Source organism: Streptomyces sp. NPDC058619, assembly GCF_042717785.1.
GTDB lineage: Bacteria > Actinomycetota > Actinomycetes > Streptomycetales > Streptomycetaceae > Streptomyces.
The window spans coordinates 1-54,940 of sequence record NZ_JBHXQN010000025.1 but is presented as its reverse complement, the minus strand read 5'-3'; the positions used below and the strand labels follow the sequence as shown (position 1 = coordinate 54,940).

The 54,940-nt window shown below is 73.3% G+C and carries 55 protein-coding genes and 3 pseudogenes (1 of these 58 cut by a window edge); 24 read left to right on the top strand and 34 right to left on the bottom strand.

Annotated features, from left to right (window positions below; genetic code table 11):
- Nucleotides 1-122, bottom strand: the 5' end (the start) of a protein-coding gene (locus ACFWTC_RS23740) for an alpha/beta fold hydrolase (protein ID WP_384028346.1). The gene continues 802 nt to the left of window position 1, outside the view; only the first 122 of its 924 coding nucleotides appear in the window; the start codon lies at nt 120-122; its stop codon lies beyond the left edge, outside the window.
- A gap of 302 nt (nt 123-424) precedes the next feature.
- Between ACFWTC_RS23740 and ACFWTC_RS23735 the strand changes: the two genes are divergently transcribed.
- Entirely contained in the window at nt 425-1,207 is a 783-nt protein-coding gene (locus tag ACFWTC_RS23735) for a GntR family transcriptional regulator (RefSeq protein WP_383916225.1), read from the top strand.
- Between the two features lie 609 nt (nt 1,208-1,816).
- Here the strand turns inward: ACFWTC_RS23735 and ACFWTC_RS23730 are convergent.
- The 3 genes from ACFWTC_RS23730 to ACFWTC_RS23720 all read right to left on the bottom strand — a co-directional run bounded on the left by ACFWTC_RS23730 (nt 1,817) and on the right by ACFWTC_RS23720 (nt 4,915).
- Complete coding sequence (locus ACFWTC_RS23730) at nt 1,817-2,971, bottom strand: ROK family transcriptional regulator (protein WP_383916223.1); 1,155 nt, start codon at nt 2,969-2,971, stop codon at nt 1,817-1,819.
- A 113-nt stretch (nt 2,972-3,084) separates the two neighbouring features.
- A complete protein-coding gene (locus ACFWTC_RS23725) occupies nt 3,085-3,735 on the bottom strand; it encodes a response regulator (protein ID WP_384028348.1) in 651 nt (216 codons plus the stop codon).
- Between the two features lie 4 nt (nt 3,736-3,739).
- Nucleotides 3,740-4,915, bottom strand: coding sequence for a sensor histidine kinase (locus ACFWTC_RS23720; protein ID WP_383916219.1), 1,176 nt, complete (start codon nt 4,913-4,915; stop codon nt 3,740-3,742).
- A gap of 107 nt (nt 4,916-5,022) precedes the next feature.
- Between ACFWTC_RS23720 and ACFWTC_RS23715 the strand changes: the two genes are divergently transcribed.
- The 3 genes from ACFWTC_RS23715 to ACFWTC_RS23705 all read left to right on the top strand — a co-directional run bounded on the left by ACFWTC_RS23715 (nt 5,023) and on the right by ACFWTC_RS23705 (nt 7,402).
- Nucleotides 5,023-5,937, top strand: a complete 915-nt coding sequence (locus ACFWTC_RS23715) for an ABC transporter ATP-binding protein (protein ID WP_383916217.1) — start codon at nt 5,023-5,025, stop codon at nt 5,935-5,937.
- Between the two features lie 234 nt (nt 5,938-6,171).
- Nucleotides 6,172-6,924: an ABC transporter permease subunit gene (locus tag ACFWTC_RS23710; RefSeq protein ID WP_384028350.1), complete on the top strand. Its 753-nt coding sequence runs from the start codon at nt 6,172-6,174 to the stop codon at nt 6,922-6,924.
- 40 nt (nt 6,925-6,964) lie between these two features.
- A complete protein-coding gene (locus ACFWTC_RS23705; RefSeq protein ID WP_383916215.1) occupies nt 6,965-7,402 on the top strand; it encodes a hypothetical protein in 438 nt (145 codons plus the stop codon).
- A gap of 90 nt (nt 7,403-7,492) precedes the next feature.
- Here the strand turns inward: ACFWTC_RS23705 and mug are convergent, their stop codons facing one another.
- The 5 genes from mug to ACFWTC_RS23680 form a co-directional block, all read right to left on the bottom strand.
- A complete protein-coding gene (gene mug, locus ACFWTC_RS23700) occupies nt 7,493-8,041 on the bottom strand; it encodes a G/U mismatch-specific DNA glycosylase (RefSeq protein ID WP_383916289.1) in 549 nt (182 codons plus the stop codon).
- Entirely contained in the window at nt 8,038-9,471 is a 1,434-nt protein-coding gene (purB, locus tag ACFWTC_RS23695) for an adenylosuccinate lyase (RefSeq protein WP_383916213.1), read from the bottom strand. Before purB ends, mug begins: the two co-directional genes overlap by 4 nt.
- A gap of 71 nt (nt 9,472-9,542) precedes the next feature.
- Nucleotides 9,543-10,325 (bottom strand): SGNH/GDSL hydrolase family protein, encoded by a 783-nt coding sequence (locus ACFWTC_RS23690; RefSeq protein ID WP_384028352.1) that lies wholly within the window; start codon nt 10,323-10,325, stop codon nt 9,543-9,545.
- Between the two features lie 66 nt (nt 10,326-10,391).
- The gene (locus ACFWTC_RS23685) at nt 10,392-11,417 is read right to left on the bottom strand and encodes a hemolysin family protein (RefSeq protein WP_383916209.1); all 1,026 of its coding nucleotides are present in this window, start codon (nt 11,415-11,417) and stop codon (nt 10,392-10,394) included.
- Nucleotides 11,414-12,766: a hemolysin family protein gene (locus ACFWTC_RS23680; RefSeq protein ID WP_384028354.1), complete on the bottom strand. Its 1,353-nt coding sequence runs from the start codon at nt 12,764-12,766 to the stop codon at nt 11,414-11,416. Before ACFWTC_RS23680 ends, ACFWTC_RS23685 begins: the two co-directional genes overlap by 4 nt.
- A gap of 337 nt (nt 12,767-13,103) precedes the next feature.
- Here ACFWTC_RS23680 and ACFWTC_RS23675 point away from each other — a divergent pair, with 337 nt between their 5' ends.
- The gene (locus tag ACFWTC_RS23675; RefSeq protein WP_383916205.1) at nt 13,104-13,571 is read left to right on the top strand and encodes a GNAT family N-acetyltransferase; all 468 of its coding nucleotides are present in this window, start codon (nt 13,104-13,106) and stop codon (nt 13,569-13,571) included.
- Here the strand turns inward: ACFWTC_RS23675 and ACFWTC_RS23670 are convergent.
- The 4 genes from ACFWTC_RS23670 to bioB all read right to left on the bottom strand — a co-directional run bounded on the left by ACFWTC_RS23670 (nt 13,564) and on the right by bioB (nt 17,906).
- Entirely contained in the window at nt 13,564-14,244 is a 681-nt protein-coding gene (locus ACFWTC_RS23670) for a class I SAM-dependent methyltransferase (protein ID WP_383916203.1), read from the bottom strand. The genes ACFWTC_RS23675 and ACFWTC_RS23670 overlap by 8 nt on opposite strands.
- Nucleotides 14,245-14,592: 348 nt before the next feature.
- Nucleotides 14,593-15,312: a dethiobiotin synthase gene (gene bioD / locus ACFWTC_RS23665; RefSeq protein ID WP_383916201.1), complete on the bottom strand. Its 720-nt coding sequence runs from the start codon at nt 15,310-15,312 to the stop codon at nt 14,593-14,595.
- A 1-nt stretch (nt 15,313) separates the two neighbouring features.
- On the bottom strand, nt 15,314-16,636 hold the full coding sequence (locus ACFWTC_RS23660) for an adenosylmethionine--8-amino-7-oxononanoate transaminase (RefSeq protein ID WP_383916199.1): 1,323 nt from the start codon (nt 16,634-16,636) through the stop codon (nt 15,314-15,316).
- The gene (bioB, locus tag ACFWTC_RS23655) at nt 16,629-17,906 is read right to left on the bottom strand and encodes a biotin synthase BioB (RefSeq protein ID WP_383916196.1); all 1,278 of its coding nucleotides are present in this window, start codon (nt 17,904-17,906) and stop codon (nt 16,629-16,631) included. Before bioB ends, ACFWTC_RS23660 begins: the two co-directional genes overlap by 8 nt.
- 156 nt (nt 17,907-18,062) lie before the next feature.
- Between bioB and ACFWTC_RS23650 the strand changes: the two genes are divergently transcribed.
- Complete coding sequence (locus ACFWTC_RS23650; RefSeq protein WP_383916194.1) at nt 18,063-19,235, top strand: 8-amino-7-oxononanoate synthase; 1,173 nt, start codon at nt 18,063-18,065, stop codon at nt 19,233-19,235.
- Between the two features lie 6 nt (nt 19,236-19,241).
- On the opposite strand, the gene ACFWTC_RS23645 is transcribed toward ACFWTC_RS23650, so the two are convergent.
- Complete coding sequence (locus ACFWTC_RS23645; RefSeq protein WP_384028356.1) at nt 19,242-19,463, bottom strand: DUF397 domain-containing protein; 222 nt, start codon at nt 19,461-19,463, stop codon at nt 19,242-19,244.
- A 12-nt stretch (nt 19,464-19,475) separates the two neighbouring features.
- Nucleotides 19,476-20,360 carry a helix-turn-helix domain-containing protein gene (locus ACFWTC_RS23640; RefSeq protein ID WP_383916190.1) on the bottom strand — a complete coding sequence of 295 codons (885 nt, stop codon included), beginning with the start codon at nt 20,358-20,360 and terminating at the stop codon, nt 19,476-19,478.
- A 198-nt stretch (nt 20,361-20,558) separates the two neighbouring features.
- Here ACFWTC_RS23640 and ACFWTC_RS23635 point away from each other — a divergent pair, with 198 nt between their 5' ends.
- The gene (locus ACFWTC_RS23635) at nt 20,559-21,008 is read left to right on the top strand and encodes an ATP-binding protein (protein ID WP_383916188.1); all 450 of its coding nucleotides are present in this window, start codon (nt 20,559-20,561) and stop codon (nt 21,006-21,008) included.
- A gap of 48 nt (nt 21,009-21,056) precedes the next feature.
- On the opposite strand, the gene ACFWTC_RS23630 is transcribed toward ACFWTC_RS23635, so the two are convergent.
- Entirely contained in the window at nt 21,057-21,449 is a 393-nt protein-coding gene (locus tag ACFWTC_RS23630; RefSeq protein ID WP_384028358.1) for a VOC family protein, read from the bottom strand.
- 313 nt (nt 21,450-21,762) lie between these two features.
- Between ACFWTC_RS23630 and ACFWTC_RS23625 the strand changes: the two genes are divergently transcribed.
- The 7 genes from ACFWTC_RS23625 to ACFWTC_RS23595 all read left to right on the top strand — a co-directional run bounded on the left by ACFWTC_RS23625 (nt 21,763) and on the right by ACFWTC_RS23595 (nt 28,156).
- On the top strand, nt 21,763-22,065 hold the full coding sequence (locus ACFWTC_RS23625; RefSeq protein ID WP_383916185.1) for an urease subunit gamma: 303 nt from the start codon (nt 21,763-21,765) through the stop codon (nt 22,063-22,065).
- Between the two features lie 15 nt (nt 22,066-22,080).
- Entirely contained in the window at nt 22,081-22,392 is a 312-nt protein-coding gene (locus ACFWTC_RS23620) for an urease subunit beta (RefSeq protein WP_383916183.1), read from the top strand.
- Entirely contained in the window at nt 22,385-24,106 is a 1,722-nt protein-coding gene (locus ACFWTC_RS23615; RefSeq protein WP_383916180.1) for an urease subunit alpha, read from the top strand. Before ACFWTC_RS23620 ends, ACFWTC_RS23615 begins: the two co-directional genes overlap by 8 nt.
- A gap of 16 nt (nt 24,107-24,122) precedes the next feature.
- Nucleotides 24,123-24,797: an urease accessory protein UreF gene (locus ACFWTC_RS23610; RefSeq protein ID WP_383916178.1), complete on the top strand. Its 675-nt coding sequence runs from the start codon at nt 24,123-24,125 to the stop codon at nt 24,795-24,797.
- 43 nt (nt 24,798-24,840) lie between these two features.
- Nucleotides 24,841-25,527 carry an urease accessory protein UreG gene (gene ureG, locus ACFWTC_RS23605; protein WP_383916176.1) on the top strand — a complete coding sequence of 229 codons (687 nt, stop codon included), beginning with the start codon at nt 24,841-24,843 and terminating at the stop codon, nt 25,525-25,527.
- Nucleotides 25,512-26,309 carry an urease accessory protein UreD gene (locus ACFWTC_RS23600; RefSeq protein WP_384028376.1) on the top strand — a complete coding sequence of 266 codons (798 nt, stop codon included), beginning with the start codon at nt 25,512-25,514 and terminating at the stop codon, nt 26,307-26,309. Before ureG ends, ACFWTC_RS23600 begins: the two co-directional genes overlap by 16 nt.
- A gap of 182 nt (nt 26,310-26,491) precedes the next feature.
- Nucleotides 26,492-28,156, top strand: a complete 1,665-nt coding sequence (locus ACFWTC_RS23595) for an alpha/beta hydrolase (RefSeq protein WP_384028360.1) — start codon at nt 26,492-26,494, stop codon at nt 28,154-28,156.
- 61 nt (nt 28,157-28,217) lie between these two features.
- Here ACFWTC_RS23595 and ACFWTC_RS23590 read toward each other — a convergent pair whose 3' ends face one another.
- The 6 genes from ACFWTC_RS23590 to ACFWTC_RS23565 form a co-directional block, all read right to left on the bottom strand.
- On the bottom strand, nt 28,218-28,928 hold the full coding sequence (locus ACFWTC_RS23590) for a lysophospholipid acyltransferase family protein (protein ID WP_383916172.1): 711 nt from the start codon (nt 28,926-28,928) through the stop codon (nt 28,218-28,220).
- Between the two features lie 318 nt (nt 28,929-29,246).
- Nucleotides 29,247-29,384 (bottom strand): hypothetical protein, encoded by a 138-nt coding sequence (locus ACFWTC_RS23585; RefSeq protein WP_384074535.1) that lies wholly within the window; start codon nt 29,382-29,384, stop codon nt 29,247-29,249.
- Nucleotides 29,385-29,437: 53 nt separating this feature from the next.
- On the bottom strand, nt 29,438-30,394 hold the full coding sequence (locus ACFWTC_RS23580; protein ID WP_383916170.1) for a cytochrome c oxidase assembly protein: 957 nt from the start codon (nt 30,392-30,394) through the stop codon (nt 29,438-29,440).
- Between the two features lie 89 nt (nt 30,395-30,483).
- Nucleotides 30,484-31,512, bottom strand: a complete 1,029-nt coding sequence (locus ACFWTC_RS23575) for a 6-phosphofructokinase (RefSeq protein ID WP_383916168.1) — start codon at nt 31,510-31,512, stop codon at nt 30,484-30,486.
- A gap of 205 nt (nt 31,513-31,717) precedes the next feature.
- Nucleotides 31,718-32,446, bottom strand: coding sequence for a type 1 glutamine amidotransferase (locus ACFWTC_RS23570; protein ID WP_383916166.1), 729 nt, complete (start codon nt 32,444-32,446; stop codon nt 31,718-31,720).
- 19 nt (nt 32,447-32,465) lie between these two features.
- On the bottom strand, nt 32,466-33,704 hold the full coding sequence (locus ACFWTC_RS23565; RefSeq protein WP_383916164.1) for a MurT ligase domain-containing protein: 1,239 nt from the start codon (nt 33,702-33,704) through the stop codon (nt 32,466-32,468).
- Between the two features lie 123 nt (nt 33,705-33,827).
- Here ACFWTC_RS23565 and def point away from each other — a divergent pair, with 123 nt between their 5' ends.
- On the top strand, nt 33,828-34,388 hold the full coding sequence (def, locus tag ACFWTC_RS23560; RefSeq protein WP_384028362.1) for a peptide deformylase: 561 nt from the start codon (nt 33,828-33,830) through the stop codon (nt 34,386-34,388).
- Nucleotides 34,389-34,498: 110 nt separating this feature from the next.
- Here def and ACFWTC_RS23555 read toward each other — a convergent pair whose 3' ends face one another.
- A complete protein-coding gene (locus tag ACFWTC_RS23555; RefSeq protein WP_384028363.1) occupies nt 34,499-35,143 on the bottom strand; it encodes a TetR family transcriptional regulator in 645 nt (214 codons plus the stop codon).
- A 214-nt stretch (nt 35,144-35,357) separates the two neighbouring features.
- Between ACFWTC_RS23555 and ACFWTC_RS23550 the strand changes: the two genes are divergently transcribed.
- Nucleotides 35,358-36,590 (top strand): acyl-CoA dehydrogenase family protein, encoded by a 1,233-nt coding sequence (locus tag ACFWTC_RS23550; RefSeq protein ID WP_383916158.1) that lies wholly within the window; start codon nt 35,358-35,360, stop codon nt 36,588-36,590.
- 338 nt (nt 36,591-36,928) lie between these two features.
- On the opposite strand, the gene ACFWTC_RS23545 is transcribed toward ACFWTC_RS23550, so the two are convergent.
- Entirely contained in the window at nt 36,929-37,405 is a 477-nt protein-coding gene (locus ACFWTC_RS23545; RefSeq protein ID WP_384028365.1) for an SRPBCC family protein, read from the bottom strand.
- Nucleotides 37,406-37,560: 155 nt separating this feature from the next.
- On the opposite strand from ACFWTC_RS23545, the gene ACFWTC_RS23540 reads away from it, so the two are divergent.
- Nucleotides 37,561-37,746 carry a DUF5999 family protein gene (locus tag ACFWTC_RS23540; RefSeq protein WP_267839760.1) on the top strand — a complete coding sequence of 62 codons (186 nt, stop codon included), beginning with the start codon at nt 37,561-37,563 and terminating at the stop codon, nt 37,744-37,746.
- Nucleotides 37,747-37,905: 159 nt separating this feature from the next.
- Here ACFWTC_RS23540 and ACFWTC_RS23535 read toward each other — a convergent pair whose 3' ends face one another.
- Together ACFWTC_RS23535 and ACFWTC_RS23530 are read right to left on the bottom strand one after the other, a co-directional pair.
- Nucleotides 37,906-40,005, bottom strand: coding sequence for an ATP-binding protein (locus tag ACFWTC_RS23535; RefSeq protein ID WP_384074531.1), 2,100 nt, complete (start codon nt 40,003-40,005; stop codon nt 37,906-37,908).
- 62 nt (nt 40,006-40,067) lie between these two features.
- Nucleotides 40,068-41,015, bottom strand: a complete 948-nt coding sequence (locus ACFWTC_RS23530) for a fibronectin type III domain-containing protein (RefSeq protein ID WP_384028367.1) — start codon at nt 41,013-41,015, stop codon at nt 40,068-40,070.
- A 201-nt stretch (nt 41,016-41,216) separates the two neighbouring features.
- On the opposite strand from ACFWTC_RS23530, the gene ACFWTC_RS23525 reads away from it, so the two are divergent.
- The 7 genes from ACFWTC_RS23525 to ACFWTC_RS23495 all read left to right on the top strand — a co-directional run bounded on the left by ACFWTC_RS23525 (nt 41,217) and on the right by ACFWTC_RS23495 (nt 48,558).
- A complete protein-coding gene (locus ACFWTC_RS23525) occupies nt 41,217-42,812 on the top strand; it encodes an ABC transporter substrate-binding protein (protein WP_384028369.1) in 1,596 nt (531 codons plus the stop codon).
- Between the two features lie 46 nt (nt 42,813-42,858).
- Nucleotides 42,859-43,824, top strand: coding sequence for an ABC transporter permease (locus ACFWTC_RS23520; protein WP_384028378.1), 966 nt, complete (start codon nt 42,859-42,861; stop codon nt 43,822-43,824).
- Complete coding sequence (locus ACFWTC_RS23515; RefSeq protein ID WP_383916150.1) at nt 43,817-44,767, top strand: ABC transporter permease; 951 nt, start codon at nt 43,817-43,819, stop codon at nt 44,765-44,767. The genes ACFWTC_RS23520 and ACFWTC_RS23515 overlap by 8 nt, the downstream gene beginning before the upstream one ends.
- 216 nt (nt 44,768-44,983) lie before the next feature.
- Nucleotides 44,984-45,901 carry an oligopeptide/dipeptide ABC transporter ATP-binding protein gene (locus tag ACFWTC_RS23510; RefSeq protein WP_383916282.1) on the top strand — a complete coding sequence of 306 codons (918 nt, stop codon included), beginning with the start codon at nt 44,984-44,986 and terminating at the stop codon, nt 45,899-45,901.
- Nucleotides 45,894-46,553, top strand: a complete 660-nt coding sequence (locus ACFWTC_RS23505) for an ABC transporter ATP-binding protein (protein ID WP_383916148.1) — start codon at nt 45,894-45,896, stop codon at nt 46,551-46,553. The genes ACFWTC_RS23510 and ACFWTC_RS23505 overlap by 8 nt, the downstream gene beginning before the upstream one ends.
- Nucleotides 46,554-46,651: 98 nt before the next feature.
- Nucleotides 46,652-46,846 (top strand): hypothetical protein, encoded by a 195-nt coding sequence (locus tag ACFWTC_RS23500; RefSeq protein ID WP_383916147.1) that lies wholly within the window; start codon nt 46,652-46,654, stop codon nt 46,844-46,846.
- A gap of 143 nt (nt 46,847-46,989) precedes the next feature.
- Nucleotides 46,990-48,558 carry a hypothetical protein gene (locus ACFWTC_RS23495; RefSeq protein WP_383916145.1) on the top strand — a complete coding sequence of 523 codons (1,569 nt, stop codon included), beginning with the start codon at nt 46,990-46,992 and terminating at the stop codon, nt 48,556-48,558.
- An 86-nt stretch (nt 48,559-48,644) separates the two neighbouring features.
- On the opposite strand, the gene ACFWTC_RS23490 is transcribed toward ACFWTC_RS23495, so the two are convergent.
- The 8 genes and pseudogenes from ACFWTC_RS23490 to ACFWTC_RS23455 all read right to left on the bottom strand — a co-directional run.
- Nucleotides 48,645-49,262 (bottom strand): cytochrome b/b6 domain-containing protein, encoded by a 618-nt coding sequence (locus tag ACFWTC_RS23490; RefSeq protein ID WP_383916143.1) that lies wholly within the window; start codon nt 49,260-49,262, stop codon nt 48,645-48,647.
- On the bottom strand, nt 49,246-49,899 hold the full coding sequence (locus tag ACFWTC_RS23485) for a molybdopterin-dependent oxidoreductase (RefSeq protein ID WP_383916280.1): 654 nt from the start codon (nt 49,897-49,899) through the stop codon (nt 49,246-49,248). Before ACFWTC_RS23485 ends, ACFWTC_RS23490 begins: the two co-directional genes overlap by 17 nt.
- A 179-nt stretch (nt 49,900-50,078) precedes the next feature.
- Nucleotides 50,079-51,206 carry an LLM class flavin-dependent oxidoreductase gene (locus ACFWTC_RS23480; RefSeq protein ID WP_383916141.1) on the bottom strand — a complete coding sequence of 376 codons (1,128 nt, stop codon included), beginning with the start codon at nt 51,204-51,206 and terminating at the stop codon, nt 50,079-50,081.
- 76 nt (nt 51,207-51,282) lie between these two features.
- Nucleotides 51,283-51,501, bottom strand: a pseudogene (locus ACFWTC_RS23475) (LLM class flavin-dependent oxidoreductase); the annotation flags it as partial.
- Nucleotides 51,498-51,938: pseudogene (locus ACFWTC_RS23470) on the bottom strand (F420-dependent methylene-tetrahydromethanopterin reductase); the annotation flags it as partial. The pseudogenes ACFWTC_RS23470 and ACFWTC_RS23475, both read right to left, overlap by 4 nt.
- A gap of 331 nt (nt 51,939-52,269) precedes the next feature.
- On the bottom strand, nt 52,270-53,190 hold the full coding sequence (locus tag ACFWTC_RS23465; protein WP_384028371.1) for a transporter substrate-binding domain-containing protein: 921 nt from the start codon (nt 53,188-53,190) through the stop codon (nt 52,270-52,272).
- Nucleotides 53,187-54,035: an amino acid ABC transporter ATP-binding protein gene (locus ACFWTC_RS23460; protein WP_384028373.1), complete on the bottom strand. Its 849-nt coding sequence runs from the start codon at nt 54,033-54,035 to the stop codon at nt 53,187-53,189. The genes ACFWTC_RS23465 and ACFWTC_RS23460 overlap by 4 nt, the downstream gene beginning before the upstream one ends.
- Nucleotides 54,032-54,703 (bottom strand): annotated as a pseudogene (locus ACFWTC_RS23455) (amino acid ABC transporter permease); the annotation flags it as partial. The gene ACFWTC_RS23460 and the pseudogene ACFWTC_RS23455, both read right to left, overlap by 4 nt.
- Nucleotides 54,704-54,940 lie beyond the last annotated feature (237 nt).

Genomic DNA, 54,940 nt, shown 5'->3' with positions numbered 1-54,940 from the left:
AGGTGGTGGCCGATGCCGTGCAGCAGGAGGAGCGGTTCGCCGGCGCCTTTGCGTTCGTAGGTGACGGTGGTGGTGCGGGGGCCCAGCGGCGTGTCGATCGTGAAGGAGACCGTGGCGGTCATGCTGCTCCTCGTCGGGTGGACGCCCGGGGGGCGGGCGTCGAATGAGACGGGCTGTCAGTAGTGCCACCGCCATGACTACCGCCCGGTAGCCCTTGACTACAAGCCTTCTGTGCGCACGAGAACATCCCGTGAACGGCTTGATACGTATGCCCGATCTGCCCGGCAAGGGATGAGCATTGGTCTTGACCAAGGGAGTGTGCCGTCCTATCGTCGCAGGGATAGTGCAGGAACCTTTAATAAACAAGGGCGCGGAACTGCCGCTGGATCACACGGCGAGTGCAGCGATGGCAGGAGGAGTCAGGGTGGGGACCACGCAGCTCGAAACGGCGCCGGAGCCGAAGTACTGGCACCTGAAGACCGTCCTCAGCGAAGCGCTCGACCAGGACTTCGCCGTCGGCGAGGTCCTGCCGAACGAGCGCGAGCTCGCGGCTCGCTTCGGAGTCGCCCGCGCGACCCTGCGTCAGGCGCTGGAACAGCTGGAGCTCGAGGGACGCCTGCAGCGGCGCCGCGGCGTCGGCACCACGGTCGCCCCGCCGCGCGTCGGCGTCGCCGTCGGCAGCACGCAGCACAGCTGGCCCGGCGAGAGCGTCGACGGCTGGGAGCCGGTGGACGCGGTCGAGGGCCTGCCGCCCGCCGCCGTCCTCGGACTCCTGCGCACCGGCACCGCCGGTGGCGCGGGCTTCGCCGCCGACGAGCCCGTCCAGACCGTGCGCCGCACCCGGGTCACCCAGGGCCAGGTCGTCGCCGCCGAGCTGCTGTACGTCCCGGCCGCCTCCGTGCCCGGACTGCCCGCCATCGAGGCCCCGGCCGGACCGGCCCGCGCCCGCGCCGTCCTGCGCGAACTCCAGCGGCTGGTCCTCGACGGCCAGGACCGTTCGGTGGAGCTCGGCTCGGCCCGCGCGGACGACGCCCGCGAACTCGACCGCCTGCCCGGCGCCCCGGTGCTGCTGGTCACCACCCGCTACTTCACCGCGGCGGGAACGGCCGCCGTGTCGGTGGCCACCTACCGCGCGGACACCTGCCGCCTGACCTTCGGCGACTCCGGCGACGTCGAGATCACCCACGAGCCCCGCGTCGCGTCCTGACGGACCCGCCGCCCCCAGCACGACCCCGGGGGAACGGGGAGGCACGGTTCCGGCCGAGGCCTCCGGACCCCCTCACGGCCCGGCGCCCCGCGCCGGGCCGCCCTTGCGCTCCCGGCGCCCGCGTGGCACCCACCGGCCACGCGGCACCCGTGCGCTCCCCGGGCCGTCCTTGCGTTCCCCGGGCCGTACGACCACCCCTGGCGCCCGCGCGAACCCACCGGCCGGCTGGTCCGGTACGCGGCCTCGCGCCGCCGGCGGTCAGGTGCCGCCCGCCGTCCGCCGCCGGGCCGCCGTCCGCCGCCGACAGGTGGTCGGCAGGTGGCCGGGCCGGGTCCGCGGTTGCCGGCTCGGCCGTGCGCCGACCTGACGCGCCCGCCTGACAGCGCGGGCCGGCCCAGGCCGGGGAGGCTCACATCGTGCGGCCCGGGTCGGTCGGGGCCGACAGGGCCCGTCGAATAGGGGGCCGCCTCGGGCGGGACCGGTCGGAGTGAGCCGCGCAGGTGGTCCGGGCCGGGCGATCGGGGAGGGGCCCGGCAATCCGGGAGGAGGTGCGCCCCGGGCAGGGGCAGTCGGGACCGGCCGTGGCCCCCCCCGAACGACCCTCCGGGGTCACCGGCGGGCGGTGACCGTCTTCTCCACCGCGAACAGCTCCTCCTCGACGTGGTCCAGCGCGAGCCGCAGGGCCCCGGTGGCCACGGCGGCCTCGCCGAGCAGCGACAGCTCCACCCTCGGCGGACGCAGGCAGTAGCGCTCCAGCTCCTGGCGGAGGGGACCCAGTACCCCGTCCAGACCGGCGGCCCAGCCGCCGACGACCACCAGCTCCGGATCCATCGCCAGGACCAGCGCCGCCACATCGTGCACCAGCCGCTGCAGGAACCGTTCCACGGCGGCCACCGCCCGCTCGTCGCCCCGACGGGCCATCGCGAAGACCTCCGCGACGGCGGGCTCGTCCAGCGGGTGCAACGGTTCGCCGGTGGTCGACAGCAGTTTCTCCGGCGTCACCTCGCGGCCCAGCAGGTGCAGGGCGCCGATCTCGCCGGCCGCTCCGCCGAAGCCCCGGTGCAGCCGTCCGCCGATCAGCGAGCCGGCGCCGGGGCTCAGCCCCGCCATGACGAACACCATGTCGTCGGTGTCCCGTGCGGCGCCCTTCCAGTGCTCGGCGACGGCGGCCGCGTTGGCGTCGTTCTCCACGTGCACCGGGCAGCGGAACGAGCGGCGCAACCGTTCCCCGAGTGGCAGCCCGGTCCAGCCGGGCAGCGCCGTGCCCAGGCGGACCGTGCCGTCCGCCTCCACGATGCCGGGGCTGCCGACCCCGACCGCCCGAAGGGAGTCCCGGGGAACCCCGGCCCGGCGCAGCAGGTCGGCGACGGCCGTGCGCACCCGCTCCAGCCGTTCGTCGGCGGTCGCCGTCTCGGCGACCTCCTTGGTGCCCGCGCCGATGATCCGCCCGTTCAGGCCGGACAGCAGCACCGCGATCCGGTGCGAGCCGATCTCGATGCCGAGCAGATGGCCCGCCTCGGCACGGAACCGGAACCGCCGGGCCGGCCTGCCCTGCCGCCGCGCGCCCTCTTCGGCATCGGCCTCGACGACGAGCCCGGTCGCGATCAGACCCTCCACGACCCCTTCGACGGTCGGCCGGGAGAGTCCGGTCACCCGGGTGAGATCGGTGAGTGTCGGCGATTCGGCCGCGCGCAGTGCCCGCAACACCACGGCGGAGTTGATCCGCCGGAGCAGTGACGGGTCACCGCCGGTCAGCTGCCCCAACGTGTGTCCTCCCAGCTAGCGACCCTGTCAGGCGGATCGTACTGCTCACCCGCCACGGCGGCGAGAAGCAGCCCCCCATAGTCCGAGAACCGACCCCTCACCACCTCCCGACTCTAAGCGGGAGCGACGAACCCCGACTCGTACGCCATGATCACGGCCTGGGTCCGGTCCCGTGCCCCCAGCTTCGCCAGGATCGCGCTGACGTGTGACTTCACCGTCTCCGTGCCGACGATCAGCTCGGCGGCGATCTCCACGTTCGTCAGCCCCCGCGCCATGAGCCGCAGCACCGCCTCCTCCCGCTCGGTCAGGGCGGCCCGCGCCAGCGCCGTCCGCGCCTGGCGGTTCCCGTACTCGGCGGCCAGGGCCCGCACCGCCGCCGGGAACAGCAGGGTCTCGCCCTCCGCCACCAGCCGTACCGCGTGCACGATCTCGGACGGCCGGGCCCGCTTCAGCAGGAACCCGTCGGCTCCGGCCCGCAGCGCCTGGTAGACGTACTCGTCGTTCTCGAAGGTGGTCACCACGAGGATCTTCGGCGGCGCGTCCACCGACCGCAGGACGGCCCGGGTGGCCTCGATCCCGTCGAGCAGCGGCATCCGCACGTCCATGGCCACCACGTCCGGCCGCAGCTGCCGTACGAGCGGGACGACCGAGGCACCGTCGCCGGCCTCACCCACCACCTCGATGTCGGGCTGGGCCTCCAAGACGGCGCGGAGGCCCGCGCGCACCAGGGGTTCGTCGTCGACGAGCAGTACGGTAACCGACATTCCGTCAGCCTATTCGCTCCAGCGGAAGCCGGGCGCGCACTCTCCAACCACCCCCGTACGGACCGGTCTCGGCCTCACCGCCGAGCAGCGAGGCCCGCTCCCGCATCCCGCGCAGCCCGGAACCGCCGCGCGTCATGACGGCGGGCCGCTCCGGCAGCGGATTCGTAACCTCCAGTACCAGCCGGCCCGGAGTCATCTCCACCCGCACCTTCACGGGCACGGGACCGCAGTGCCGCAGCACATTGGTCAACGCCTCCTGCAAAATGCGGTACCCCTCCCGGGTGACCGGCCCCGGCAACTTCTCCAACGGCCCCGTCAGGTGCGCCTCCACCGCCGCTCCGGAGGCCCGTGCCGCCTCCAACAGCCGGTCCGCCTCCACGAGCGTCGGCCGCTGCGAGGGCGGTTGAGCCGACTCACGCAGCACCAGCAGTACCCGCTCCAGGTCCTCCAGCGCCGCGCGGCCCGTCTCCTCGATCGCGCTCAACGCCCTTTCCGTGAAGGCGGGGTCACCGGCGGCCCGCGCCGCTCCTGCCTGCACGACGGCCACGGTCAGGGCGTGCCCGATCGAGTCGTGCAGTTCCCGTGCTATGCGGGTCCGCTCCAACAACTGCTCGGTGCGCGCCTCCAGCGCGGTGAGACGCTCGGCCGCCGAAGGTCCGAGCAGCCGCCGGGCGATCGCGGTGATCATCTCCCCGAGCGCGACGACCACGGTGATGAGCACGATCAGCGGTACCGGTGCGAGCAGGGCGGCCGCCCAGCGTGGCGGGACCAGGGGCACCATCGCATCGGAACCGGGCGGCTGGCCCAGGGCGGTCAGGACGAGTTCGACGGTCACCACCGGCAGGACAACGGTCGCCCACACGGCCGCGCCCGCGACGACGAGCCGTGTCTCCAGCCAGACCACGGTCCGCCAGCGGTCGTTCCAGTCGGCCGACGGCGCGACGGCGATGCTGTCGTCCGGAACGCCCCGCTCGTGCGGGGTCAGCAGGAACTGGGCCTGGAGACCTTCGGCCAGCCGGACCCACGGCACGAATCCGAACGGTATGACGATCAGCAGCGGAGCCCACGGCCACGCGGGATCGACGAACATCCAGATGGCCAGGAGCAGGAGCGGAACACAGAGGTGCAGCCAGCGCGAGTACGTCACCGGTCGCAACGGAGCACGGAGCAGTCGGTACATGCACCCATCGTGACAGCGCCCAGGTCACGGGCGTCTCCCCCACGTGGGGGAGACGTGACCCCCGTGTGGGGGAGGGAAGGGGGAGGCGTGGCCGCGAGCCTTGAGTCATGAACCGCATCGAGATCCGCGAACTGACCAAGGACTACGGCCCCACCCGGGTCGTGGACCACCTCACCTTCGATGTCCTGCCCGGACGGGTCACCGGCTTCCTGGGACCCAACGGCGCCGGAAAGTCCACGACGATGCGACTGTTGCTGGGGCTCACCCGGCCCACCGCCGGCACCGCCACCATCGGCGGCCGCCGCTTCACCGAGCTCCGGGAACCGCTGCGCCACGTGGGAGCCCTGCTCGATCCGCAGGCGCCGTACGGCGGGCGCACCGCCCGCGACCACCTGCTCATCCTCGCCGCCGGCAACGGCATCCCGGAGGGGCGCGTGGGCGCGGTGCTGGAGCAGTGCGGCATCGCCCCCGTGGCACGGCGTCGGATCAAGACCTTTTCGCTGGGCATGCGCCAGCGGCTCGGCATCGCCGCCGCGCTGCTCGCAGACCCCGCGGTGCTCCTGCTGGACGAGCCGACGAACGGTCTGGATCCCGAGGGCATCCTCTGGACACGGGAGTTGATGCAGAGTCTCGCCGCCGAGGGCCGCACGGTCCTCGTCTCCAGCCACCTGATGTCGGAGACCGCGTCGTTCGCCGACCATCTGGTGGTGCTCGGGCAGGGCAGGCTGCTCGTCGACACCCCGACAGCGGAGTTCATCGACGCGCACAGCTCCCCCCGGGTGCGGCTGCGGACCTCCGACCCGGACCGGCTGCGCACCGCTTTGGCGCGCCGGGGCTTCGAGCTGGCTCCCGCGGAGAACGGGCGGTGGGCCGTGGACGGGATACAGGCCGAGGCGGTCGGAGCCCTCGCGGCCGGCGAAGGGATTCCGATGCTGGAGCTCTCCGACGAGCGGGCCTCGCTGGAGCAAGCCTACCTCGCCCTCACAGCAGGCCGCGCGGAGTTCTCCGCGACTGCGGCCTGACCGCCCTCCGCCTCCACCCCACAGGCTCACCCACCCTCCGCCCGCCGCCGCCCCGGCTCACCGCCGCCCCGGCTCACCCGACGCACGGGGCCACGGCCCCACGTGTTCACCGCCGCATCAGCGACGGGGCGACTGCCGCACCGGCTCCTCCCGGCGCGCCTCGCCGCCCCTGTTTCCGTCGAGCTCTCGTTCCCGTCGAGCTCCACTCACCCGACCCTCACCGGAGGCCCTGCCATGACCGCAGCCGCCCTGCCCACCGCACCCGTTCTGCGCTCGGAATGGATCAAGATACGGACCGCCCGCCCGATCCTCGGCTCCCTGATCGCCTTGTTCGGCGTTACGGCCGGGACGACCGCCCTCACCGCGGCGGCGATCGGCGGCGCCGAGGAGGGGGCGATGGGAGCGGACCCGCTGCTCGCCGCCTTCTACGGCATCAACTTCGGGCAGATAGCGGCCATTGCCTTCGGCGCCACCGCCCTCGCCGGGGAGTTCCGTGACGGGGCCTTGCGGGTCTCGCTCACCGCGGTACCCCACCGGACCCGGTTCTACCTGTCGAAGGTGACCGTGGTCGCGGGTCTCGCCTTCCTCGTCGGACAGGTCACGGGGTTCGTCACGTTCGTCTCCGGGCAGGCCTTCATGGGGGAGTACGCCCTCGGACTGGGCGATCCGGGCACGCTCCGGGCGGTGTTCGGTAGTGGCGTCTACCTGATGCTGATGGCATTGCTCTCGGCCGGGCTGACCGCACTGGTGCGCAGCGGCACGCTGGTGATGAGCCTGCTCATACCCTTCGTCCTGATCGTTCCCTTCGTGGTCGGTCAGGTGGTCGCCGGTGCCGGGCGGTTCATGCCCGACCGGGCCGGCCAGGCGGTCATGCGGATGAACGCGGAGGGTTCGCTCGGCCCGTGGACCGGTCTCGCTGTCGCCGCACTCTGGTCGCTCGCCGCGCTGGCCGCGGGCTGGATCGCGGTGCGGCGGCGGGACGCGTGACGCCGGGCCAGTTGTCAGTGGCGGCCGGGATACTGACGGTATGACCACGGCAGAGCACCTCGACACGATCGACCGGCTCCGGGGTCGGGAGTTCCCGACGGAGCAGGTCCGGTCCGGCGGGCAGCGCAGCGGCCCGGGATACCACCTGGCTCAGGTCGGCCGGGCCGAGGACGTCTGGGCGGACGGAGGCTCGGGGCGGGCCGCGGCGGCCGACCAGGTCAACGCCGAATACGGAGCACTCACCCGGGCACTGGATGCCCGGTGGGGGGAGGCTCAGATCTTCAGCGTGGCATCGCTCAGGCACCGGGGGATCGAGGGGGAGGAGATACCCGAGCCGTGGGACGAGGTGAGCAGCACGACCGATCACGTGCACGCCTGGCAGGCGGAGGGGCAGTGGCTCGTGGCCTACGTGGCGCATTGGGACGGCGGCGAGCCCTTCGCGCTGATGGCGGGCGTCACGGTGGTCGACCCTCCGTAGTACCCGCACCCCTGCGGCCGTCGCCGCAGCAGCAGCCCCAGCCGGCGGAGCGGCCCCCAGCGGGCAGCGGCGGGGGCCGCGTCCCTCGGGTCAGGTGCCGTCGGGGGATTCGGCGGCGACACGCAGGCGGGCGTACTCCTGCGCCATGGACTCGGCGGTCCAGTGGGCGTTGAGGCCGCTCGGGTTGGGGAGGGCCCAGAGGCGCGTGGAGCCGATGGTCCGCTCCTGGGGGCCGATCTGGGCCCGTCGTTCCCCGAAGGCGGTCCGGTAGGCGGTGACTCCGACCACTGCGAGCCACTGGGGGCGCAGCAGCTCCACCTTGGCCGTCAGGATGCGGCCGCCCTCGCGGAACTCCTCGGCGCTCAGCTCGTCGGCGCGGGCCGTGGCACGAGCCACGACGTTGGTCATGCCGAGGCGGTGGGCGAGCAGTTCTTCCTGTTCCGCCGGCGCGAAGCGGCGCGGGGTGAACCCGGACAGGTGCAGTACCGGCCAGAAGCGGTTGCCGGGCCGGGCGAAGTGGTGGCCCGTCGCGGCGGAGAGGAGGCCCGGGTTGATACCGCAGAACAGCACACGGAGACCGCCCGCGACCACGTCCGGGAGGACGCGGTCACGGGCGGCGTTCAGCTCTTCGGGAGTCAGAGGATCGACCCCGGCGCGTACCCGGCGGCCTCCGGGTGCTGCTTGGCGATCGCCTCGATGCGGGAGACCACCATCGCGACCTGGTCGGCCGCCGCCCCGGTGAAGGACAGCTTGTCGGCCATGAGGGCGTCGAGCTGGGCCCGGTCCAGCGGCATCCGGTCGTCGGCGGCCAGCTTGTCCAGCAGTTCGTTGCGCTCCGCGCCCTGCTCGCGCATGGCGAGGGCCGAGGCCACCGCGTGCTCCTTGATGACCTCGTGGGCGACCTCGCGGCCCACCCCGGCCCGCACCGCGCCCATCAGGACCTTCGTGGTCGCGAGGAACGGCAGGTAGCGGTCCAGCTCGCGGGCGACGACCGCCGGGAAGGCGCCGAACTCGTCGAGGACCGTCAGGAAGGTCTCCAGCAGGCCGTCGAACGCGAAGAACGCGTCCGGCAGGGCCACCCGGCGGACCACGGAGCAGGAGACGTCGCCTTCGTTCCACTGGTCGCCGGCCAGCTCGCCGGTCATCGAGGCGTAGCCGCGCAGGATGACCATGAGGCCGTTCACACGCTCGCAGGAGCGGGTGTTCATCTTGTGCGGCATCGCCGAGGAGCCGACCTGGCCGGGCTTGAAGCCCTCGGTGACCAGCTCGTGGCCGGCCATCAGGCGGATGGTCTTGGCGATCGACGAGGGCGCCGCTGCCAGCTGCACGAGGGCCGTGACCACGTCGTAGTCGAGCGAGCGCGGGTAGACCTGGCCCACCGAGGTGAAGGCCTGGGCGAAGCCGAGGTGGGCGGCGATCCGCTGCTCCAGGTCGGCGAGCTTCGAGGCGTCGCCGCCGAGCAGGTCGAGCATGTCCTGGGCGGTGCCGACGGGGCCCTTGATTCCGCGCAGCGGGTAGCGGCCCAGCAGGTCCTCGAGGCGGTCGTAGGCCACCAGCAGCTCGTCGGCCGCGGTGGCGAAGCGCTTGCCCAGCGTGGTCGCCTGCGCGGCCACGTTGTGGGAGCGGCCGGCCATGACCAGCTCGGCGTGCTCGCCGGCCAGCTTGCCGAGGCGGGCGAGCACGGCGACCGTGCGGTCCCGGGCCAGCTCCAGCGAGAGGCGGATCTGCAGCTGCTCGACGTTCTCGGTGAGGTCGCGGGACGTCATGCCCTTGTGGACCTGCTCGTGTCCGGCGAGGGCGTTGAACTCCTCGATCCGGGCCTTCACGTCGTGCCGGGTGACCTTCTCGCGCTCGGCGATCGAGGCGAGGTCGACGGTCTCCAGGACGCGTTCGTAGTCGGCGAGGGCCGCGTCCGGGACCTCGATACCGAGGTCCTTCTGGGCGCGCAGCACGGCGAGCCACAGCCGCCGCTCCAGCGTCACCTTGTACTCGGGGGACCACAGGACGGCGAGCTCCGCGGAGGCGTAGCGGCCGGCCAGGACATTGGGGATGCGGGGCTTGGCTGTCACGTAGAGGGATTCTACTTGGGCCCCGGCTGTGTGTTTACGCAGGTAGGGGCACCCCCGCCGCTTGTGCCTTGCTACGAGCGCGGAGAGCACCCGTAGGGCAGCAGCTCGGGACGCTTGGCGGGGCGGCCGTCCCCGCTGGAGCGGCCCGTCAGCCGGCGGCCCACCCAGGGCAGCAGGTGCTGCCGGGCGAAGCTCAGGTCCTGGGACCGGCGTACGGTCCAGCCCGCGGGCGCCGCGACCGGCAGCGCGGTGTGCCAGTCCTCCTCCGGAGGCAGGCCCAGCGCCTGCCAGACCGCCTCGGCCACCCGGCGGTGCCCTTCGGACGTCAGGTGCAGCCGGTCGACGTCCCACATGCGCGGGTCGCCGAGCGCCGGGGACCCGTACAGGTCCACCACCAGGGCGCCGTGCCGCGCGGCGAGCTCCTCGATGATGACGAAGAGCTCCTCCATCCTGGGCCGGAAGCGCTCCATCACCGGCCCGTTGCGCCCAGGGGAGCGCATCAGGACGAGCTGCCCGCACGAGGGCGCGAGGAGCTCCACGGCCGATTCCAGGTGTGTTCGGACCCGGCCCATGTCGACCTTGGGGCGCAGGGCGTCGTTCAGGCCGCCGACCAGGGTCACCAGGTCAGCGCCCATGGCCGCGGCCGCCGGGGCCTGTTCCCCGGCGATCTGGCCGATCAGCTTCCCGCGCACCGCGAGGTTGGCGTAGCGGAAGCCGGGCTCGCGCGCCGCGAGCCGGGCGGCCAGCAGGTCGGCCCAGCCCCGGTAGGAGCCGTCCGGGAGCAGGTCGGACATGCCTTCGGTGAAGGAGTCGCCGACCGCGACGAAACTGGTGTAAGAGGCATTCATCTCCATGGCGGAGCGATGCTACCGCGCGGTACCCCCGGCCCGCAGGGCCGGGGGAGCACACGCTCCGGCCGGCTACGCGGAGGCCGGCCTGGCGAACAGCTCGCGCAGGACGTCCTCCATCGTCACCAGGCCCGTCATGACGTCGTCCGCCCCGAGCACCGCGGCCAGGTGCGTACGGCTGCGGCGCATCGCGGTGAGCACGTCGTCCAGCGGGGTCTCCGCCCGCACCTGGGCGATCTGCCGCAGCGCCGACACCGGGAAGGGCGCGTCCCGCTCCTGCGCCTCCGCGTCCAGCGCGTCCTTGACGTGCAGGTACCCCAGGATCCCGTGCTGGGCGTCGACCACCGGGAACCGGGAGTACCCCGACTCGGCCGACAGCCGCTCCAGCCCGGCCGGGGTGATGCCCTCCCGCGCCGTGACGACCCGCTCCGCCGACAGCACCACGTCGGTCACCGGCCGGCGGCCCAGCTCCAGCGCGTCGTGCAGCCGCTCTCTCGCCCGATCGTCCAGCAGCCCCGCCTCACTGGAGTCCTTGACCATCCGGGCCAGCTCGTCGTCCGAGAACGTCGCCGCGACCTCGTCCTTGACCTCCACCCGCAGCAGGCGCAGCAACGCGTTGGCGAAGGCGTTGATCGCGAAGATCACCGGACGCAGGGCCCTGGTCACGGCCACCAGGGGCGGCCCCAGCAGCAGGGCGGTGCGCACCGGCTCGGACAGCGCCACGTTCTTCGGCACCATCTCGCCGAAGAGCATGTGCAGGTACGTGGCCAGCGCCAGCGCCACCACGAAGGAGATCGCGTGCGTCAGCCCGGCCGGGACACCGAAGAACTCGAACACCGGAGTCAGCAGGTGCGCGATGGCCGGCTCGGCCACCACACCCAGCACCAGGGTGCACAGCGTGATGCCGAGCTGCGCCGCCGCCATCAGGGCCGACACGTGCTCCAGCCCCCACACGACGGCGCGGGCCCGCCGGTCGCCCTGCTCGGCGTACGGCTCGATCTGGCTGCGCCGGACCGAGATCAACGCGAACTCCGCACCGACGAAGAAGGCGTTGACGACCAGGGTCGCCAGGCCGATCAACAACTGGATCACGGTCATCGGGACTCCTCCCCGGCGACCGCGTCGCCCTCGGCGGTGACGGGTCCGGACGGTGCATGCAAGAGCACCCGCGCCGCCCGCCGTCCGCCGGCGTCCACCACGTCGAGCCGCCAGCCGTCCAGCTCCATGCTGTCGCCGACGAGCGGGATGCGGCCCAGCTCGGTCGCCACCAGGCCGGCCAGCGTCTCGTAGGGGCCGTCCGGCACCCGCAGACCGATCCGCTGGAGCTGGTCGGTGCGGGCGGCGCCGTCCGCCGAGTACAGAGGGCGTCCGGAGTCGTCCGTTCCGGCCGGTGCCAGGTCCGAAGTCTCGTGCGGGTCGTGCTCGTCGCGGACCTCGCCGACGACCTCCTCGACGATGTCCTCCAGGGTGGCCACCCCGGCCGTGCCCCCGTATTCGTCGATGACCACGGCCATCGTCTGCCGGCCGGACAGCCGGTCCAGCAGCCGGTCCACGGTCAGCGACTCCGGCACGAGGAGCGGCTCGCGCAGCAGCGACGCCACCGGGTGGCGGTAGCGCTCCTCGGCGGGCAGCGCCAGCACGTCCTTGATGTGAACGGTGCCGACGACGGAGTCCAGGCTCCCCCGGTAGACGGGGAAGCGGGACAGGCCGGTGGCCAGCGTCGCGTTCGCCACGTCCTCCGCGGTCGTCTGCAGGTCCAGCGCGGTCACCTGGACCCGCGGGGTCATCACGTTCTCCGCGGTCAGATCGGCCAGGTTCAAGGTGCGCACGAACAGCTCCGCGGTGTCCTTCTCCAGGGCGCCGGCCTTCGCCGAGTGCCGTGCCAGCGCCATCAGCTCCTGCGGGGTGCGGGCCGAGGCCAGCTCCTCGGCGGGCTCCATGCCGAAGCGGCGCACCATGTGGTTCGCCGTGGTGTTCAGATGGCTGATGAGGGGCCTGAAGATCCGGCTGAAGGCCCGCTGCACCATGGCCACGCGCTTGGCGATCGCCAGCGGCGATGAGATCGCCCAGTTCTTGGGCACCAGCTCGCCGACCACCATCAGGACGACGGTCGACAGCGCCGTGCCCAGGACCAGGGCCGTGGTGGAGGCGGCGCTGGGTGACAGCCCCATGGCCTCGAACGGGCCCTGCAGCAGCGCCGAGATCGACGGTTTGGAGAGCATGCCGATGACCAGGCCGGTCACGGTGATGCCGAGCTGGGCACCGGACAGCTGGAACGTCAGCGTCTTGACCGCGGCCAGGGCGCTGTCGGCACCCCGCTCGCCGCGCTCGACGGCCCGTTCGAGGTCGCTGCGCTCGACGGTGGTCAGCGAGAACTCGGCCGCGACGAAGACCCCGCAGGCAAGACAGAGCAGCAGTGCCAGAAGGAGCAGGAGCACTTCCGTCATCGGTCGATCACCTCCGTCCCATGATCGGCCAGGAGGAGGGGTGCCGCGCGACGTCGCGGGCGGGAGTGTCGTGGATCGGCAGGCTCGCCCATGGGCGGACGCTCACACCTTTCGTTCGGGAGGAGGAGGGGTCGGAGTCCGGGTTCCGGGTCCGAGGGGGATCGTTTTTCCACACGGTAGAGGAAGGCCGAGGAGCGTAGACGCCGTTTCCGCGCAGCCCCGCACGGGTGGCGGGCCCGGGCGGGAACGATCCCGCGCGCCGGTCCCGAGGCGGCGCCCCGTCCCCCGGAACGGAAGCCGCCGGCGGGCCGGGCGCCGTCGTGCTTGGATCCCGATCATGAACCAGCTGCGCATACGGGCCGCCGCGCCGGCCGACGCCGAGGACGTGCTCGCCTTCTGGAAGGAAGCGGCGGAGGGCACGTCCATCACCGACGACCTGGACGGCGTGCGCCGGCTCATCGCACGCGATCCGGACGCGCTGATCCTCGCGGAGTCCGGCGGAACCCTGGTGGGCTCCGTGGTGGCCGGGTACGACGGATGGCGCTGCTCGCTGTACCGGCTGGCCGTACTGCCCGCGCACCGCAGGCGGGGGATCGGGACGGCGCTGCTCGACGCGGCCGAACGGCGCTTCCGCGCCGTCGGGGGCCGGCGCGGCGACGCGATGGTCCTGGAGGCGAACGAACGGGCCCAGCAGGCGTGGGCCGCGGCCGGGTACCACCGTGAGGACCACTGGCGGAGGTGGGTGAAACCGTTCGAGCCGGTACGGGATGACGGGCGCGGGCGCGCCACCGGCCCGGTCAACTGACGCGGCGGGCCGAGCCGAGCACACAGTAGGAGGTCGGGAGGGCCGGGCCGCGCTCGGGCAGCCGGAAGGCGCGGTGGGAGACGATCCGGAAACCGGCGGCCTCGATCGACGCGAGCGGGTCGCGGGCGGTGTGGCAGCCGCCGAACAGGCGCGGCCAGACGGTCCGGTCGAGCGCGCGCTGGACGCCCGCCATGCCGGGGCCGGGGGCCAGGCCGTGCTCGAAGAAGCGCAGCTCGGCGTCGGGGCGCAGGACGCGGTGCAGTTCGGCGAGGGAGCGGGGCAGGTCCCGTACGGTGCACAGCACCAGCGAGGCGACGGCGGCGTCGAAGGCCTCGCTCTTCACGGGGAGGGCCTCGGCGGCGCCCGGTACGACGTCCACCGGCACCTCGACGTGCTGTGCGGCGGCGGACGCGAGGCGCCGCAGGGTGCGCTCCGGTTCGACGGCGACGACCTCGGACACGGCGCGGGGGTAGTGCGCGAAGTTCAGGCCGTTGCCGGCGCCGATCTCGATGACGCGGCCGGACACGCCGTGCAGCAGCTCGCGCCGGAGGGGGGCGATGCCGGCGCGTGTCTCGGCGGTGGTGCTGGCGCGGGCGTAGAACCGCGCGAAGAGGGGGTGGTGGACCGGGTCGTGGGGCGGTGCCGGTGCCGGGCTACGGCGGGGCGTGGGCATGTGGGCCTCCGGGGCGGTGGTGCCGGTACTTCCAGGGTGCCCGGTCGGCGGGGCCTCATCCCTGCCGGTGCCTGCCGGGGGCCGTCGATTTCGGGGCTCCGCCGTGACCGCTGGCGCGGCGGCGTGGCGAGGGCGGTGGTTCCGGGGCTCCGCCCCGTACCCCGCGCCTCACGGACCGACCGGGAAGCGGTTCGGACGGGGCCGCCGCGCCTCCGCCCTTGGCGTCGTGGCCCGCCTGGCTGCGGCCGGAATGGGGCCCGGACCGACCACTACCCGGACCGACCGGGACCCGGTCCGACCGGGTAGCGGTTCGGACGGGGGCCGCCTCGGCCCCGCCCTCGGGGTGGGTCAGGTGGGCCAGGCGGTGAGGAAGGCGGGTGCGGACCAGGTGCCCGACAGGGCGGGGGAGAGCCAGGTCGGGGCCCCCGCGCGGAACCGGTCCGGCGGGAGGGTGCCGGAGCCCTCCGGGACCGCGCCCAGCAACGGCAGGCCGGAGACCTCCGGGAGGTCGGCCAGGTTGCAGCGGGAGGCCAGGTCCGGCGCGGTCGGCCAGCTGCCGATGACGAGGCCCAGCGCGGTCAGACCCCGCGCCCGCAGGGCCTCCGCCGTGAGGGCGGTCGCGTTGAGGGTGCCGAGGCCCGCCGGGGCGACGACCAGCGTCGGCGCGCCGAGCAGCCGGGCCGCGTCGGCCAGGGTGTGGCCCGTCTCGTCGAAGCGGACGAGCAGCCCGCCCGCCCCCTCCACCAGCACCAGGTCGTGCGTGAGCGCCAGCCGGGTGGCCGCCTCGGCGATCGCCGCGGGGGAGAGGGTCGCCAGCCCCGAGCGCCGGGCCGCCGTGTCCGGGGCCAACGGCTCCGGGTAGCGGACCAGTTCGAGCGCAGTCACCGACGGCCCGGCCAGCCGCACCACCTCGGCGGCGTCGCCCGGCTCGTCCGGGGCCACGCCGGTCTGCGCCGGCTTGAGCACCGCCACCGAACGCCCGGCCGCGACCGCGGCGGCCGCGACCGCCGCGGTGACCACCGTCTTGCCGATCTCGGTGCCCGTGCCGGACACCACCAGTACGGACATCTCAGCCCTCCTGAGCCGCCGCGACCACCGCGCGGCAGATGCGGGCCACGTCGGCGTCGCCCGTGACGTACGGCGGCATGGTGTAGATCAGGTCCCGGAACGGCCGCAGCCAGACGCCCTCCCGGACCGCCGCCCGGGTCGCCGCCGCCATGTCGACGTCGTGCGTCAGCTGGACCACCCCGATCGCGCCGAGGACGCGCACCTCCCGTACGCCGGGCAGTGCGGCGGCCGGGGCGAGGCCCTCGCGCAGGCCCGCCTCGATCCGCTTGACCTCGCCCGCCCAGTCCCGGGCGAGCAGCAGGTCGACGGAGGCCAGCGCCACGGCCGTCGCGAGCGGGTTGCCCATGAAGGTCGGGCCGTGCGCGAGCACCGGTACCTCGCCCCGCGAGATGCCCTCCGCCACCCGGCTCGTGCACAGGGTCGCCGCCAGCGAGAGGTAGCCGCCCGTCAGGGCCTTGCCCAGGCACAGCACGTCGGGGGTGATCCCGGCGTGGTCGGCCGCGAAGAGGGCGCCCGTACGGCCGAAGCCCGTCGCGATCTCGTCCAGGATCAGCAGTACCCCGTACTCGTCGCACAGTTCGCGCAGCACGCGCAGGTAGCCGGGGTTGTGGAAGCGCATGCCGCCGGCGCCCTGCACCACCGGTTCCACGATCACCGCGGCCAGCTCGTCCGCGTGGGCGGCGATCAGGGCGCGCAGGTGGTCGGCGTACGCCGGGTCGACGGGCGCGTCGAAGTCGCCGGGCGGCGCGTCCGCGAAGAGCTGCCGGGGCAGATGGCCCTGCCACAGCTCGTGCATCCCGCCCTCGGGATCGCAGACGGCCATCGGCTGCCAGGTGTCCCCGTGGTAGCCGCCGCGCCAGGTGAGCAGCCGGGTCTTGCCCGTCCGTCCCACCGAACGCCAGTACTGCAGGCACATCTTCACGGCGACTTCGACGGCGACCGAGCCCGAGTCGGACAGGAACACGTGCTCCAGACCCGCCGGGGTGATCTCGACCAGCCGCGCGGCGAGCCGGACGGCGGGCTCGTGGGTGAGCCCGCCGAACATCACGTGTGACATCCGGCCCAGCTGGGACGTCGCGGCCTCGTTCAGCACCGGGTGGTTGTAGCCGTGGACGGCCGACCACCAGGAGGACATGCCGTCAACCAGCTCTTCGTGCCCCTGCCCCTGGGCCGGGTCGGCGAGCCGCAGCCGGACCCCCGAGGCGGAGGCGACGACCAGCGGCTCCTGCCGCCCGGGCATGGGGCCGTACGGGTGCCAGACGTGCTGCCGGTCCAGCGCGAGGAGTTCCGCGCCGGACGGCAGCGGGTGGAGCGGATCAGGCATTGGGGGCGATGTCCGTCCCCGCGCCGCGCCGTCGGACCGACACCAGGTCGGACCGCACGCCGCCGGCGTCGGCCTGCGCCCGTACGGGAGCCGCCTCCGCGTGCCCCGAGCAGCCGCCGCACGCCGACCCGCAGCCGGCCGCCTCGGCGGCGCCGGCGGGTGCCGCGGAACCGCAGACCGAGGCGCCGCCGCCGTGCGAGCCGCCGCCCTGCGAGCCGCAGCCACCGGCCGGGGCCGCGGTCGCGTCGGCGTCCGCCGCCAGGTCGGAGCGGTGCGCGGGGAGGGTCGTCGTACCGGCGCCCTCCACCTCGAAACCGGCGTCCGCGATCATGTCCAGGTCGGCCTGGCCGGCCTGGCCCTCACTGGTCAGGTAGTCGCCCAGGAAGATCGAGTTGACCAGGTGCAGGGCCAGCGGCTGCATCGAGCGCAGGTGCACCTCGCGCCCGCCCGCGAGGCGGACCTCGACGTCGGGGCAGACGAAGCGGACCATCGCCAGGATGCGCAGGGCGCGCTGCGGGGTGAGGTTCCACTCCTTGGCCAGCGGGGTGCCCTCGAACGGGATCAGGAAGTTGACCGGCACCGAGTCGGGGTCGAGCCCGCGCAGCGAGTAGACGACGTCGACCAGGTCCTCGTCGCTCTCGCCCATGCCCGCGATCAGGCCGGAGCAGGCGGACAGGCCGGCGGCGTGCGCCTTCTGCACCGTGTCGACGCGGTCGGCGTACGTGTGCGTCTTGGTGATCTGCCCGTACGTGGCCTCGGAGGTGTTGAGGTTGTGGTTGTACGCGTCGGCGCCGGCGTCCTTCAGGCGCTCCGCCTGGCCGTCCGAGAGCAGGCCAAGGCAGGCGCAGACCTCGACGCCCTCGTTCTGCTCCTTGATCGCGGCGATCGTCTTGCCGACCCGGTCCACGTCCCGGTCCGTCGGCCCGCGGCCGCTCGCCACCAGACAGACCCGCTTCGCGCCGCCCGCGACACCGGCGGCCGCGGCCTGGGAGGCCTCCTCCGGCTTCAGCCAGGTGTACTTGAGGATCTCGGCCTTCGACCCCAGACGCTGGGAGCAGTACGAGCAGTCCTCCGGGCACAGGCCCGACTTCAGGTTGACCAGATAGTTCAGCTTCACCCGACGTCCGAACCACTGACGGCGCACCTTGCCGGCCGCGGCCACCACGTCGAGCAGTTCGTCGTCAGAAGTCGCCAGTACGGCGAGCGCCTCTTCGCGGGTCGGCAGCTCGCGCCGCAGCCCCTTGTCCACCAGGGTGTTCAGCAGGTCCATGACGCCGATCCTGGCCTACACGACCACTCCCGGCCAAGGAGAGATGACACAACATGGCCGGATGGAAGTGTGTGTATCGCCACACATGACCCGCAGGTCACGCCCGGATAGGGTCGGGCTGGTCTGTGGACTGCCGACAAAAACGAGGACCCCCCGATGCCCGAGCACATTTCCGCCCCCGCGGACGTCTTCGCCTGGATCGACGACGCGGAACAGGCGCGCGAGCGGGCCGGGCTGGTCCGCACCCTGCGCCCGAGGCCGGCGTCCTCACCGCTCCTGGACCTCGCGAGCAACGACTACCTCGGACTCTCCCGGCACCCCGAGACCGTACGGGGCGCCCGGGACGCGGCCGAGCGCTGGGGCGCCGGCGCCACCGGCTCCCGCCTGGTCACCGGCACCACCGAACTCCACGCCGAGCTGGAGCGCGAGCTCGCCGCCTTCTGCGGGTTCGAGGCGGCGCTGGTCCTCTCCTCCGGGTACGCGGCCAACCTCGCCGCCGTCACCGCGCTGAGCGACCGGGGCACCCTCGTCGTCTCCGACGCGGGCAACCACGCCTCGATCGTCGACGGCTGCCGCCTCTCGCGCGCCGAGACCGCCGTGATCCCGCACTCCGACCCGGACACCGCGCGCAAGACGCTCGCCTCGCACGACGGACGGGCGCTGCTGGTCAGCGACTCGGTGTTCTCCGTGGACGGGGACGCCGCACCGCTCGCCGCGTACGCCGCCGCCTGCCGCGACGAGGGTGCGGCGCTGGTCGTCGACGACGCGCACGGGCTGGGCGTGCTGGGCGAGGGGGGCCGCGGGGCGCTGTACGCCGCCGGGCTGGCGGGCGGGCCCGGCGTGGTCGCGACGATGACGCTCTCGAAGTCCCTGGGCAGTCAGGGCGGAGCCGTCCTCGGCCCGGCCAAGGTGATCCGGCACCTGGTCAACACCGCCAGGACCTTCATCTTCGACACCGGGCTCGCCCCGGCCGCCGCGGGCGCCGCGCTGGCGGGCCTGCGCCTGCTCCGGCGGGAGCCGGAGCGGGCCGGCCGCGCCCGCGAGGTGGCCGACCGGCTGTACGGGCTGCTCACCGCGTCCGGCCTGACAGCGGCCCGGCCGGACGCGGCCGTGGTGTCGGTGCGGGCCCCGTCGGCTTCGGCGGCACTGCGCTGGGCCGCCGACTGCCGCGAGGCAGGACTGTCCGTGGGGTGCTTCCGGCCGCCGTCGGTACCGGACGGCATTTCCCGGCTCCGGCTCACCGCCCGGGCCGATCTCACGGGGGAGGAGATCAGCCGGGCCGTGTCGACGATCCTGCGCACCGCTCCGGCCGGGGCCACGGACCGGTAGGCGGGGCTACGGGTGTACGTCCGCCCGTACCTGGGCGAGGAAGCCGCTCCAGGCCGGCCCGGTGAAGAGCACGGCCGGGCCGTCCGCCCGCTTGGAGTCGCGGACGGCCAGCAGGCCGCCGGTGAGGGCGGCCGCTTCCACACAGTTGTTCATTCCGGTGCTGCGGCTGCTCCGCCGCCACCGCGCGCCGATCAGAAGTCCGCTGGTGGCCAAGAGGGTTGCGGACACGGGGGTGCCTCCTTACACGTCGTCAGCGAATGAGCTGATGAGACCCGACGAGTCCCGGGGCGGGAGGGCGTGCGCCTGGATGGTGCGGAACGCGGCGCTGTACGCCTCGAGGTCTTCCTTCCGCTCGAGATAGAGGCTACTCGTCAAATGGTCGAGTACCACCACATCCAGATCGGCGATGTTCGGAAATGAGAAGATGACGAACGGTCCTGTGAGGCCGAGATGTCCCCCCACGCTGAACGGCAGCACCTGGAGGCTCACTTGGGGCAGTCGTGCCACCTCCACCAGGTGCCGCAACTGCTCCGCCATCACCCCCGCGCCGCCGATCTGGCGGCGCAGCACCGCCTCGTCGAGCACCGCGCTCAGCTCCAGCGGCGGATCGGACCGCAGGACCGCCTGCCGCGCCAGACGTACGTCGACCAGGGCGTCCACCTTCGGCTCGGGCAGCCCGCCCAGCGCGGCGCGGGTCACGGCCCGCGCGTACTCCGGTGTCTGGAGCAGCCCCGGCACCACCGACAGTTCGACGGTGCGCGCCGACCGGGCCCCGGCCTCCAGGCTGATGAAGTCCCGGTACTCCTGCGGCAGCAGCCCCCGGTAGTCGTGCCACCAGTGCCGTCCCCGCGCCGTGCCGTCCCCTGCGGCGGGACCGGACGCGGAGGCGGACAGCGCCTCCAGCAGCGCGCGCTGCTGAGGGCTCACGATCTCCCCGTACACGTCGAGCAGTACGCGGATGTCCTCCGCTTTCACGCCGCTGCGACCCGTCTCGATACGGCTGATTTTCGACTGGTGCCATCCCGCGATCCGGGCGGCCTCACCACTGGTGAGTCCGGACCGATCGCGCAGGGCACGCAGTTCCTCGCCGAGCTTGCGCCGACGCACCGCAGGACCGTGCTGCACACCCGCCTCCTTCCACCGGCACAGCTCGCACCAGTCTGCCGTCCAAATATGCTCTCCCGTAGCAGAGTTCACCGCATTGAGCGACAGATATATGCATAACTTGAGGGAACGGCAGAAACCTCGGCACGATGGGTGACACTCTGGCGTCCAGCACAGATCCGGGGCGGTTCCGCCCCGGGTGGGAAAGGGACCGTCGCCATGGCAGACCACCAGGAAGCATCCGTCACTCTGCCGAGCGAACCCGCCTCGGTCGCCACCGCCCGACGCTTCGTGGCGGAGGTGCTGCGGGAATGGGGGCTGCCCGACGACGCCGACACCGCGGACAGTGTCCGGCTGATCGTCTCGGAGCTCGCCACCAACGCCGTACAGCACACTTTCGGCCAGTCGCCCACCTTCACCGTCGACGTCCTGCTCGAGCGCGGCGAGTGGCTCCGCGTCGGCGTGACCGACAGCCACCCGCGCTGGCCCAAGCGGCTCCCCGCCGCCGTGCAGCAGGACAACGGCCGGGGCATGGTCATCATCCGCTGGCTGACCGTCGAGGCGGGCGGCCGGCTGACGGTCAGCCCCACCGACGACGGCGGCAAGACGGTGTGGATCGCGCTGCCCTGGACGGTCGGACTGCCGGTGACCAGCCCCACCGGCTGCTGAACGCGGGGAGGGGGCGGCGCGTCGGCCGCCCGTCTCCCCCGCGACCACTCAGGACAGGCCGCGCTCCGCGGCGCTGCGCTCGATGCACAGCTCGTTGCCCTCCGGGTCGGCGAGCACGACCCAGCCCATGACGCCGTCCGGTGCGCGGCGGTCGTCGACGACCTCCGCGCCGAGTGCGACGAGCCGCTCGACGGTCTCGTCCCGGGTGCCGGACGCCGGCTGGATGTCCAGGTGAACCCGGTTCTTGACGGACTTGGCATCCGGGACCCGGATGAACAACAGGCCGGGCACTCCCGGCTGTCCGGGCTCCAGCAGGATCTCGTCGTCTCCGTCCACGTCGTCCGGATGGATGGGGAAGCCGGTGACCGCGGACCAGAACTCGGCGGTCTTGTAGGGGTCGACCGCGTCGAAGGTGATGTGGCGGACGGGGTTGTTGAACATGCGTCTCCTCGGAAGGGGCCGTATGGGACTTCGTATACGCAACCGGGATCCGGGGACCCGGAAGCAGAACCGGGTGCCTCCCCGAAACGTGGGTTAACTCAACGGAAAAACGCGGCGCATAGCGTGGCGCCACGTTCGACCGCCAACGATCACCCATCATCCGGTAAAGCGGCGGTGGTCGGGACGGAAAGCCTTTCCCCGCGTTGGGCAAGACACGCTTGGCCCGGATATGAGCTGGTCAACAACGTGTTGACGCCCAGTAGGTTTCGGCCCGGCGCGATGTCGATCTTGTCCCGGAAGCTTGGTGATAGCTGTGCAACTGACACCGCACGAGCAGGAGCGACTGCTCATCCACGTGGCCGCCGACGTGGCGGCGAAGCGGAGGGCGCGCGGGGTGCTCCTCAACCACCCGGAAGCGATCGCCCTCATCACCTCGCACCTCCTCGAAGGCGCCCGCGACGGGCGGACGGTGGCCGAGCTGATGGCCTCCGGCCGCACCGTCCTGCAGCGCGGTGACGTCATGGAGGGGATCCCCGAGATGATCCACGACGTCCAGGTCGAGGCGACCTTCCCGGACGGCACCAAGCTCGTCACCGTCCACGATCCGATCGTCTGAGGGGAAGTACCCGCCATGATCCCCGGCGAAATCGCCTACGGGGACGGTCCGGTGCGCCTCAACGAGGGCCGCCCCGTCACCCGCCTCACCGTGCTCAACGCGGCCGACCGGCCCGTCCAGATCGGCTCCCACTACCACTTCGCCGAGGCCAACCCCGGTCTCGACTTCGACCGGGCCTCCGCGCGCGGGCTGCGGCTGAACATCGCCGCCGGGACCGCCGTCCGCTTCGAGCCCGGCATCCCGGTAGCCGTGGAGCTCGTACCCCTGGGCGGGCTGCGCACCGTACCGGGGCTGCGCGGGGAGACCGGAGGGCCGCTCGATGGCTGAGATCTCCCGCCAGGTGTACGCCGACCTCTTCGGGCCGACCGCTGGGGACCGGATCAGGCTGGCCGACACGGACCTCTTCGTCGAGATCGAGCAGGACCTCAGCGGCGGCCCCGGACGGGCCGGCGACGAGGCCGTCTTCGGCGGCGGCAAGGTGATCCGCGAGTCCATGGGGCAGGCCCGCACCACCCGGGCCGAGGGCGCCCCGGACACCGTGATCACCGGGGTGGTCGTCCTCGACCACTGGGGCATCGTCAAGGCCGACCTCGGCATCCGCGACGGCCGCATCTGCGGCATCGGCAAGGCCGGCAACCCCGACACCATGGACGGGGTCGAGCCCACGCTCGTGATCGGCCCCGAGACGGAGATCATCGCGGGCAACGGGAAGATCGTCACCGCCGGCGCCGTCGACGCGCACGTGCACTTCATCTCCCCGACCGTCATCGAGGAGGCCCTCGTCTCGGGCATCACCACCCTCGTCGGCGGCGGTACCGGACCGGCCGAGGGCACCAAGGCCACCACGATCACCCCCGGCCCGTGGCACCTGGCCCGGATGTTCGCCGCCCTGGAGGCCTACCCCGTCAACATCGGCCTGCTCGGCAAGGGCAACACGATGTCCCGTGAGGCCATGCACTCCCAACTGCGCGGAGGAGCACTCGGCTTCAAGATCCACGAGGACTGGGGGGCCACCCCCGCCGTCATCGACGCCTGCCTCGGGGTCTGCGACGAGACCGGCGCCCAGCTCGCCATCCACACCGACACGCTCAACGAGGCCGGGTTCGTCGCCGACACCCTCGCGGCCATCGGCGGGCGGACCATCCACTCGTACCACACGGAGGGTGCGGGCGGCGGGCACGCCCCGGACATCATCACCGTGGTCTCCGAGCCGAACGTACTGCCCAGTTCCACCAACCCGACCCGGCCGCACACCGTCAACACCGTCGAGGAGCACCTCGACATGCTGATGGTCTGCCACCACCTCAACCCCGCGGTCCCCGAGGACCTCGCCTTCGCCGAGTCCCGCATCCGGCCCTCGACGATCGCCGCCGAGGACGTCCTGCACGACCTCGGGGCCATCTCCATCATCTCCTCCGACTCCCAGGCCATGGGCCGGGTCGGCGAGGTCGTCCTGCGGACCTGGCAGACCGCCCACGTGATGAAGAGGCGCCGCGGCTTCCTGCCCGGCGACGGACCCGCCGACAACCACCGGGCCCGCCGCTACGTCGCCAAGTACACGATCAACCCCGCCGTGGCCCAGGGCCTCGCCCGCGAGATCGGCTCGGTCGAGACCGGCAAGCTCGCCGACCTCGTGCTGTGGAACCCCGCCTTCTTCGGGGTCAAGCCCGAACTCGTCATCAAGGGCGGCCAGATCGCCTACGCCCAGATGGGCGACGCCAACGCCTCCATCCCCACCCCGCAGCCGGTCCTGCCCCGCCCCATGTTCGGCAGCCTGGGCCGCGCCCCCGGACTGAACTCGCTCAACTTCACCGCGCAGGCCGCCCTCGACGACGGCCTCCCCGAACGGCTCGGCCTCGCCAAGCGGTTCACGGCCATCGAGAGCACCCGCAAGGTCGGCAAGGCGGACATGCGCAACAACGACGCCATGCTCAGGGTCGAGGTCAACGCGGACACCTTCACCGTCACCATCGACGGCGAGGCCGTGGAACCGGCGCCCGCGGCCGAACTGCCCATGGCACAGAGATACTTCCTGTTTTGAGAAGGGGCCAGCTCCGATGAGCCTCGCCGCGCTGCTCGTCCTCGCCGACGGACGCTTCCCCGCCGGGGGACACGCCCACTCCGGCGGGGCCGAGGCCGCCTGCAAGGCCGGCCGCATCCACGACGCCGCCACCCTGGAGGACTTCTGCCGGGGCCGGCTGAACACCGCGGGACTCACCGCCGCCGGACTCGCCGCGGCCGCCGCCCTCGGGCTCGACCCGGCCGGGCTCGACGACGCCGCCGACGCCCGCACGCCCTCGCCCGCCCTGCGCACCGCGGGCAGGCGCCTGGGCCGGCAGCTGCTGCGGGCCGCCCGGGTCACCTGGCCGTCGCCGGAACTCGACGCGCTGGCGGCCGCCTTCCCGCGCGGAGCCCACCAGCCCGTCGTCCTCGGGCTCACCGCCCGGTCGGCCGGGCTCGGGCCGGACGGCGCCGCGCAGGTGGCGGCGTACGAGAGCGTCGGCGCGCCCGCGACCGCGACCGTGCGGCTGCTGGGCCTGGACCCCTTCGAGGCGAGCGGGGTGCTGGCCCGGCTGGCCCCCGAACTCGACGCCGTCGCGGCCCTGGCGGTGGCGGCCGCCCTGCGGGCGCGCACGGAGGGCACGGACGCCCTGCCCGCGGCCTCCTCGCCGCTGCTGGAGATCGCGGCCGAGGTCCATGCCGACTGGCCGGTACGCCTCTTCGCCTCCTGAACACCCGCCCCCGCACCCCGCCGACACCCCCAAGGAGACCCCCGTGCACCTCGATCACGGCGTGACCTATCCCCAGCGCCACACCCACAGCGCCGAGCCCGTCCGCGCCGACGGCACCCGCCGCGCCCTGCGCATCGGACTCGGCGGCCCCGTCGGCTCCGGCAAGACGGCCACCGTCGCAGCCCTGTGCCGCGCGCTGCGCACCGAGCTGTCCATGGCAGTGGTCACCAACGACATCTACACGCGGGAGGACGCCGAGTTCCTGCTCCGCGAGGCCGTCCTGCCGCCCGAGCGGATCACCGCCGTCGAGACCGGCGCCTGCCCGCACACCGCGATCCGCGACGACATCTCCGCCAACCTGGAGGCCGTCGAGGAGCTGGAGGAGAGCGTCGGCCCGCTCGACCTGATCCTCATCGAGTCCGGCGGGGACAACCTCACCGCCACCTTCTCCAGGGGACTCGTCGACGCCCAGGTCTTCGTCATCGACGTGGCAGGCGGCGACGACATCCCGCGCAAGGGCGGCCCCGGCGTCACCACCGCCGACCTCCTCGTCGTCAACAAGACCGACCTGGCCCCGTACGTCGGCTCCGACCTGGACCGGATGGCCCGGGACGCCGCCGAGCAGCGCGGCGAGCTGCCGGTCACCTTCCAGTCGCTGCGCGGCCCCGACGGAGTGGCCCCGGTGGCGGACTGGGTGCGCGAGCGGATCGCCGCCTGGATCGTACGGTGACCGCCGCGGCCCCCGCCCCGGCCCCGGCGGCGGGCCTGCGGGCCACCGCCCGGATCCGCGCCGCCGCCGACGGGCGGGGCGGCACCGCCCTGCCCCTGCTGGCCGGGGAGGGACCGCTCGCCCTGCGCCGCACCCGGGCGACGCGCCCCGAGGCCGGGGTCGTGCTGGTCGGCGCGATGAGCGCCCCGCTGGGCGGGGACCACCTCACGGTCGAGGCCGTCGCCGGACCCGGGGCCCACCTCGCCCTCGGGTCGGCGGCGGCCACCCTCGCGCTGCCCGGCCGCGGCGGGGAGCCCGCGCGGTACGACGTCCACCTCACCCTGCAGGACGGGGCGTCGGTGCGGTGGCTGCCGGAGCCGCTGGTGTCGGTGCGCGGCAGCGACCTGCGGGTGCGCACACGGGTCCGGCTGGCCCCCACGGCCCGGCTGCTGCTGCGCGAGGAACAGGTGCTGGGCCGCAGCGGGGAGGCGCCCGGGCTGCTGCGCAGCCGGCTCGGCGTCACCCGGGACGGCCGTCCGCTGCTCGACCAGGAGGTCACCTGCGGACCGGGCGCGCCCGGCGGCTGGGACGGTCCGGCCGGCCTCGCGGGGCACCGGGCGCTCGGCCAGCTCCTGGTGGTGGACCCGGCGTTCGCCGCGGCCCCGCCGGCGGCCGCCGTGCTGGGGGAGTTCGCCGCGGTGACCCCGCTGGCCGGTCCGGCGGTCCTCGTGACGGCTCTGGCCCCGGACGCCCTGCGGCTGCGCGAGCTGCTCGACGCGGCCCGTGCCACGTACGGCTGGTGAGGTCCCGACGCGTCGCGATCCGCTCAGCGGTACACGCCTCGCCGGTTATCGGGTTGGCAAAGAACCGCACTCCGCCCTGTCGCCGGGTCCCCGTCAGAGGACAGGATCGCCCTGCACGCCGACGACCGAACCCGACCGATTCCGGCCGCCACCGCGGCACTTGACGCAGGGGGAACAACCACGTGATACGCAACGCGGCGCTGGGGAGCGCCGCCACTCTGATCACCGGCACGCTGGCGGCGAGCCTGCTGCTCGCGCCGACCGCCACGGCCGCCACCGCCGGCCGCGACAACGGGTCAGCGCAGGCGGCGGGCGTACGGATCGCCGCCGCCCGCGCAGCCCGCACCGGGATCGAGTGGAAGGACTGTCCCGCCGACTGGAACCTGGAGAAGCCCATCCAGTGCGGCTGGGTCGAGGTCCCGCTCGACTACTCCAAGCCGTTCGGCAAGACCATCGACCTCGCGGTCGACCGGATCGGCAACACCGGCACCGCGCAGGAGCGCCAGGGCGCGCTCGTCTACAACCCCGGCGGCCCCGGCGGTTCCGGCATGCGCTTCCCGCGCCGGGTCACCACCAAGAGCCCGCTGTGGGTCAACACCTCCAAGGCGTACGACTTCGTGGGCTTCGACCCCCGCGGCGTCGGCCACTCGGCGCCCATCTCCTGCGTCGACCCACAGGAGTTCGTCAAGGCCCCCAAGGCCGACCCGGTGCCCGGCAGCGAGGCCGACAAGCGCGCCCAGCGCAAGCTCGCCGCCGAGTACGCGGACGGCTGCAAGGAGCGCAGCGGCGAGATGCTGCCGCACATGACCACGCCGAACACCGCGCGCGACCTCGACGTGATCCGCGCCGCCCTCGGCGAGAAGAAGCTGAACTTCCTCGGCGTCTCCTACGGCACCTACATCGGCGGGGTCTACGCGACCCTCTTCCCGACCCACGTGCGCCGCATGGTCGTCGACAGCGTCGTCGACCCGGACCAGGACAACATCTGGTACGAGGCCAACCTCGGCCAGGACGTCGCCTTCCAGACCCGCTGGAACGACTGGCAGGACTGGGTCGCCAAGAATGACGCCGTCTTCCACATCGGCAACACCCGTGCCAAGGTCGAGGCGAAGTACCAGGAGCTGCGCGCGACCGCCAAGGCGAATCCGATCGGCGGGGTCGTCGGCCCGGCCGAGCTGATCGGCTTCTTCCAGGGCGCCCCGTACTACGACTCCTCCTGGGTGCCCGTCGCCCAGACCTGGGCCGCCTACCTCGCCGGCGACACACAGGCCCTGGTCGACGCGATCGCCCCGGACATGTCGGACACGGCCGGCAACGCCGCCGCCGAGAACGGCAACGCCGTCTACACGGCCGTCGAGTGCGCCGACGCCAAGTGGCCGACCAGCTGGGCCAAGTGGGACCGGGACAACAGCAGGCTGCACCAGAAGTACCCGTTCCTGACCTGGTCCAACGCGTGGATGAACCTGCCCTGCGCGACCTGGAAGTCCAAGCAGAGCACCCCGATCGAGGTCGGCGCCGGGCGCGGCCTGGCGCCGGTGCTGATCGTCCAGTCCGAGCGGGACGCGGCCACCCCGTACGCGGGTGCGGTCTCGCTGCACCGCCGCCTCGCCGGCTCGCGCCTGATCACCGAGCAGAACGCCGGCTCGCACGGGGTCACCAGCCTGGTGAACCCCTGCATCAACACGCGCGTCGACGCCTACCTGCTCACCGGCACGGTGGACGCCAAGGACGTGAAGTGCGGTCCGCACGCGACCCCGGCCGCCCCGGTGCCCGCCGCCGCGAAGTCCTCCGCGCAGGCTCCGGGGTCCGGCCTCCCGGCCCGCGAGGAGCTCCCGGCCGTCCGCTAGTCCCCGCTCCGGGGGGCGGGCCCGGCGACCCGCCCCCCGGTCCGGTCGTACGGGAGGAGGCTCAGCGCGACCGGCGCCGGGCCTTCTTCCGTTCCTCCTCTTCCTCGGCCTTGACGTCGCCCGCGTACCGGTCGACGTACTCCTGGCCGGACAGTTCGAGGATCGCGTACATGATCTCGTCCGTGACGGCCCGCAGGACGGTCCGCTCGCCCTCCAGTCCGGCGTACCGGGAGAAGTCCATCGGCGCGCCGAAGCGGATCGTGACCCGCCTGATCTTCGGGATCTTCTGGCCGGGGGGCTGGATCTCGAAGGTGCCGACCATCGCGCACGGTACGACGGGCACGCCCGCGCCCAGCGCCATCGCGGCCACGCCCACCTTGCCCTTGTACAGCCGCCCGTCGTGCGAGCGGGTGCCCTCCGGGTAGATGCCGAGCAGCTCGTCCTCGGCCAGCACGCCCAGCCCCTCGCGCAGCGCCGCCTGCCCGGCGTTCTTGCCCGAGCGGTCCACGGGGATCTGCCCGGCGCTGCGGAAGAAGGCGGCGGTGAGACGGCCCTTGACCCCGGGGCCGGTGAAGTACTCGGCCTTCGCGAGGAAGGTGATCCGCCGCTTCAGGATCGCCGGCATCAGGAAGTGGTCGGAGAACGACAGGTGGTTGCCCGCGATGATCGCGGCCCCCTCCTCCGGGATGTTCTCCAGGCCCTCGATCCTCGGTCTGAAGAGCAGCCGCAGCAGCGGACCGAGCAGCACGTGCTTGAGCAAGTGGTAGAACACCAGGTCGCTCCTGTCGCCGGCCGGGGCCGGACATGCGGGAATCACGGAAAAGATCCAGTCTAGGGGCCGTCCGACACCCCGTCACGGGGCGGGCACGGACCGTCCGCGGACGGAGCGCACCGGTCGTCCTCCATCCGGCCACCGCTTCCCGGAGCCGCAGTGGCCCCGAGGCGCGCGCAGGGGTCCCGCAGGCCGCGGCCGGGGCGTGTGGATCCACCGGGGCACAGGGGTTCGCAGGGCAGGACGGTGCACACGGGAACGGGGCGCCGGGCCCCGCCGCGGGGGAACGTCACCGGACGGCGCGCGGCCGTCGGGCGTTCAGGCGCCGCGGGAAGCGGCCATCCCCGCGGTCAGCAGCCCCAGCACCACCCAGCCGAACCACAGCCAGCCGTTGCTGCCGAGGGCCACGGAGTACGCGGCTACGGCCACCAGAGCGGCGAAGGTCGTGACGGCCATAGCCTTAACGGATCCGGTCATGCCCCATGGTGGCGCGCGAAGGCGCTCCCGCGCTACTGGCCACGCGCTTGCAGCGAGGCGAGATACGCGTTGTACGCCGCGAGCTCCTGGTCGCCGTCGCGGTCCGCGGCCCGGTCGGAGCGCTTCGCGGCCCGCTGTTCGGAGTGGTACCACTGGTAGACGAGCGCGATCAGCACCAGCACCGAGGGGATCTCGCTGAAGGCCCAGGCGATGCCGCCGCCCCACTGCTGGTCGAGGAGTGGGTCGATGCCGAGGGAGGCCGGCGGGTTCGCGTACGTCTTGATCATCGGCTCGCTCGCCATCATCAGGGCGATTCCGAAGAAGGCGTGGAAGGGCATGCCGGCGAAGAGCTCCAGCATCCGCATCACGTAGCCGGGGCGGTGCGGGCCGGGGTCGATGCCCATGATCGGCCAGAAGAAGACGAGGCCGACGGCGAGGAAGTGCAGCATCATCGCGATGTGCCCGGTCCGGCTCTCCATGAGGAAGTCGAAGAGCGGGGTGAAGTACAGGCCGTAGAGGCTGGCGATGAACATCGGGATGGTGAACGCCGGGTGGGTGATCACCCGCATGTAGCGGCTGTGCAGCAGCATGAGCAGCAGCTCGCGCGGCCCCTTGCGGCCCCGGGGGGCGGGCGGCAGCGCGCGCAGGGCGAGGGTCATAGGGGCGCCGAGCAGCAGCAGGATCGGGGTGATCATGCTGATCACCATGTGCTGGACCATGTGCACGCTGAACATGACCATGCCGTAGTCGTTCAGCTTGGTGCACATCACCAGCACCACGGTCAGCACACCGAGCGTGAACGCGATCGTGCGGCCCAGCGGCCAGGAGTCCCCGCGCCGGCGCAGGCGCAGCACGCCCCACGCGTACAGGGCGAGCCCCAGCAGCGAACCGAACAGGAAGAACGCGTCGAACGAGAACTCCAGCCCGCGCCCGAGAGTGAACGGCGGCAGGTCCATGTCCATGTCCATGCCGTGCCCGCTGTGGTCCATCTGTTCACTCCCTTGACTGTGGCGCCCCACCACAGTAGTGCCGCCCCCGTACGCTCCTGCGCGCGGGGGCGGCGGTAACGGGCATACGGTCACAGAACCGTCTGGGCCTCGGCGTACCGCTCGGCCGGGACCGTCTTGAGGGTCGAGGTCGCCTCGGCGAGCGGCACCATCACGATGTCCGTGCCGCGCAGGGCGGTCAGCATGCCGAACTCGCCGCGGTGTGCGGCCTCCACGGCGTGCCAGCCGAAGCGGGTGGCCAGGACGCGGTCGTACGCGGTGGGCGTGCCGCCGCGCTGGACGTGGCCCAGGATCACGGGCCGGGCCTCCTTGCCCAGCCGGTGCTCCAGCTCCACGGCGAGGCGGTTGCCGATGCCGGCGAACCGCTCGTGCCCGTACATGTCGGTGCCGCCCTCCTCCAGGGCCATCGAGCCGCCCGGGGCGGGCTTGGCGCCCTCGGCGACCACGACGATCGCGAACCGCTTGCCCGCGGAGAACCGCTCGCCGACGATCGCCGTCAGCTCCTCGATGTCGAAGGGGCGCTCCGGCACGACGATCGCGTGCGCGCCGGCCGCCATGCCCGAGTGCAGGGCGATCCAGCCCGTGTGGCGGCCCATGACCTCCACCACCATGACGCGCTGGTGGGACTCGGCGGTGGTCTTCAGGCGGTCCAGCGCCTCGGTGGCCACGCCGACGGCGGTGTCGAAGCCGAAGGTGACGTCGGTGGACGGGATGTCGTTGTCGATGGTCTTGGGGACCCCGACGATCGGCAGGCCCGCCTCCGCGAGCAGGTGCGCGGCCTTGAGGGTGCCCTCGCCGCCGATCGGGATGATCGCGTCGAGGCCGAGGTCGGCGACGTGGCCGCGGGCCCGCTCCACGCCGTCGCGCAGGTGCGCGGGCTGGACCCGGGAGGAACCGAGGATGGTGCCGCCGCGGGCGAGGATGCCGCCCACCGCGTCGAGGTCGAGCTTGCGGTAGTCCGCCTCCAGCAGACCCTTCCACCCGTCGAGGAAGCCGATCACCTCGTCGCCGTGGTCGACGACGGCGCGGTGTACGACGGAACGGATGACGGCATTCAGACCGGGGCAGTCGCCACCGGAGGTGAGCACACCTATGCGCATGGCAGGAAGAGACCTTTGCAACGTGGGCCGACGACCGGACCACGTCGTCCGGTGGGAACTAAACGTCACCCTACAAGTGGAAGCCGGGTTGGCTGAACCATCCTCCACATGCTGGTCCCGGCCGTCGTGCGAACGCACGTCGGCCCGGCTCCCACCTGGGGGGAGCCGGGCCGACGACGAGGTGCCGGGGTGCTGCCGCGGGCGCCTAGGCCGGCTGCGTGGCGGCCGAAATGCGCTCGGCGCGCAGCGCCTCGTACCACTGGTCGTCGAGACCCGGCAGCGCGTTCACGTCGAGGGCCAGCTTCAGCAGCAGGTCCGCGACCAGCGGGTTGCGGGCCAGCACGGGGCCGTGCATGTAGGTTCCGAACACCGTGTCGTTGTACGCGCCCTCGGTGCCGTCGCCGGTGCCGTTGCCGCGGCCCATGCTCAGCCGGGCGAACGGCCGTGCGGTGGGCCCGAGGTGGGTGATGCCCTGGTGGTTCTCGAAGCCCGTCAGCTGGGGCAGTCCCAGGCGCGGGTCGATGTCGGCGAGGACGTCGCCGACGCACCGCTCGCCCTCGCCGCGGACGCTGACCACGTCCAGCAGGCCGAGGCCCTCCTGGCGCTGGCCGACGTCGTTGACGAACTCCTTGCCGAGGATCTGGTACCCGGCGCAGACGGAGAAGACGATCGCCCCGTTGGAGACGGCCCGCTCCAGACCGCCGTCGCGCACCAGGCGCTCGGCGGCCAGCCGCTGCGGGCGGTCCTCACCGCCGCCGATCAGGTAGATGTCGCCCGAGGTGGGGATCGGCTGGTCGCTGCGGACGTCCACGCGCTGCACGTCCAGGCCGCGCTGGCGCGCCCGGCGCTCCACCACGAGGGCGTTGCCCTGGTCCCCGTACGTGCTCAGCAGGTCGGGGTAGATCCACACCAGACGCAGGCTGTTGTCGCTCATGCTCGTGTCCTTATGGGTACTAGTTGCCGACGCGGCGGCGCACGTCTTGGAAGGCGGTGTAGTTGGCGATCAGCTCGATCTGTCCGGGCGGAGCCAGCTGCACGGCCTCGTCCAGGGTCTCGCAGACCCGGAAGTCCAGTCCCGCGACCTCGAGGCGGACCGCGAGGTCCAGCTTCCGGTCGCCGATCACGAAGATCGGGTGGCCGGCCAGGCGCGTGTAGTCCACGTCCCACAGCCAGGAGGTGTCGGTGCCGTCCGCGCCGCGGGCGTTCACCGACAGGACCACCGGGGTCGGCGGCGGGTCGATCAGCGAGAACGTCTCGAGCCAGCCGGCCGGGTTCTTGGCGAGCAGCAGCCGAACCTCGCGGCCCAGGAAGTTCACCACGTCGTAGCGGCCCGCGACGGCCTGCACCTGGTACATCCGCTCTAGCGCGACCTGCGGCGGGACGCCGAAGACGGCGGCCACGGCGGCCGAGGCGGCGGCGTTCGCCTTGTTGGCGCGGCCGGGCAGCTGGAGGTGGATCGGCCAGGCCGAACCGTGCGGGTCCAGGACGTGGTCGCCGGAGAGCACCCAGCTGGGCGTCGGACGGCGGAAGCCGCACTCGCCGCAGAACCAGTCGTCGCCCGGGCGCTGCATCACGCCGCCGCAGGAGGGACACGACCAGGCGTCGTCCTTCCACTCCTGGCCGGCCGCGACCCACACCACGTTCTGCGACGAGGAGGCGGACCACACGATCAGCGGGTCGTCGCAGTTCGCGACGATGACCGCCTTGGAGCCCGAGAGGCCCTCGCGCCACTTCTCCGCGAGCATGCGGGTCTCGGCGGCGCGGTCCAGCTGGTCGCGGGAGAGGTTGAGCAGGGCGATCACCTTGGGGGTGACGTCCCGGGCCACTCCGGCCAGGTACTTCTCGTCGACCTCGATGACGCCGTACTTGGCGTCCGAACCGCCCGCCAGCGCCGAGGTGATGCCGGCCGGCATGTTCGCGCCCAGCGCGTTGGAGACGACCGGACCGCTGGCCCGCAGGGCCTCGGCGATCAGCCGGGTCGTCGTGGTCTTGCCGTTCGTCGCGGAGACGAGGACGACGTCGAGATGTTGCGCGAGCGCTCCGAGAAGATCGGGGTCGAGCCTGAGCGCGACCTTGCCCCCGATCACCGATCCGCTTCCGCGTCCCGCGGCCCGCGACACCGCCGCCGCGGCCTTGCCCGCCGTCACGGCCAGCTTGGCCCGCGGCGAAAGCGGCTCCGTGTTGCCTGCCATCGTCCCTTGTCCTCCTTGCGTCGGTCGGCCCCAGCCTATCCAGTACATGCCGGAGCCTTGACCGCGGCGCCCCCGGGACGCGGCGGATCTCCTCATATATTCGCCCGTCGTACCCTTACGGCCATGCGACAGCGCCCCATTCCCGGCACCACCGGACTCGTCCGCACCATGAGCCTGCTGGGCGATCCGGTGCTCCATTCCGCCTGCGCGGAGGTCACCGAGTTCGGGCCCGCGCTCGACCGGCTCGTGGAGGACATGTTCGCCACGATGTACGCCGCCGAGGGGGTCGGCCTCGCCGCGAACCAGATCGGCGTCGGGCAGCGGGTGTTCGTGTACGACTGCCCCGACGACGAGGACGTCCGGCACGTCGGGCACGTCGTCAACCCCCGTCTGGTGGAGGCCGAAGGGGAGGAGTTCACCGGACCCGAGGGCTGTCTGTCGCTGCCCGGACTGGAGGCGGGCACGGCCCGTTTCGACCGCGCGGTCGTCGAAGGGGTCACCGCCGACGGGGCGGCGGTGCGGATCGAGGGCACCGGGTTCTTCGCCCGGTGCCTGCAGCACGAGTGCGACCACCTGGACGGCGCCGTGTACGCGGACCGCGTCACGGGACTGCGGGCCCGCCGCCTGCGCCGGGCGATCCGCAAGGCCCCCTGGGGTGCAGGCGCGGGACCGTCGCGGGGCTGAGTCCGACGCCGCCGTTCGGCGGGGGCCGCTCCGGGTCCCGGGGCTCGGCCCCGGCCCCTGCGCCCCGGATGCCGGCGGGGCGGACGGAACGCCGGCGGGGCCGGCCGCGGTCAGAAGCCGGGGCCGTCCGCCCGGTTGCCGGCGGTTGCGAGGCGGCCCCACAGCAGGTCGGTGAGGCCCGCGACCAGTTCGGCGCGGTCGCACGGGCGCTCGCCGAGCCACCAGTCGCCCGCCGCGTGCATCATGCCGACGATGCCGTGTCCCCAGATCCGCGCCAGGCGTTCGTCGTCGGGGCCGAGGTCCACGCGCTCGCCGACCACCTGGGCCAGTTCCTCGCCGAGCCGGCGCAGCAGCGGCGCCGAGTGCAGGCCGACGTCGAAGCCGCGCTCGGCGGCCTGCGAGTCCTCGGCCGGGTGCATCAGGAACCGGTACACCTGGGGGCGGGCCTCGATGGCCGCGAGGTAGGTGTCCAGGGTGGCCTCCACCCTGGAGCGGCGCTCCGCCGGGGCGTCGAGCGCCGCCCGCAGCGAGTCGAGGAGGGCGTCGGTGTGGCGGACGGCGAGCGCCTGGTAGAGCCCGGCCTTGTCGCCGAAATGCCGGTACAGGATGGGCTTGGTGATGCCGGCCTCCGCCGCGATGGCGTTCATGGAGGCCTGCGGGCCATCCCTGAGCACGACCCGGTCGGCGGCTTCGAGCAGCTCGCGCCGCCGCCGCTCGGCCGCCCCGGGCTCGCCTGCGTGCTGCGTGGTCTCCATGGTGTTTCTCTCCCCGCCCTTGCGATGTGCGTGACGCCCACGCAACGTAACACCCCGCACACCCCCGTGATCGACGCGGTGGTCGCCGCTGTCCTGGGCGGGGACCGGATCGGCTCTGCTTGACAGTGCTTACTCGCCGGTAACAGACTGTGGCGATCGTGTGGGTTACCGCTAGTAACACACGCTTGGGCGAGAACAGACAGCTGGAGGGGACATGGCGGAGTTCACCATGGAGCTCAACGACGACCAGATTCAGGTCCGCGACTGGATACACGGCTTCGCGGCCGACGTGATCCGGCCCGCGGCCGCGGAGTGGGACGAGCGCGAAGAGACTCCCTGGCCCGTCATCCAGGAGGCCGCCAAGGTCGGCATCTACTCGGTGGACTTCTACGCCCAGCAGTTCTTCGACCCCACCGGCCTCGGCATCCCGATGGCGATGGAGGAGCTCTTCTGGGGCGACGCGGGCATCGCGCTGTCCATCGTCGGCACCGGGCTCGCCGCCATCGGCGTCGTCGCCAACGGCACCGAGGAGCAGATCGGCACCTGGATACCCCAGATGTACGGCGACGCGAACGACGTGAAGGTCGCCGCCTTCTGCTCCTCCGAGCCGGACGCCGGCTCCGACGTCGGCGCCATGCGCACCCGCGCCGTGTACGACCAGGCCAAGGACGAGTGGGTGCTCAACGGCACCAAGACCTGGGCGACCAACGGCGGCATCGCCAACGTCCACATCGTCGTCGCCGTCGTCGACGCGGAGCTCGGCACCAAGGGGCACGCCTCCTTCATCGTGCCGCCGAACACGCCCGGCCTGTCCCAGGGGCAGAAGTTCAAGAAGCACGGGATCCGCGCCTCGCACACGGCCGAGGTGGTGCTGGAGGACGTACGCGTCCCCGGCTCCTGCCTGCTCGGCGGCAAGGAGAAGCTGGACGAGCGCCTCGCGCGGGCCCGCGAGCGGGCGCGCAGCGGTGGCGGCGGCGAGCGCGTGAAGAACGCGGCCATGGCCACCTTCGAGGCCTCGCGGCCGGCGGTCGGGGCCATGGCGGTGGGCACCGCGCGCGCGGCGTACGAGGTCGCCCTGGACTACGCCAAGACCCGTACGCAGTTCGGCCGTCCGATCATCGACAACCAGGGCGTCGCCTTCCAGCTCGCCGACATGCGGACCCGGATCGACGCGGCCCGGCTGCTGGTCTGGCGCGCCTCGTGGATGGCGGTCGCGGGCCGGCCCTTCACCTCGGCGGAGGGCTCGATGTCGAAGCTCTACGCGAGCGAGACGGCCAAGAAGGTCACCGCCCAGGCCGTGCAGATCCTCGGCGGCAACGGCTTCACCCGGGAGTACCCGGTGGAGCGGATGCACCGGGACAGCGCGATCTACACGATCTTCGAGGGGACGAGCGAGATCCAGCGGCTGGTGATCGCCCGCACCATCTCCGACATGCCGATCCGCTAGGGGCGGCCCGCCCGGGGCCCCGGGGGCGGTCTCCGCGCACGCGCGGGGACCGCCGCCGAGCGGCTCGGCGCAGTGGCCTGAGGCAGCTCGCCGTCCGGCCGCCCGGACCGTACTCAGGCGCACGATGTACTCGCCGTCCGCGCAGGTCACCCCCGGGCGCGTCCAGCAGCCGGGTGACCTCGAACCCGGCGCTGAGCGAACCGCACTCCGTGACCCGCAGGTCCTGGCCGCGCAGTCCCGCATTGCGCACGCACTGCCCGACGGCCAGGGGCGCCCGCTCCGACCCTGCTGCGGAGGTGGCGGGGTGGCCGCGGAGATCCCCTCGGCTCGCGCGGTGATCACTGGTCGTGGTGACGGGGCGAACCCTGCCCCGGGCCCTGCGGACGCAACGTGCCGCGCAGCGCCCGCCCGAAGACCACCCGGCCCGCCGCGTCGACCACCGGGTCCAGGAGGCGCGGGAGGCCGCGCAGGCGCAGGTGCTCGCGCCAGTGCACCTCCGTGCCGCCCCCGGGCAGCGGGCGGACCTCGATCTCGGCCCAGCCCGTCACCACCCGGCCGCGCTTCTCCAGCCGCACCAGTCCCGCCGCGTCGGGGCCCGGGGGACGCCAGAGGGTCACCTCCATCGGGTCGTCGAAGGTGACCCCGCCCACTCCGGTGCGCGCCGTGAAGACCGTTCCGACGCGTGTGGGAGGAGCCGTCGAGACGACCGTCCGGGTGAGGGGGACCTGCGCCCCGTGGCGCTCCCAGTCCGTGAGCCGGTGCCAGGCCTCGGCCGGCGGGAGCGATGTGCGGTGAATGATCCGGATGCCGGGCATGAGCGCATCGTAATCGGGCATACACACCGTGAACTGGGCGGCCGATATGGGTTCCGCCCGGGGGTGGCGATCAGCAATACTCACCGCCACCGTGGATCGCGGATTCGACCGGGTGACCACCGGCCCTCCCGCCCCACTCTGCGAGGAGGTGCGCCATGTGCTCCCACCAGCCCCCCTGCCCTGCCGTAGACAGCGCCGACCACGAGACCGCCCGCGTGGTGGCCTTCCATCCCGAACAGGGCTGGAGCCTGCTGTGCAACGGCGCCGTCGTCTTCGACGACACCGGTGAACTGCTCCCCGACGGCCGAACGGTGGAACCCCGCCGCCCGGCCCTGGTCTGAGCCGAGGAGACAGCATGCGCCAGCAGCTGATCCGCAAGCCCGTCCCGAAGCCCGCCCCCCGAGACCTGGACCTGCGCACACCGTCGGGCAGACCCCTCCCGTACTGACGGGAGCCCCGACGCGGTCCATCGCCGCCGCACACCGCCCACCGGCTGGTGCTCAGCCGGTGGGCGCCGCCGCGCCGCCCAGGAACGCCGCCTCGTACGCGGCGTCGCCGATCGCCGCGCGGGCCCGCCGCTCGCCCCGGTCCCGCAAGGCCGTCAGCGAGGGCGAGCCGCCCATCTGCGGCCGGCCCACCGTGCGCCACCAGGCGTGCCCGGTGCCCAACAGGCGCGCCGCCAGCTCCCCGTCGCCCAGCTCGGCCACCGCCGCCGCCAGTACGTCCAGGCCGAGCGCGATGCCGAACCGGTCGCCGAGCAGCCGCTTGCCGGACAGCATGGCCCGTACGTGGCGGGCCGCCTCCCCGTAGTCGCCCAGGCCCAGCGCGGCCACCGCCAGGATGTAGTCCGCGTACGCCCGCAGCCACCGCTCGCCCAGCTCCGCGCAGGCCTCCCGCAGGGAGCGCGCCTCCGCGGTGGCCTCCTCGTACCGCTCCAGGTCGCACAGCGCGTAGCCGGTGGCCAGCTTGCACAGCAGCCAGCCGGGGGCGCTGGTGCGCCCGCCGTGGGCGGCCCTGGCCCGCGGTCCGGCCAGCGCGAGGGCCCGTACGGGGTCGCCGGGCATCAGGACCGACACCGCCGACAGGTACGCCGCGCGCAGCTCCCGCTCGGGGTCCGCCAGCCGGGCCGCCGCGCTGGTGCACTGGGCGCCGATCTCCCGGGCCACGTCCATGTCGCCCTGGAGCATCGCCGTGAGCCCGAGCGCCCACTGGGCCTGGTTGTACGCGGCGCCGGCGGGCGGAGCGGCCCGCAAGGCCCGTTCCAGGAAGCCCCGGCCCTCGCGGACGTGCCCGCACGCGAACCAGTAGAACCACAGCGCCCCGGCCATCTCCAGGGCCGCCGGCGGGTCCGTGCCCAGAAGGTGCTCCAGGGCCGTGCGCAGCTGTGCGCGCTCGGCGGTCATCCTGCGGTACCAGTCCACCTGGCCGGGGCCCAGCCAGCCCTGGTCGGCGGCCCGGGCGAGCGCGGCGTACCAGTGGGCGTGCCGGTCGGCGACGAGTTGTTCCTCGCCGAGTTCGGCGAGCCAGCCGTGCCCGTACTCGCGGATCGTGTCGAGCATCCGGAAGCGGGTCCCGGTGCCCCGCTCCTCGGTGCGCCGCACCACCGACTTGGCGACGAGGCCGGCCAGCACCCGCTCCACCCGGGCGGCGGGCAGCGGTCCGCCCGCGCACACGGCGCGGGCGGCGGCGTCGTCGAAGTCCCCGCTGAAGACCGAGAGTCGCGCCCAGAGCAGCCGCTCCACCGGTTCGCACAGTTCGTGGCTCCAGCCGATCGCGGTCCGCATGGTCCGGTGCCGGGGCGGCCGTTCGGTGCGGCTGTCGGAGAGCACCTCGAACCGCGTGCCGAGCCGCTCGGCCATCTGCTCCAGGCTCCACCGCCGCATGCGGGCGCCGGCCAGTTCCAGGGCGAGCGGGATGCCGTCCAGGCGCCGGCAGACGTCGGCGGCGACCCGGGCCCGGTCCGGGTCGGCGAAGGCGGCGGCCGCCCGCGGGGTGGCGGTGAGGGCGCGGGCGCGGAAGAGGGCGAGGGCGTCGCTGTCGGGCCCCTCGCAGGGCAGCGGGCGGACGTCGACGACCCGCTCGCCGGGGGAGCCGAGCGGCTCCCGGGAGGTGACCAGGACCGTCAACCCGGGTGCGGACTGCAGGAGTTCGCCCACGAGGTGGCGGCAGTCGGCCACCAGGTGCTCGCAGGTGTCCAGGACGAGAAGCAGGGTCTTGTCCGCCATCCAGGCGCACAACTCCTCGTCGAGCGGGGCCGCGGAGTGGTCGGCGAGGCCGATGGCGTGGGTGACGGTGGCGGTGAGCAGGCGGGGGTCGCGCAGCGGCGACAGCTCGACCCACCAGACGCCGTCGGGGTGCTCCCGGCGGGCGCGGGCCGCGGCCCGCAGGGCGAGCCGGGACTTGCCGACACCGCCCACCCCGGTCAGGGTGATCAGCCGCCGCTCGCGCAACAGTCCGTCCAGCAGGCCGAGTTCTCGCTCCCGGCCGACGAAGCTCGCCGATTCCGGCGGCAGGTTTCCCGGCACGGCGTCAGATTCTGGCGGATGGCCGTCGGCCGCCGGGTCTGCCTGATTGTTGTTGACCGAGTACTCACCGAACACGGAAGCATTGTGCGTGATCTTCCGGTCCGTACGCGCGGTTCAGGGCGAATTGCCGTCGTATCTCATGGGACGAGGGTGACGTCGCGCTCCGCGGAGAAGGCGCCCCAGTTGCCGTCGGGAAGTCTGGCGCGGAGCTTGACCCGCCACACGGTGCCCGCGGGCTCGGTCACGGTGAGCCGGTGCTCCACCCGGCCCGCGGGCACCGCGCCCGCGCCGAACTGAACGGTCGTCGTGAGGCGCCCGTTGACGTGGAGCTCGTAGTCGCTGGTCTCGCGGCCCGTGTCCGGTGCCGTCCAGGAGAGGGTGACCGTGCCGGGGGAGGCGGTCGCGGTGAACCCCGAGGGGGCGGTGCCCGGTCCGCCGCCCGCGGCGGGCGGGGTGGTGACGTCCACGGCCGGGCCGTCGGGGGAGGCGTTGTCGCCGCCGTCCCGGGCCCGCACGGTGAAGGTGTAGACGGTGTCCGGCTGGAGGCCGCTCAGGGTGGTAGAGGTCTCGCCCGGGCCGGCGGTGTGGATGCGGACGCCGCCCTGGTGGACGTCGTACGCCGTCACGCCCGTGTCGTCGGTGGCCGCGGTCCACGTCAGCTGCGCGGACCGGGGCCCGGTCGCCCGGCCCGTGGTGGCGGCCGGGGCGGAGGGGGCCGCGCGGTCCTCGGCCTTCACCGCCGGGGTGGTCGCCTCGACGGCGGGTCCGGTCCCGGAGACGTTCCCGGCGGCGTCCCGGGCCCGGACGGTGAAGGCGTACGCGGTCCGCGGCGCGAGGCCGGTGACGTCCACCATGGTCTTCTCCGCGGGGAGTTCCCGCACCAGTTCCCCGGCCCGGAAGACCTGGTAGCCGGTCACCCCGTCGCCGTCCGCCGCCGCGTCCCACATGACGTGCACGCTGGTGGCGCTGCCCGCCCGGGCGGTCAGCCCGGCGGGGGCGGGAGGGGCCTGGTCATCGGACGCGGTGCACGCCGCCAGGCCGGTCAGGGCCAGGCAGAGGGCGAGCGTGGGGGCGCTGCGTCGCACGGAGGGGCCTTCCTCGGCTCTCGAACCGCTTTAAAGGTCTAGACATATATGGCACGAGGGTCGCGGGCCGGGCAAGACCCCTGCCGTCCCGTGTGGACCGGGAGGGTCAGACGCGGACCGGTTCGCCTTCTTCTGATCGGGTCTGGCATTATTGCGCCCTCTTTGCAATAGCGGATGGTCATGAACAGGGATGTGTACAGCATGACGGCCCGGACGGTACGGGGAGTGGCCCGCGCGACGCTGGCCGTCGCACTCATCACGGGAGTGGCGGCCTGCTCCCACCCCGGCGGGGGCGCCGGTGGGGGATCCGCGGACTCCGCCGTGGTCGGCATCGCGACCGAACCGGAGAGCCTGAGCCCGCTGCTCGGCTACGGCAAGGACGGCAACTCCAAGATCTTCGACGGGCTGCTCGCCCACGACGCGGACATGAAGCTGAAACCCGCGCTGGCCCAGGCCCTTCCCGAGGTCTCCGCGGACGGGCTCACCTACACGTACAAGCTGCGCCAGGGCGTGAAGTTCAGCGACGGGCAGCCCTTCTCCGCCGAGGACGTCGTCTTCACCTACCGGACGATCCTCGACGCGAGGACGAACAACGCGTCCAAGACCGAACTCGACGCGATCGGGGGCATGGAGGCGCGCGGCGCGGACACGGTCGTCTTCACCCTCAAGTACCCCTACGCCCCGTTCGCCGAGCGGACCGTGCTGCCGATCGCCCCCGAGCACGTCGCGGGCCGCCAGGACGTCAACAGCGGCGACTTCGCCACCCGGCCCGTCGGCACCGGCCCCTACCTGCTCACCGGCTGGTCCAAGGGCGAGAAGCTCAGCTTCACGGCCAACCCCGGCTACTGGGGCGGCGAGCCCGCGGTTAAGAAGTTCACCATGGCCGTCATCAAGGACGACGACGTCCGCGCGACCCGGCTGCGCTCCGGCGAGCTCGACGCGGCGGTCCTGCCGCCGAACCTCGCCGAGGGCTTCGCCGCCGACAAGGCGCGCACGACGCTCGCCGCCACGACCTTCGACTACCGCACCGTCACCCTCCCGACGCACCACCCGGTCACCGGGGACGTCGCCGTCCGCCGGGCGCTGGACACCGCCGTCGACCGCACCGCCATGGTCGACAAGCTCCTGGAGGGCGCGGGCAAGCCCGCCTTCGGGCCGGTCCCCACCGGCAGCCCGTGGTTCACGGCCGGCACGGAGCGCGCGCACGACCTCGGGAAGGCGCAGCAGATCCTCGACGAGGCGGGCTGGAAGCCCGGCGCGGACGGCGTCCGCGTCAAGGACGGGGTCCGGGCCGCCTTCCCGCTCTGGTACACCTCCGGCGACAAGATCCGCCAGGACCACGCGCTCGCCTTCGCCTCCGACGCCAAGAAGGCCGGCATCGAGGTCAGGACCGAGGCGGGGACCTGGGAGGTCATCGAGCCCCGGATGAAGACCGACGCCGTCCTCGCCGGCGGCGGCTCCCCGGCCGACCCCGACTTCGACCAGTACCTGCTGCTGACCTCCTCCCTCGCGGGCGACGGCTTCAACAACATGGCCCGGTACGACAACCCGACCGTCGACCGGGCGCTGACCGAGGGCCGCCGCAGTGGCGACCCGGCCGCCCGCAAGGCCGCGTACGACACCGTGCAGCGCGAGCTCGTCACGAACCCGGGCTACGTCTTCCTCACCCACATCGACCACCTGTACGTGGTGAACGACAAGTGGGACGGCCTCACCACGCAGGTCGAGCCGCACGACCACGGCCTCGGCTCCGGCCCCTGGTGGAACGTCGAGACCTGGAAGCCGAAGCAGAAGTGAGCAGCCCGACGTGACCTCCCGCTCCGGCCGCCTCCCCTGGGGGCCGATGGCGCGCATGGCGGGGCGGCGGACGCTGTTCGCCGCCCCCGTCCTGCTCGTCGTCACCTTCGGGGTCTTCGCCATCGCGGCGCTGTCCCCCTTCGACCCCGTCAAGGCCTACGCCGGCACGGCGGGACTGACCGCCTCGCAGGCCCGACTCGACCAGCTGCGCGTCAACCTGGGAGCCGACCAGCCGCTCGTCGCGCGCTGGTGGGACTGGCTCACCTCGGCGCTCACCGGCGACTTCGGCACCTCCGCCGTGATGCGTCAGCCCGTCGCCGACGTCATCGGGGAACGGCTGGGCTGGTCCGCGCTGCTCGCCGCGAGCGCCTTCGCGGTGGCCGTGCTGCTGGGGACCGCGCTGGGCGTGCTGGCCGCGCGCCGTCAGGGCGGCCTCCTGGACCGGGCCGTCAGCCCGCTCGCCTACACCCTGGAGGCGGCTCCCGCGTTCTGGCTGGGGCTGCTGGCCATCTGGTTCTTCTCGGTGCACCTCGGAGTGCTGCCCGCGGGCGGCCTCACGGACGCGGGCAGCGACGTGGTCAGCTTCGGGCAGGTCGCCTCGCACCTGGTGCTGCCCGCGCTGGTGCTGGGGATCTCCCAGCTCCCCTGGTTCTACCTGTACGCCCGCCAGGGCGTGGCCGACGCGCTGGAGGAGGACCCCGTACGCGGCGCCCGCGCGCGGGGGCTGGCCGAGCGGGGCGTCCTGCTGGGGCACGCGCTGCGCTCCGGCATGCTGCCGATGCTCACGCTGGTCGGCTCCCGGGTGCCGGAACTGATCACCGGCGCGCTGCTGGTGGAGACCGTCTTCAGCTGGCCGGGCATCGCGGCGGCGACCGTACAGGCCGCGACCTCGGTGGACTTCCCGCTGCTGGCGGCGCTTACGGTGCTGGCCACGGCGGCGGTGCTCGCCGGGAACCTGCTCTCCGACCTGCTGTACGGGCTGGCCGACCCGAGGGTGGGCTTCGATGGCTGAGCCGGTGGCCCCCGTGGCGAAGGCGAAGACGACGACAGCCAGGACGGCGACGGAGGCCGGGACGGTGCGGACGGCGGAGAGCGGGCCGGTGTGGAAGTCCGCCGGGACCGCGCGGAGTTCGACGCGGACCCTGCGGGTGCGGGCCTCGGCGGCGATCGTGCTGCTGATCGCGCTCGCGGTCCTGCTGGTGCCGCCCCTGGCGCAACTGGACCAGCAGGCGGCCGACCTGTCGGCGAAGCTGCTGTCGCCCTCGTGGGCGCACCCCTTCGGGACCGACGACGTCGGGCGCGACCTGCTGCTCCGCTGCGTCTACGGACTGCGGGTCTCGCTGCTGGTGGGTCTGGTGGCGGCGCTCGTCGCCACCGTCCTCGGCACGGCTGTGGGAGCGGCCGCGGGGGCGCTCGGCGGATGGACCGACCGGCTGGTGATGCGGGCCGTGGACACCCTGTCCTCGATCCCGCACCTGCTGCTCGGCATCTTCATCGTCGCGATGTTCCGGCCGGGCGTCTGGCCCGTCGTCGTCTCCGTGGCCGTCACCCACTGGCTGTCGACGGCCCGCATCGTCCGCGCCGAGGTCCTCTCCCTGCGCGGCCGCCCGTACGTGGACGCCGCGATCTCCGGCGGCGCCTCGCGATGGCGGGTGGCCGTCCGCCACCTGGTGCCCGGGGTGCTCCCGCAGGCGGGGCTGGCCGCGGTACTGATGGTCCCGCACGCCATGTGGCACGAGTCCGCCCTGTCGTTCCTCGGCCTCGGGCTGCCGGCGCACCAGGCCAGCCTGGGCAACCTGGTCCAGAGCGCCCGCGGCTCGCTGCTCGCCGGGGACTGGTGGCCCACCCTCTTCCCGGGGCTCCTCCTGATCATCCCGACCCTGGCCATCGCCGGACTCGCGGGGGCCTGGCGCGACCGCCTCAACCCCCGCCGCCGCTCGGAGCTGACCCTGTGACCCGCCACCACTCCGCCGACGGCGCCGGGGTCCGCCCCGGGGACCCCGGCGTTCGCCGGTCCCGGTCCCGGTCCCGGTCTTGGCGCCGGTCCCGGCCCTGGCTCCGGCTCCGGTTCCGGTCCCTGTCTTGGTGCCGGCTCCGGCACCGGCCCCGACACCGCGGGCGGCGTCGGTGCGCCCGTGCTCGCCGTCGACGGGCTCTCCGTCCGCTTCCGCATGCGCGCCGGCCGCTACGTGGAGGCCGTCACCGGGGCCTCCTTCCGGCTCGCCCCCGGCGAGTGCCTCGCCCTCGTCGGCGAGAGCGGCTGCGGCAAGTCCGTGCTCGCCTCGGCCCTCCTCGGCCTGCTCCCGGGCAACGCCGAGACCGCCGGCTCGGCCCGGCTCGCCGACGGGCTCGACCTGCTCGCCGCCGACGAGCGCACGCTCGCCCGGACCGTACGGGGCCGCCGCGTCGGCCTGGTCCCGCAGAGCCCGGCCGCGCACCTCACCCCGGTCCGCACCGTCCGGGCCCACCTGGAGGAGACCATCCGCGCCCTGGTCCGGCCGGCCGTGCCGGCCCCCCGCGGGCGCCGGGGCGGGGACGCGCTGCGCGCCGCCGCGGAGGCCGCGGCCGAACGGGCCGCCTTCCCCGCCGACCACCTCGACCGCTACCCCCACGAACTCTCCGGAGGCCTCGCCCAGCGCGCCGCCACCGCGCTCGCCCTCATCGGCGACGCCCCGCTCCTCCTCGCGGACGAGCCGACCACCGGCCTCGACCGGGAGCTCGTCCACCGCACCGTCGACGAGCTGCGCGCCCACACCCGAGACGCCGGCCGGGCCCTGCTGATGATCACCCACGATCTCGCCGCCGCCGAACGGATCGCCGACACCGTCGCCGTCATGTACGCCGGCCGGATCGTCGAACTGGGCCCCGCCGTCGCCTTCTTCGGCGAGCCCGGCCCCCGCCACCCCTACGCCGCCGGCCTCCTCGACGCCCTGCCCGAACGGGCCTTCGCCCCCATCCCCGGCGCCCCGCCCGAGCTCGGCGCGCTCCCGCCCGGCTGTGCGTTCGCCGCCCGCTGCGCCCGCGCCGACGACGCCTGCCGCGCCGAACGGCCCGCGCTCACCGAAGGGGTGGCCTGCCACCATGCTTGAGCTCACCGGCATCACCGCCGGCTACGACCGCCGCGCCCCCGTCGTCCGCGGCGCGCACCTCACCCTGCGCCCCGGCGAGTCCCTGGGGCTCCTCGGGCCGAGCGGCTGCGGCAAGTCCACCCTCGCCCGCGTCGCCGCCCTGCTGCACCGCCCGGACCGCGGGACCGTGTCCCTGGACGGCCGCGCCGTCACCGGCTACCGGCACCGGGCCCCGCGCGACCTGCGGACCTCCGTCGGCGTCGTCTTCCAGCAGCCCCGGCTCTCCGCCGACCCCCGCCTGCGGCTGCGCGACCTCGTCGCGGAACCCCTCCGCGCCACGGGACGCCGTACGGAAGCGGACGCGACCGTCGCCGAGTTGACGGAGCGTGTCGGACTCGGCCGGGATCTGCTCACCCGCCGTGCCCACGAGGTCAGCGACGGCCAGCTGCAACGTGCCTGCCTGGCCCGCGCGCTGATCCTGCGCCCGCGCTGGCTGGTCTGCGACGAGATGACCGCGATGCTGGACGCCTCCACCACGGCGGCCCTGGTCAGGGTGGTCGAGGAGTACCGGGCCGACACCGGCGCCGGCCTGCTCGCGGTCGGCCACGATCCGGTGCTGCTCACGCGCTGGTGTGACCGTACGACGCACTGGGACGAGATCGTCAAGGACTGAATACCCGTCACGGACCGTCAACACCCGTACGGCGGACACGACTTTCGCCCGAAGGCACCCCCTCCTGCGCCACCATGACGCCGCACAAGGAGGTTCCGATGGTGATTTCCCTCTCCGTGGTCGTCCTGCTCCTCGTCCTCGCGTGCGTCTTCGTGCGCAGCGGCACCCTCAAGTTCTCCCACGCCCTCGTCTGCGTGCTGCTCGGCTTCCACCTCGCGAGCAGCAGCCTGGCCGCGACCATCCACGACGGCCTCGCGGCCACCGCGAACGCGGTGTCCGGCCTCGGCCCCTGACCGCCCTCCTTGATCGACTGTTGCGCCCTCGTGAATCATCCGCCTCTTCCATGGACTCCTCGGGCACCGCGATCTAGCGTCTGGCGGCGGCGCGACGTCAGACACGATGTCAAGAGGACTGAAGAGAGAGGGAGGGAGCCCGGATGCTCCGAAGAGCGCTGAACTGCGCTGTGGTCCCGGTCGTCGTCGCCTTCACGGCGATGTACGGCATCACGCCGGCCCAGGCCGAGGAGATACCCAAGGCTCCGGGCCACCGCCTGGTCAGCCACTACGAGGGCAGCCCGGCGGCCGCCGCACCGCTGCCCGGTGAAGCACCGCCCCAGCACCCCTTCCTCGCGCCCAACGGCCGCAGCGGCATGCACTCCGACGCCGCCGGCAGCGCGACCTCGCCCTGGTCCGGGCCGCTCGGCAAGAACCCGCAGGTGACCAGCGAGAAGATCGCCGCCCTCGGCGGGGAATGCGCCACCGCCACCTTCGACTCGGGCGGCCGCCTGGTCACCGTCTGCGGCACGTTCTCCGGCTTCAAGGTCAAGCTGCTGGAGCCCCGCACGCTCGCCACGCTCGCGGAGTACCAGCTCCCGCAGCGTTCCTCCACGGTCGAGGCGATCACCTCGCTCGACTTCGCGAAGATCTTCAAGGACACCTCGGGCGGTGCCTACTTCTACCTGGACGACCAGGACCGGGCCGTGCTGGCCGACTCCCGCCAGCACATCCTGCGCCTCTCCCACGGGCAGAACCCGGACGGCAGCTGGAAGTTCACCGTCGACGACGACTGGGACCTCACCGGTCAGGTCCCGCACGACTGCGTGACCTGGACCAACCTGCGGCCCAGCGGCACCTGCGACCCCGTCACGTCCGTGATGCCCGACTGGTCCGGCCGCATCTGGTGGGTCACCCGCCAGGGACGCGTCGGCACCGTGGACCCGGCGACCTCGCAGATCCGCTCCGTACGGCTGGCGGGCGAGGAGATCCAGAACTCCTTCTCGGTCGCCGAGGACGGTGTCTCCATCGTCACCGACCACGCCCTGTACAGCTTCCGGGCCGCCGCCGACGGCACGCCCGAAGCGCAGTGGCGCCAGACCTACGACCGCGGCACCAAGGCCAAGCCCGGTTCCGTGAACCAGGGTTCGGGAACCACCCCGGACCTGTTCGGCAACGGCTACGTCGCCATCACCGACAACGCCGACGACCGGATGAACGTCCTCGTCTACCGGCGGGGCGTGGACGTCCCCGCCGGCGGGCGGCTCGTCTGCCAGGTGCCCGTCTTCGGCTCGGGCGCCTCGACCACGGACAACTCCCTGATCACCTGGGGCAACAGCATCGTCGTCGAGAACAACTACGGCTACGAGAACCCCACCACCCTGCTCCTCGGCAAATCCGTCGTGGGCGGCGTCAGCCGCATCGACGTCCGGGCCGACGGCAGCGGCTGCGACACCGTGTGGCAGAGCGCGATCCGCTCGCCCTCCGTCGTCCCCAAGCTCTCCACCGCGAACGGACTGCTCTACTTCTACGAGAAGGAGCCCAACTTCTGGGGCATCGACGCCTGGTACCTCACCGCGGTGGACTTCCGCACCGGTGAGCGCCGCTGGCGCCGGCTGACCGGGACGGGCCCGCTGTACGACAACAACTGGGCCCCGATCACCCTGGGCCCGGACGGCACGGCCTACGTCGGCGTCTTCAACGGCATCGTCGCGGTGCGCGACGGCGGCTGAGCCCGCCGGAGGGGGAGGGGCGGCACCGGCCGGCGCCGCCCCTCCCGTACGCCCGCGCCGCGCAGGGGGCCCGTACGCCGGCCCGGTCACCGGTCGGAGTGCTCCCACAGCGGGTGCTCGCGCGCGGCCCACTCGCGCTCCACGGAGCCCGTGCGCATGCCGCGCCGGGCCTCCGGGTCGGCCAGGGCCTTGCCGATGTGACCGGCGAGGACCACGGCCAGGGCGAGGGCCAGCCAGTCGTGGACGAAGGTGGCGCCGGTCCGCCAGACGAGCGGGGCGAGGCCGGTGAACCACATCAGCAGCCCCGTGCCGAGCATCACGAGCACGGCTCCGGCCAGCCAGCCCGCGTACACCTTCTGCCCGGCGTTGAACTTGCCGGCGGGCCGGGGCCCCTGCTCGCGGCGCAGCGCCGAGCGCAGCCACTGCCGGTCGTGCGGCCCGAACCGGTTCAGCCGGCGCAGGTCGGCGCGGAAGGCGCGGGAGGCGAGGCCGAGCAGGAAGGGGAGCGGGGTCAGCAGGCCCGACCACTCGTGGACGAGGATTACCAGACGGCGGCGGCCCACGAGCTCCGCCAGCGGCGGCAGGTACAGGCAGGCGGCGGAGGCGACGCACACGAGGGCCAGCCACGCCGTGGTCCGGTGGACCCAGCGCTGGCCTGCGGTGAACCGGCGCACGCGCGCCGGGCGTTCAGGCGGTGGGGGCATCGTCACGTCCGTTCGAGCGGCCGACCCAGGCGTCGACGTCGTAGCCGAGCCGTTCCCAGTAGCCCGGTTCGACACGGTCGGTGAGAGTGATGCCGGAGAGCCACTTCGCCGACTTGTAGAAGTACATCGGGGCGACGTACAGCCGCACCGGACCGCCGTGGCTGTGGCCCAGCGGCCGGTCCTGCATCCGCAGCGCCACCAGGACGTCGTCCCGCCGCGCCTGCGCGAGCGTGAGGCTCTCGGTGTACGTGCCGTCGAAGCAGTCGAAGCGCACGGCCCGGGCCTCGGGGCGCACCCCGGCGGCGTCGAGCAGCCGGGACAGCGGCACGCCCTCGAAGGGGGTGGAGGGGACCCGCCAGCCGGTCACGCACTGGACGTCGCGGACCAGCCGGGTCTGCGGGAGCCCCCGCAGGGCGTCCAGGGAGTACGTCGCCGGGCGCTCGACCAGGCCGTCCACGGTGAGCCGGTAGTCCTCCGGACCGCGCTCGGGGACGGAGGAGGCCACCGAGTAGTAGCGGAATCCGCCGCCGTTCGGCAGCAGCCCGGTCAGCCCCGTGGGGTCCCGTCCGGTGACGGCTTCGACGCCGCGCTGCAGGTGGGGGGCGGCGACCAGCCCGGCGGCCCCGAGGCCGAGCATCCCGAGGACCAGCCGGCGCCCGACCGGCGCGCCCCGGCCGTCGGGGTCCCCGTGGTCCGTGCGTTCTTCTGTGCTCACCCGCCGATTCGACCACCGCCGGACCCCCGGCGCCAGGGGCCCCGGCGGTCCGTCAGACTTCCGTCACACCTGCCCGCCGGCAGCGGCGCGCGCGCCCGCCGTCATCGCCGCGCCCACTCCTCGGCCAGCAGCTCGTAGGACCGGACCCGGTCCGCGTGGTCGTGGGTGATGGTCGTGATCAGCAGCTCGTCGGCCCCCGTGGCCTCCTGGAGCCGCTCCAGGTGGTCCGCGACCGTCCGGGCCGAGCCCGTGAACTGCGTGTCCACCCGGTCGGCGACCAGGTCCCGGTCGGCGTCCGTCCAGGGCAGCAGGCGGGCCTCGTCCGGGGAGGGGAAGGGGATGGCGCCCTCGGCCGTCCGGATGCTGCGCACCCAGGGCGCGTACCCGGTGGCCAGCTCGCGCGCCGTCTCGTCGTCCTCGGCCACCACCACGTCGGCGGACACCGTCAGGTACGGCCGGTCCAGCTCGGCGGACGGCTTGAAGGCCGCCCGGTAGCCCTCGGCCGCCTCCAGCACCGACGCCGGGCTGACGTGGTAGTTCGCCGCGAACCGCAGCCCGTTGCGGCCGGCGGCCTCCGCGCTCGTCCCACCGCTGCTGCCCAGGATCCACACCTGTACGTCGGCCCCCTCGCCGGGGACGGCGTGCGCCTCCACGCCCTCCGGGGAGCGGTACTCGCCCCGCAGCAGCGCCAGGACGTCGTCGACCTGCTCGCCGTACTCCTGGGGCTGTGCCCCGGGCAGGTTGAGCAGCCTCTGCTGGAGGGCGACCCGGGGGTCGCCCAGCAGGTGCGCGAAGGAGAACCGGGCCGGAACGTGCAGTCCGTTCGGCGTGTACCCGTCCACCACCGGGGTGCCCGGCCGCGCGGGCTCGGCCGGGGCCGCCGGCGGGCGGCCCGCGGAGCGGCCCAGGCCCAGGTCCAGGCGCCCCGGGTGCAGGGCGTCGATCAGACCGAACTCCTCGACGGTCGACAGCGCGGTGCGGTGCCCGAGCTGGACGGCCCCCGAGCCAATCCTGATCGTCGTGGTGGCGGAGGCGGTCAGCGCGAGGACGACCGCCGGCGAGGTCCCGGCGACCCCCGGGTTGAGGTGGTGCTCGGCGAACCAGTAGCGGGCGTAGCCGAACCGCTCGGTCTCCCGGGCCAGGTCGATGCTGCGGTGCAGGGCCTCCGCCGCGGTGGATCCGGAAGAGATCGGGACGAGGTCGAGGACACCGAGGGGGATGCCGGACATGGCCGGGCTCCTTACAGGTCGGGGGAGGAGGGGAAGACGGGGTCGGGGACCGCACCGCGCAGCACCGGCGCGACGTCCGACTGGAACAGGGCGCCGTGCGGCCGAGGACCACGGGCGGCGAGGACGACAGGAACGGCCGCTCGTGGCGCTCGCCGACCCCGAAGCCGTCGAAGCCGAGCTCCTCCGCGAGGATGGCGGCCGTGACGACCTGGCGGAACCGCTCGCGGGTGGGGGTGGGGGCGCCCGTCACCGGGTCCGGGGAGTCCGCGATCAGCGTGATCGCCAGGAACTTCACGAGGCCGCGGCCCGCGGCTCCGCCGTCCGTCCGGCGTCGGGCCCCGCGTCCGGCACGGAGATCCCGAGGTGGTCGCGCAGGGTGGTGCCCTCGTACTCGGACCGGAAGACCCCGCGCTCCTGGAGCAGCGGGACGACGGTGTCCGCGAAGACGTCCAGGCCGCCCGGGGTGATGTGCGGGACCAGGATGAACCCGTCGGCGGCGTCCGCCTGCACCAGCGAGTCGATCGACTCCGCGACGGTCGCGGCGCTGCCGACGAACGTCTGGCGGGAGGTGGTCGCGATGACGAGCTCGCGGATCGACAGGTCCTTGGCCTCGGCGAGCGCGCGCCATTCCCGGGCGGTGGCCAGCGGGTCGCGGAACTGGCGCACGCTCGCGCGCCCCAGGGCGATGGTGTTCTCCCCGACCTCCGGGTCCACGTCCGGCAGCGGGCCGTCTCCCAGTCCCCGGGCGGGGTCAGCACCCCGGCGAGCGTCACGGCCCCGCCCGCGCCCACGAGCTCGTGCAGCGCGGCCCAGGACCTCGGGTCGGCGGGGTTGGCGATCGCCGCGAACGGCGCGACGTCGGCGGCGTAGCGGGCGGCGTGCGCGGCGCGGCCGCCCGTCCGGCCTCCCGGATGTTCCGCGAAGGCCGCGTGCGGCCCGGACAGGGAGGCCCAGGCCGGGTTGTCGAGGATGTGCGGAGCGAGCGGGGTGGGGGTGCCGGTGCTCATGGGACGCGGCTCTCCTTCCGGGGCGCGGGCGGTGGGCCGGGGGACGGCCCGCGGGCTCAGGAGTTGGTGACGGGAAGGCCGGGAGGGTTGACCTCCGAAGTGGCCACGGCCTCGTCGGACAGGTTCCAGGCGGTGAGCAGCTGCGCGTACTGCCCGTTCTCGATGAGGTGGTTGATCGTGTCCGCCACCGGCTTGGCGAGGCCGCTGTCCTTCTTGGCGGTGGCCGCGATCAGCCCCTGGAGGGTCTCGCCGGCGCCGGAGAAGGAGCCCGCGTTGCGCGTGGGGGCGTTTCCGCCGGCCGTCTGGGTGATGTGGTACGAGATAGAGGGATTCGGGCCGAAGCTGAGGTCGATCTTCTTGCCGCTCAGGGCCAGGTAGACGCTGTTGGCGTCGGGGAAGTACTTGACGTTGATGTCCTTGCCCTCGGCCTGGAGCTTCTTCTGCCACTCCGGCAGGATCTTCTCCTGGTTGGTGCCGGAGCTGACCGCGACGGTCTTGCCCGCGAGGTTGCGGTAGTCGCCGCCGAAGTTCCAGGTGTTCTCCTTCAGCGCCTCGAAGGCGAGGTTGTCCTGGCGGTAGGAGGCGAACTCGTACTTCTTCTTGCGTTCCTCCGTGACCGTGACGTTGGTGAAGGCCACGTCCACCTTGCCGCTGTCGATGCCGACGAAGAGGTTCTCCCACGTGGAGTTCTCCACCACGGGCTTGAGCCCCAGCGACGCGGCGACCAGCCGGCCGAGGTCCGGCTCGGCGCCGGTGAAGGTCTTCTGGTCGGTGCCGACGTACGCCAGCGGCGGGAACCCGGCGGGCAGCGCGCCGACCCCGATCACGAGCTCGCCGCGCTCACGGACGGCCTCGGGCAGCTGGGCGCGCAGGGACTCGACGACGGGGACGGTCAGTTCGGCCTGCTGGGCCGCCCCGTTGGAGACGGCGCCGTGGGGGGCGGAGGGCGGAAGGCCGGGGGAGCGGGAGCGGGTCACAGCACCTTGCTGAGGAACTCCCGGGTACGGGGGTGCTGCGGGTGGTCCAGCACCCGGCCGGGCGGGCCCTGTTCGACGACGCGGCCCTCGTGGAGGAAGACGACCTCGTCGTCGACCTCGCGGGCGAAGGCGATCTCGTGCGTGACGATGACGAGCGTGGTGCCGCCGGTCGCCAGGTCCTTGATCACCGACAGCACCTCGCCGACGAGTTCGGGGTCGAGGGCGGAGGTGGGTTCGTCGAAGAGGATGACCCCGGGCCGCAGGGCGAGGGCCCGCGCGATCGCGACCCGCTGCTGCTGACCTCCGGACAACTGGCGCGGGTAGGCGCCGGTCCGGCCGCCGAGCCCGACCCGCTCCAGGAGCCCGAGCGCCAGGGTTTCCGCCTCGGCGCGGCGCAGCCGGCCGGTGGCCACCGGGGCCGCGGCGACGTTGTCCAGCACGGTCAGGTGCGGGAAGAGGTTGAAGTTCTGGAAGGCGAAGCCGATCCGGCTGCGCTGGGCGAGGATCGCGCGCCCGCCGAGCTCCTTGAGCCGCGTCCCGTGGCGCCGTACGCCGATCAGCTCGCCGCCCACGCTGACGTGCCCGGCGTCGGGCTTCTCCAGGTGGTTCAGCAGCCGCAGCAGCGTGGACTTGCCGGAGCCGGAGCGGCCGAGGACCACGGTGACCGTGCCCGGCGCGACGGTCAGGCTCACTCCGTCCAGGACGTGCTGGGCGCCGTACCACTTGTGCACGGCGTGCACCTCGATCCCGGCCGGCCGTGCGCCGCCGGCGCCCTCGTCGGGGCCCGCGTCGGGGCCCGCGTCGGCGGTGGTGGCCGTGGTGCCCGGGGTGGCCGTGGCGGTCATCGGGCCGTCTCCTTCTGGAAGCGGGTCCGTACCTCGCGCAGGCCCGCCCGGGCCCGCTGTACGGGGGTGGGCGGCAACGTGCGCAGGGCGCCGCGGGCGTAGTACCGCTCGACGTAGAACTGCACGACGGAGACGACGCTGGTCAGGATCACGTACCAGACGGTGGCCACCAGCAGCAGCGGCACCACGTCGCCGGGGTAGGTGCTGGCCAGGCTCTGCACCGAGCCGAACAGGTCGAGCAGGGAGACGTAGAAGACCAGCGAGGTGGCCTTGAGCAGGCCGATGAGCTGGTTGACGTACGAGGGGACGATCGAGCGGAGCGCCTGCGGGAACACGATCCGGGCGAACTGGTACCGCTTGGGCAGGCCCAGGGCGGCGGCCGCCTCGTGCTGGCCCTGGTCGACGGAGAGCACGCCGGCCCGGACGATCTCGGCCGCGTACGCCGCCTCGCTCAGGCTCAGCCCGACGACGGCCACGACGAGGTCGGTGGCGAGCCGGGACTCCTCGAAGGTGAAGAACGCGGGCCCGAACGGCACCCCGACGCTCAGCGTCGGGTACAGCGCGCTGAAGTTGTAGAGGAAGAGCAGGACGACGATCAGCGGTACGGAGCGGAAGAGCCAGATGTACGTCCAGCTGGCCGACCGCAGCACCGGGCTTCCGGAGAGCCGGTGGCCCGGAAGGGCCGGCGGGCGCGGAGAGGAGCAGTGGTTCGGTCACGGGACACTCCAGCGGCTTCGATATGCAGCGGAATCGAAAAGCAGCCGTCATGCCGGACGGGAGAGGCCGCTGATGTCGTTATCTGCGGCGTAAGCTAAGGCTTGTCCCGTAACTGCTGGTCACGGTGAGATGATCTTGGTGTGGCTGGTGTGATCACGGCGTCGGAGCCGTCCTGGATAGCCCCGTTC

Coding starts and splice junctions, on each gene's coding strand:
- ACFWTC_RS23725 (WP_384028348.1), bottom strand. CDS start 3,735: ATGTCGGTTACCGTACTGCTCGTCGACGACGAACCCCTGGTGCGCGCG.
- ACFWTC_RS23720 (WP_383916219.1), bottom strand. CDS start 4,915: ATGTACCGACTGCTCCGTGCTCCGTTGCGACCGGTGACGTACTCGCGC.
- ACFWTC_RS23715 (WP_383916217.1), top strand. CDS start 5,023: ATGAACCGCATCGAGATCCGCGAACTGACCAAGGACTACGGCCCCACC.
- ACFWTC_RS23710 (WP_384028350.1), top strand. CDS start 6,172: ATGACCGCAGCCGCCCTGCCCACCGCACCCGTTCTGCGCTCGGAATGG.
- ACFWTC_RS23705 (WP_383916215.1), top strand. CDS start 6,965: ATGACCACGGCAGAGCACCTCGACACGATCGACCGGCTCCGGGGTCGG.
- ACFWTC_RS23690 (WP_384028352.1), bottom strand. CDS start 10,325: ATGGAGATGAATGCCTCTTACACCAGTTTCGTCGCGGTCGGCGACTCC.
- ACFWTC_RS23685 (WP_383916209.1), bottom strand. CDS start 11,417: ATGACCGTGATCCAGTTGTTGATCGGCCTGGCGACCCTGGTCGTCAAC.
- ACFWTC_RS23680 (WP_384028354.1), bottom strand. CDS start 12,766: ATGACGGAAGTGCTCCTGCTCCTTCTGGCACTGCTGCTCTGTCTTGCC.
- ACFWTC_RS23675 (WP_383916205.1), top strand. CDS start 13,104: ATGAACCAGCTGCGCATACGGGCCGCCGCGCCGGCCGACGCCGAGGAC.
- ACFWTC_RS23670 (WP_383916203.1), bottom strand. CDS start 14,244: ATGCCCACGCCCCGCCGTAGCCCGGCACCGGCACCGCCCCACGACCCG.
- bioD (WP_383916201.1), bottom strand. CDS start 15,312: ATGTCCGTACTGGTGGTGTCCGGCACGGGCACCGAGATCGGCAAGACG.
- ACFWTC_RS23660 (WP_383916199.1), bottom strand. CDS start 16,636: ATGCCTGATCCGCTCCACCCGCTGCCGTCCGGCGCGGAACTCCTCGCG.
- bioB (WP_383916196.1), bottom strand. CDS start 17,906: ATGGACCTGCTGAACACCCTGGTGGACAAGGGGCTGCGGCGCGAGCTG.
- ACFWTC_RS23650 (WP_383916194.1), top strand. CDS start 18,063: ATGCCCGAGCACATTTCCGCCCCCGCGGACGTCTTCGCCTGGATCGAC.
- ACFWTC_RS23635 (WP_383916188.1), top strand. CDS start 20,559: ATGGCAGACCACCAGGAAGCATCCGTCACTCTGCCGAGCGAACCCGCC.
- ACFWTC_RS23630 (WP_384028358.1), bottom strand. CDS start 21,449: ATGTTCAACAACCCCGTCCGCCACATCACCTTCGACGCGGTCGACCCC.
- ACFWTC_RS23620 (WP_383916183.1), top strand. CDS start 22,081: ATGATCCCCGGCGAAATCGCCTACGGGGACGGTCCGGTGCGCCTCAAC.
- ACFWTC_RS23615 (WP_383916180.1), top strand. CDS start 22,385: ATGGCTGAGATCTCCCGCCAGGTGTACGCCGACCTCTTCGGGCCGACC.
- ACFWTC_RS23610 (WP_383916178.1), top strand. CDS start 24,123: ATGAGCCTCGCCGCGCTGCTCGTCCTCGCCGACGGACGCTTCCCCGCC.
- ACFWTC_RS23585 (WP_384074535.1), bottom strand. CDS start 29,384: ATGGCCGTCACGACCTTCGCCGCTCTGGTGGCCGTAGCCGCGTACTCC.
- ACFWTC_RS23580 (WP_383916170.1), bottom strand. CDS start 30,394: ATGGACCACAGCGGGCACGGCATGGACATGGACATGGACCTGCCGCCG.
- ACFWTC_RS23575 (WP_383916168.1), bottom strand. CDS start 31,512: ATGCGCATAGGTGTGCTCACCTCCGGTGGCGACTGCCCCGGTCTGAAT.
- ACFWTC_RS23570 (WP_383916166.1), bottom strand. CDS start 32,446: ATGAGCGACAACAGCCTGCGTCTGGTGTGGATCTACCCCGACCTGCTG.
- ACFWTC_RS23565 (WP_383916164.1), bottom strand. CDS start 33,704: ATGGCAGGCAACACGGAGCCGCTTTCGCCGCGGGCCAAGCTGGCCGTG.
- def (WP_384028362.1), top strand. CDS start 33,828: ATGCGACAGCGCCCCATTCCCGGCACCACCGGACTCGTCCGCACCATG.
- ACFWTC_RS23555 (WP_384028363.1), bottom strand. CDS start 35,143: ATGGAGACCACGCAGCACGCAGGCGAGCCCGGGGCGGCCGAGCGGCGG.
- ACFWTC_RS23550 (WP_383916158.1), top strand. CDS start 35,358: ATGGCGGAGTTCACCATGGAGCTCAACGACGACCAGATTCAGGTCCGC.
- ACFWTC_RS23545 (WP_384028365.1), bottom strand. CDS start 37,405: ATGCCCGGCATCCGGATCATTCACCGCACATCGCTCCCGCCGGCCGAG.
- ACFWTC_RS23540 (WP_267839760.1), top strand. CDS start 37,561: ATGTGCTCCCACCAGCCCCCCTGCCCTGCCGTAGACAGCGCCGACCAC.
- ACFWTC_RS23525 (WP_384028369.1), top strand. CDS start 41,217: ATGACGGCCCGGACGGTACGGGGAGTGGCCCGCGCGACGCTGGCCGTC.
- ACFWTC_RS23520 (WP_384028378.1), top strand. CDS start 42,859: ATGGCGCGCATGGCGGGGCGGCGGACGCTGTTCGCCGCCCCCGTCCTG.
- ACFWTC_RS23515 (WP_383916150.1), top strand. CDS start 43,817: ATGGCTGAGCCGGTGGCCCCCGTGGCGAAGGCGAAGACGACGACAGCC.
- ACFWTC_RS23510 (WP_383916282.1), top strand. CDS start 44,984: ATGCGCGCCGGCCGCTACGTGGAGGCCGTCACCGGGGCCTCCTTCCGG.
- ACFWTC_RS23505 (WP_383916148.1), top strand. CDS start 45,894: ATGCTTGAGCTCACCGGCATCACCGCCGGCTACGACCGCCGCGCCCCC.
- ACFWTC_RS23500 (WP_383916147.1), top strand. CDS start 46,652: ATGGTGATTTCCCTCTCCGTGGTCGTCCTGCTCCTCGTCCTCGCGTGC.
- ACFWTC_RS23495 (WP_383916145.1), top strand. CDS start 46,990: ATGCTCCGAAGAGCGCTGAACTGCGCTGTGGTCCCGGTCGTCGTCGCC.
- ACFWTC_RS23490 (WP_383916143.1), bottom strand. CDS start 49,262: ATGCCCCCACCGCCTGAACGCCCGGCGCGCGTGCGCCGGTTCACCGCA.
- ACFWTC_RS23485 (WP_383916280.1), bottom strand. CDS start 49,899: ATGCTCGGCCTCGGGGCCGCCGGGCTGGTCGCCGCCCCCCACCTGCAG.
- ACFWTC_RS23480 (WP_383916141.1), bottom strand. CDS start 51,206: ATGTCCGGCATCCCCCTCGGTGTCCTCGACCTCGTCCCGATCTCTTCC.
- ACFWTC_RS23460 (WP_384028373.1), bottom strand. CDS start 54,035: ATGACCGCCACGGCCACCCCGGGCACCACGGCCACCACCGCCGACGCG.